Raw genomic sequence first — 55,859 nt, 5'->3', positions numbered from 1 at the left:
CCGGCGGCGCGGTCGGCGCTCCACGCGCTGTAGGCGTCGTCGGTGACGGTGGCGATGGAGCCGACGTGCAGCCGGGAGTGGTCGATGTAGAAGCCGATCGCTGCGTCGTCGCCGTCGCGCAGTGCGAGAGATGCTGCGCCTTCGGCGGCGCCGGTTGCCTTGTCGCGGAAGCGCACCACCTGCGAGAGCGTGAGCGCGCCCACGCGGTCGTGGATGTCGCGCAGGACACCGCCGGAGGCGACGGACGCGAGCTGCTGATCGTCGCCGATCAGCCGTACCGTTGCGCCGCGTTCGGCGAGGGCGGTGACTGCGTCGTCGAGGTCGAGGGTGCCGGTCATTCCGGCTTCGTCGACGATGACGAGCGTGTCCGGTCCGATGTTGGTGTACCACTCCGGGACGGATACCGGATCGCCATTGCGTAGACGTTTGGTGATGTCGACGAACTTCGCCAACGTATCGGTTGTCGTCAAGATATCTTGACGCAGGACTGCGGCGGCAGCGGCGGTCGGCGCGAACCCGACGACGTGCCCGCCTGCGTTCTGCCACGACCGTGTCAGTGCTGTCATGGCGGTGGTCTTGCCGGTTCCGGCGGGTGCGAGTGCGAGCTGAAGTTTTGCACCGGACGTGGCCATTGCGCGCACGAGTGAGCGTTGTCCGACGTTGAGTTCGCGGCCGTTCGCAGCGGACTCGAGCAGCGCCATCTCCACATGCTCGTCGGCGACTGCAACACCGTCGTTGCGCTGTGCAAGGGCGACGATGCGCGTCTCGGCGTCGAGGACGGCAGTGGTGGTGAACAAGGTTGCTTCGTGGCGGGTGTGCACGTCCCGGCCGTCGCGTCGACGCATCACATTCGGGGCGATGTCTGCGGCGACGTCGTCACTGAGTTCGTCGCCGAGAGTGACGGCGAGGTCGGTGCCGCAGGCGCGGTCGGTGATCGCTTCGACGAGGTCGGTGATGCGATCGGCCGGCGGGTTGGCGGTGCGGACCTGACGGATCGCTTCGGCGCGAATGTTGTGCCGTTGGTAGCGCGAGCGTGCTCGGGAAACGACCTCGACGACGTCGGCGGCGGTGTAGTCGATCCAGCGCGGGTCGTCGATGTCCACGCTCGCCCGGGTGCGCTTCTTGCCGGTCACCTCGGCGACCATCTTCGACAGTGCTTTTGGTGAACCGAGGACGTCGATCGCCTCGGCGCGCCACCCTCCGCGTTGCTCGGCGTGCGAGCGCGGTTCGTGTTTCGCCTGCCGGGTTTCCAGTGTCGCGCGCTGCGCCAACCGGATCGCTTCGATGGCGGTCGGTTCGCGGTGATGCTCGGCCTGGAACTCGCGTGCGAGTTCGGCGGTGCGCACGACGATGGCAGCGTTGCGGGAGGACCAGCGTTCGGCCAACCGTGTGTCCAGGCCGACGATTTCACGGACGGGTCGCTTCGACCGGTCCTCGCTCGGGCGTTCGGCGAAGTCGACTCCGATGCGTTCACGCAGTTGCGCTTCGAGGGCGGTGTTGTAGACCTCGGAGGCGGGAACGTTGTTGCGGTACAACGCAGCCCCGTCGAGCGCAAGCCACTTCGTCGTCCCGTCCGGCAGGGTTGTGGAGACCTTGTTCGAGATCGCGACGTGGGTGTGCAGGTTCGGATCACCGGCGCGCGAATCACGGTGGGTGAACGCTGCGGCGATCAATCCGTTCGCGTCGACTTGCGCGACACCGCCGTTGCCGAGACGGGTGAAGCAGGCGTGCTCTTCGAGGTATTCGAGGGCGGCTGCGATCGCGGCGTCGTGCGCTGCTTCGATCTCCTGCGAGATCTCCCGCGGCGCAACCGCCCACAGCGCCGACACCGACTTGACCGGCGTGAACGTGAGGTCGAACCCGGCGACGGCTTTGGTGTTCTGTCGCCCCGATTTGGCGACCCACCCGGACAGTTCACGCTCGTCGGCCGGGGCGCGTCCGTACTCGCGCTCGAACATCTCACGCGCGACGCGGGTGCGGATCGTCGCGCGCGATTCGGCCTCGATCGGTGCGTTCCATTTCTCGCCGGCCGCGAGGTTGTGCTCGACGAACGCCTTCGCACACGCGACCCGGTAGTCGGAGGCTCCGTTGTCGATCTTGAATGCGCGACCGAGCTTGATCGCCGCCGCCGCTGCTCGCTCTGCGTTCTTCGTCGACGCACCGGCAGCGAGCTCGGCCGCGAACTTCTCCGCGTACATCGTGTCGGCCTCGGGGTGCAGGCCGTCACCGAACAGCGCCTTCATGTGCGCCTCGGACACCTGCTCCCCCGCGCCGATCGTCTCCAGCTCGGCCAGACCGGACCCGGTCCACCGGCCCGGTGACTCCCCCTTCTCGGAGTAGTACTCGGCCAGTGACGCGGCCCCTCGTTCAGTGGAATCTGCCGCTGCAACCTGCCTGGTCAGGTACGTATACCCGTCCCCAGCGGTGAGCTTGTGCAGACCCATCATGGACCGGACCCTACCAGCGAAATCCCCAAAGTGGCCTGAATGCATGAGGTCTGTGGGGTTGGTCTTGGCTTTTGGCTGTAGATCGGTAGGGGTTGAGATTGGTGGCGTGGGGTGGAGTTTCGGTGGTTGTGGATCGGTGATGCGGGAGGAGGTTGTGTCAGGATCTGTGAATTCGAGGGTGCTCGGGGTTAGAGTGGGCGGCATGGCGTCGACTCAGGCTCGGATGACTGCGCGTGCTCGGGCGCGGGCAGCGCAGCAAAAAGTCGTCGCCGACCGCAAAGCGCGCGACGAGAAAAACATGGGCTCGTTGACGGACTACTTCGCGGCCGCTGAGCAGATCGACGCGGCCCGGCTGGCGATGGCCCGCGCGCTCGACGACATCAGGGGCCGGGAAGGAACACTCAGCGCCGCTGCGACACTCGCGGGGATTACGACCGGCGAAGCACGCAAACTTCTGGCACTGCTCGCCGACACCGCAGCGCCGTCGGCGAGCGCGGACACCGGCGACGACACCTCGGACTCCGACTCGGATGCAAACGCAGAGTCGCGTGATGGATCGGCCTTGAACGAGCCGGGTGACTCGACGTCGGCAGGCGATGCAGCGACGAGCAAACCCGCGACCGGCGACAGCGTCCCGGACGCCGATCCCGCGACGGGTCAGGGGTAGCCGGTGACCGCTCCGGTGATGCAACTGGCGTTGTTCGGTGACGACACCGACGCCGCTGAGCCGCAGCCGGTTTCTCGGGTGTGGCGACCGCTGCAAGGGCCGTTGACCGCCAAGACGGTGGCACGGTTCTGGACGAAAGTCGTCAAAACTCCGACATGCTGGTGGTGGCGTTCAGCCGTCAGTTTTCCTGATTCCTATGGGAGGTTCACCTTCACTGACGGCGACACGCCACGCACGTTGTCGGCGCACCGGTTCGCGTTGTTGCTCGAATACGGCGACCTCGGTGACGGGATCGTCGGTGAGCACGACTGCGACGAAACCTTGTGCGTGCGAGTCGCCGACGGGCACCTCAAACGCGGCACCCAATCGGCGAACCTCGCGCACGCCGTCGCTGTCGGCCGACATATCGGCCCGACACCAGCGGGCGGGGATCCGCGCGGACGCTACGGGCGCGCGATCGCGATCCGCGACGCACTCATTGGCGGCTACGACGAACCACGGATGCTGGCCGCGCTAGCCGGACACAGCTTCGACGCACAAGCACCACCAACGCTGTTCTGAAACCGTGCGCGACCGATCAGTGTCGGTGGCGCACGGTACACATTGATCCATCAGGCTTGGGCCGCGACGCCGCACCGGTGAGAGCAGTCCTCACACGACAAGGACGTACACGATGACGCTCTCCTCGCTCTTCACCGACGACGTCGGACCGCTCCCCCTGCTCGCTGTCGCCGGTGCCGGATTCCTGATCTGGTACGTGCGGTACCTCGGTGAGAACGACCCCGGATGGAAGGGGTTCGTCGCGAACATTCTCACCGTCATCGGTGTCGGCGCATACCTCGTCGTTCTCGCTGTCGCGTTCGGCGCGTTCATCGCGGTGATCGGCGCGTTCATCGCGGTGATGCTGTTCATGGTTCCCCTCCTCGCACTCGGCGGTGCCAGCGGAGTCGATGACCGCAGGGCCCGTCGCGGGTACTACCGCAACCAGTACGACAACGACTACTACTGACCGTCCGTGGCGCACGCACCGACGCTTCTGCACGAGTCGCAACGATGACGTGTGCAGCCGATGAAACCGCAATGTGCACGGCTGCAACGCGACGACTGTGCACGTCCGTCTACGCCGACTTGCCGTGCATCCAACTGACGACGTCGAGGACGCGCAGCGCACTGATCTCGTCGGGCAATGCTGCTGCCGCCCTGATTCTCAGCAGTCGAGCGTGCAGCGCACCGTCGTCCGCGCGCAGCGCTTCCCGGATGGGATCACGGTGCACTTTCTCGGTATCGAGAACGCGGCCGACGACCACGTCGTAGATCGGCACCAGGCGGGGACGTTTGCGGGCCATCAGCTTCGTTGCGATGGTGCGGCCGACGTCGGTCACGCCTCGTAGTTCGTTCTCCAGCAGCAGGATCGGTGCGTCGGGCGTGAGCCCGTCCGTCTCGTCGACGAGGTCGCGATCCGGGCCGACGGCGTCGAGCAACTCCGCAAATCGTGCGGCACGGGTGACGAGGAGCTCGCGTGCTGCTCCCGCTTTGACGGCGACCGACAAGAACGTGATCGCGACGAGATCGTCGGCGGTGAACCGGTTGCTGTCGGCGACGCGGTTCTCCGGTGCCCAGCTGTCGAAGAGCGCACCGGTATAGCACCCACTGCCGAGGTAGGTGCTCCCGTAGTACCGCCGCAGCAGATTGACTGCATCGTCGTCGGTGTCGGCGGTCAAGGGCGGGGGGAGAGTGACGCTCATAGCGGTCGATCGTGTCAGACAGCAGTCCGATCGATGCCGGGTTCCGGGCGGGGTTCGATGCGCTCCATGCTGTTGATCACCAGCGCGGTGCGATACGGCGGGCCCGACACACATGCGGTCGCAGCGATCGGGCCGGCCGTCTCGACGCACAATCGACCGGTGCGTGCGAACGCGCGCGCCAACATCCAGAAGTCGATCGAGTCTTTGCCGTCGACGAGACGCCCCATCGCCCACTGACCTGTCTGCTCGTACGTCTTCACTGTGACCGCGTCGAGGGTGCCGTGCACGACGACGTGCGTCCCGTTGGGCACCTTGCCGTCGAGCACCTCTCGCACGCGCACGAGGGGCTGCGGTGTGGTGGCGTTGTCGTCGGTCATGGTCGGCACAGTGCCAGCAGGCACCGACAGGAAACATCCACCTCCGCGCCGGTTGGCTCGCCGCCCAGCGCGCAGATGATCTAGGATCGAGTGAAGTTCGAGCGTCGATGAGGGTCACGTTCGAGCGCGCCCCACCCGTACCGATTCACCCTGCACTGCGTTCACCGCACTGTGGGTTGTGTTGCTCTGTGAGCGATCGGTGCCTGTCCGGTGGGGATTTCCGCGCACCGAATCTGGAAGGCCCTCACATCTGATGTCCATCACACCCACGGTCGACAAAGACACCGTCATCGCGCGCGCACGCGCTGCGATCGAGAACCGCACCAAATACATCGAGTCCCTCTTCGACGCCGCCCAAGCGTCCGCCGCCGCGCGCGAGAAAGTCGCCGAGGCCACTCGCGCCGCCGAACACGCGAACGCCGAACACGCTGCCGCGTACAAAGAAGCGATCGACGCCGGGTGGACCGTTGCCGAACTCACCGGCAGTGGACTGACCGCACCGACACCTGTCGGCAAGAAAACATCCAGGGCATCGAAGCGCGTCACCGGTCGCAGTACGCCGCGCCGCCGAGTCGGTGCCGAGAACACCGCCGGCCCCGACCCACAACACGACGCCGCCTCGTCGACTGCACCCGACGCGCCGACCGAACCGCAGTCCTCGCCTGCCACCGCGCACTGACCGCACTTCCCTCGCACCGCCCGCGCACCGGCACCGGTCGCGGATCCCCGTGCCCTCGCACGCTCGACACATCTTCCCGCGTACGGGCGCACCCACATCATCAGAAGGACCACAGACATGACCCAGCCCGAATTCAACGTCGAAGTAGCCAACATCAACGAGTACGGCGACCCCGGTTTCGTGCTCGCTCGCGGCTCGTTCTACACCTCCCGCTCCGCTGGACAGTTCGCACTCACCCAAGCAGCGGCAGTGGCGGACACCTACGAGCTCGACACCGTCTCGGTCGTCATCGACTCGGTCGCCGAGGGAACCTCACGCCGTGATGTCGAGTTCATCGGCAGCCCCGGCGAGCTCGCGGCCGACCTGACCGCACTCCCGGCCTACAAGAACGGTGTCCTGCGCACCGTCATCCCCGCACCCCGCAACGTCACCGCAGCAGTAGCCGCCGTCGTCGAATCGTCACCACCGCTTCCCGATTCGGCGGTCGAGGGTCCCGACGCAGTCGCGGTTCTGGACGTGGAGGTCTACTCCACCCGACCGGGCCCGATCCCGAACTCGCGCACCGAGGTCGGCGCGTACGTCCCCGACGACGCACACCGCATCGCCGAGCAGCTCGCCGCCGATCTCGGCGGCACCATCGAACCGATGCGCAACGACACCGTGCTCCGCGTCATCCATGAGGCGGACGTCTCCGATACCGACCGCATCGCCGTCGACCGCTTCACACAGGTGCGGTACCTACGCGCGAACATCTCCGTCCTCGACCCGGTCGCCGACGCCGAACACATCACCGCACTCGCCGCCGACCTCGAGGATCTGCAAGCACGGTCGAGGCCGGCCGCACGCCCCGACAACACTGCGGCTGTGTCCGCGTCGGTATCGGCGGCATCGGTGTCGAATGCGGTCGACGCCGAGCGCGCGTCGACGCGGCCACGTGGGTTGGTCACTCCCCCGCCAGGGCGCTCGTCCGGAGCGGCGCGGGTCTCCTCGCCCACGCTGCGCACACCACCGCCCGCGGCGCATACCGCAGCGACATCGCGCGCGGCCGATCACGGACTCGGGTGAGCATCGGACATGGGCGGCACCGGTTACGCCTGGAACCACAGAGCGAGACCAAGCCCGCACATCGCCTGCACGGCGGCGACATTCACTGCCAGGTGACGTTCGTGCCACTGCGGTGGACCGACACTGCGATGACCGGGGAGCTACGACAGATTCGGATGTCGGCGGACGAGATTCACATCGCGGTGCTGCAAACCGATCGACAGAAGGGGGCCTACCCGATGTTCGAGAGCAGCGGCATGGACGATGCCCCACATTTCGTGGACTACGAGATCGACTGGGACGTTGAAGTCGAAGTGCGTGATCGGTAACTGCCACTCACTGGAGCGTAAGAAGGCACCCGCAGGTTCGTGCGCGGGTGCCTTCTTACGTTCAGGCCGGGGTGTGTCGAGAGTTCAGGCGATGCGTCGGCGTCGTTGCTCCATGGCGCTGGCGGGTGATTCCCATCGTCCGGTGTGTCCGTTGTAGGAGTGACCTCGTTCGTCGACCCATCGGGTGTCGCGTTCGTTGCGGGGCCCGGTGCGGGCACGTGGGCTGTCCAGGTCGACGGGGTCACCGTTGTAGTCGTAGGCGATCCCGGCGACCACCATCGACATGGGAGTCACTGCGCCGGCCGCGAGCGCTTCCCGGCACGCGTCGTACACCGGGCACTCGAACCGGCAGGCTCGGACAGCCGTCTTCAACCGATCTTTTGTCGAGGCGTCGAGATCCCAGGCCGACGGGTCGTCGGTGCACGCCGGGATCACGTCGTCGACGGCGGCGGGTCGCTCAATGGTCATGTTTCCTCGCTCGAATCGGTTGTCGGAGATGCGGGTCGTCGGTGGGGATGGGTGTTGGCGTGGCGGTGCGCGCGGACTCGGCACGCGGGCGAGCAGAAGCGTCTCGGGCGACCGGTCGCGGGTTGGGTGAGCACCTTCGCGCAGTCGGCTGCCTGGCACCGGGTTTCGTTACATTCGGTTGCCGTGCCGGGAGTTTCGTTACATGTCGAGCTTGGGGTGTCGGGCGCATCGATGCGTAGCGGCCGGTTCGACCAGAGCACCTCGGTGCGGTGTTCCCACGTTCCGCTCTGGCTGGTGTGGGAGCGCAGTTCGGTGCGGTACCAGTCGCGGTAGAGCTTTCGGTCGTAGAGATCGCTGGCGTAGCCGGAGAGCACCACGCTCGCCTGGCAGGCGTGCAGTCGTTCGGCGAGAGAGTGATGGTCTGTCGTGCTCATCATTTCGGTGCGGTAGTTGCGTGTCCGGACCTCCCCGACGTAGGGCGGGTCGGCGTAGATGACGGTTCGTCGTCCGCCGCCGTAGGCCTCGATCACCTCGAGGGCGTCACGGTGTTCGAGCGAGACGCTGTGAAGCCGGGCAGCGACTGCCTCGATGCGAGCGACGTAACCGGACAGTCGGCGCGGCATGGACGTCGACGCGGAGTCGGAGGTGTCGTATCGCCAACCGGTATTACGCAGCGTGCCGGTGCGACCGGCGGTCAGGCACACCCAGATTCGGCGGGCACGTTCGACGTCGTCGAGGTCGGCGGGGCGCGAGAGTGCTGCTGCGCGTTCCATTCGCGCGTGCGGGGTCAGCGCGCAGGCCCGCACAAGATCGTCGGGACGCTCTCGTAGCACCCGCCAGAAGTGCACGATGTCGCCGTCGAGATCGTTGACGGTCTCCAACCGAGCCGGGGTCTTGGCGAACAGCACAGCGAGCGATCCTGCGTACGGTTCGACGTACTGGGTGTGTTCGGGCAGGGCGGCGGCGATCGCCGGGGCCAGGCGGGTCTTTCCGCCGTAGTACGCGAACGGTGGACGCAGCACAGGCACGCCCGGTATTCGCGTCGACGCAGCGCCCGACGACGCGTCAATATTTCTTGACGCTATCGCGTCGTCAAGGAATGTTGACGATTGGTTCGATACGGGGTGATCCCTCGGAACCGTGTCGGTGGTTGTGTCGATCATGGTCACTGCCTTCCGCGAAAGGCGTTGAGCCGCTGCCACAGTGCACGTTGAGCGCGCCCGTACTCGACGAGATGATCGAACAGGTATTCCTCCGGCAGCCCCTCGGCGGCCTGGACGATCGACGCTGCCACGGTCCGGTAACTGCGCCGGTATGCCTGGGAGAGCACGATGTCGGCGTAGTGGACGGCGGTGAAGCCGTCCGCTCCGGCGGTGATGACCTCGTTCAAGCTGCGGAGTAGGGGCGCGTCCTTGGCTCCGCCGGATCCGGATCGCATGAAGGCTGCGGTGACGCTCGCCGGGTCGTACGGTTCGCCGGCCGCGACGAGACCTGCGATCACGACGAATATTCGCCGGTAGGCGACGCCGTCGAAGTCGTCGGCGGTCACTGTCGCGGCGATCCGCTGGTCCTCGGTGGACACTCCCCCGGTGTGGGCGCTCCACATCAGGGCACACAGCAGCAGCGCCTCGGGGTCGGTGGCGGGGCGGTGAGCTGCGCTCCAGTCGTCGACGGCAGCGACATCGTCGTCCACGGACACCAGGCCCCGCACAGGAATACGAGCGGGTTCGTCGGCGGGTGAGGGAACTGCACTCAGAGGCGTCATCGGAAGACTCGTTTCACGGGCGGGGTGAGCGGGGCGGAGGCGATCGGTCAGGCGGTGGCGGCGAGCTTGTCGAGTGCGTCGATCCGGAAGCCGCTCCAGTGCTCGAGGTGTGTGCCGTCCTCGGTGGCCTCTTCGACGACCACGACGGGCATCTGCCGGTAGCCGAGACGGTCGGTGACGAACGCGCGCGCTGCGGGGTCTTCGGTGACGTCGACGGTCTCGTATTCGAGGCCGCGCTTGTCCAGCCGTCGCTTCGTCTGATCACAGCTGTTGCATTCCGGCTTCGTGTACACGGTGATGGACATGGATAGCTCCTCGGAGGAATTGTTTCGGTAGCCTCAATTCTATATCAATGCACTCGACTTTTCCATAGATAAAGATGGTCATAATTCGCCTAATTCGTTGCAGTGCAGACGTTTACATAAGCTTCTACCCTGACGTCCTGCAGTGCCGAATTTCGAATTACCAATGTCGGTAAAAGAAAGATGCGCGTGACCAATTCTATTTTCATATGGGGGACGTGCGACCGATTCCGGACGGCTCCGAAAAGCAAATGTGACGGGTAAGCAGAACGCCGCCGGAGCAAGGGTGCTCGACGGCGGCGTTGTGGGATACGGCTGGCGGGGGACTGCGTGGAAGCGATGGAGGCTGACGAGGCTCGTCAGTGGTCGAGTTCGTAGCGTCGGTTGCGGTGCGGGATCGGGGACCAACGCATGCCCAGTGGGCCTCTTACGACTATCTGCTGCCGCAAGTGCACCCAACGGCGTAGGAGCTCTGGCGTGGATTCCCGTAGCGCCCTGAGAGAGAGGTCGTACAGTGCGTCCCTCCATTCCCGGACGTGTTTGTTTCTCGTACCTGCGGGCTCCAGTTCAGACGAGAGATAGGCAAGATCGAGTGGGTGCCCTGGAGCAGGTAGTTGTCGAGCAGGCGGCGGTCTCTGTCGATGAGGTCGGCCAGTTGGATCGGGCTGACTACTTTCGGCTTCTGTTTTGGGCTGGTCATGTCAACGGTCGGACGCGCTCGCTCGGCGTTGATCGCCGATGAATTTGGCCCTGTTCGCGGTGGCGACGATCTCTTTCGTGCCTTTCGAGCCCAGGTCGTTGCCGATACGGACAAGAGCGAACACCAATGCCACTGCAAGAGCGGGAAATAAGAGTTCGATGATGCTGACGTCAGATCCGTCGAAGCCCATCTTGACGTTGTACGCGGCTGCGGCGATCCCGAGGATGCCCACCACAACAGCGGCGAATCTGTTGAGCCCGATCCGAAGCCCGTCCATTGTGTTCGCTGACTCGAAGTAGCGTGCCGCATTCTCTTCGCTGTCGTCGGATAGGAATTCCTGGCGGATCCGGCGGTGGTCGCGGAAGGTGCTGAGGGGGTTCATCGGTTGTTCCTGTCGTCGTCGAGGGCGGCTTGGGTGAAGCTGCGTTTCTGGTCGGCGTCGTGTTCGGCGCGGGTGCTGTTGAACTGCCGTGCGCTCAGGTAGCCGAACAGGATGGATCCTGCGATGAGGGCGGCTTTCCATCCCCAGGCGAGGTCTGGATAGGTGAGGGCGAAGACGCTGGCGGCGACTACGGCGAGGCCGATGAGGGCAAGTGCGTTGCTGTGCAGTGCGGTTCGGGACGGTCTGCGTATGTAGACGGTGCCGAGGGCGTAGGCCCCGGTGACGAGTACGACGAACACGATGAAGGCTGTGGTGTTGACGAGGTTCATAGGTGATTGTCCGTTCTGGCCTCTGCCGTGATCGGCTGTTGTGCCTGTCGTTGTGCCGTTGGTGGGCCATGCTGCCAGGTGGTGCCGACAAATGACTGTCTGTCGGCACCACAGCGGCATGACGAGTCAGCTGGTGAGTTGTTTGCGTGTGGTGGTTTCTATGGCGATCCTGGCGCTGGTGTAGATGCGGTCGGGGATGGTGACGATGCCGGCCGCGAGTTCCTCGACGGTGCGGAGCGCTGTCTCGCGTTCCTGCCCGGTGGCCGAGGTGTCGAGGGCGATACCGAGTGCGCTGCGGATCCGGCGCACGGTTCGTTGGTCCTCGACGCTGGTCACGCGCAGCCCCATGGTGCGGGCGTAGCCGTCGGCTCTGCGCCAGGCGGTACGTGCTTTCTGCGCGGCGACGGCGAAGGCCTGCACGCGCTCTGCGGTGTCGGGGCACTGTTCGGGCCGGACATCGTTCATGGTGGCGAAGGCGTCGATGAAGGCTGCGGTGCGCGGCTCGGTGAGGTCGTCGAGCAGGGGCCTGATGAAGATGGAGTAGGGGTCGGCCAGGTAGGCGGCGTAGGCGTCCGCAACCTCGCTGTAGACGGCGTGGGCGGCGGCGTAGTCGGCTTCGAGTGCCTTCCTGGCGTTGCGTCGGTCGACGACATGGCTGCGGGTCCGAACGCTCAGGTACGCGGCCAGCGCGAGGGCAAGCACCGCTACGACGACCCAGACCAGCGGAGTCCAGTCCATCGGAACGTCGGGGACGACAGTCGGCGGTGCCGGGGCGTCCGCGATCATGGGCTGCTCGGCGGACGGCAGGTCCGTCGCCTCCTCGGCAGACACCGGCAAGAGGACCGCTCGGACTGCGGTGGCGGCGACGGCAACGAAGAGCCCTCCCCCGCACATTTGCGGGGCTGTCCTGGCCTCTCCACCTGTCATACGAGACCGGAAGAGCGTGGCTCCGCCGAAGATCATGCCAGCGATACCGAGCGCGGTGCACCCCCACATGACGTGCGACAGGAACATCACGAAATCGGCGGTAGTGATGGGCGTCGTTTGGGGCAGCGGGTTATTCATCGGTGATGGGCCTTTCCAGCTCGGGTGGGGCAGCAGGGTCACGGTTTGCGGGCGAGGTGTGCGGCTGCGGTGGCGGCGGCGACGTCGTAGCCACCCCACGGCGAGCGGTGCGGGACCGAGCGAAGGCCGATGGTGTCGCCGCGTCGGGTGATGACGGGCCATCCGGTGGAGCGCTCACCGATGAGCTCGATGACCTTCGCGGTCCACACCTGGTCCTTCTGCGACGGTGCGCGTTCGGGGATCACGATCGGGAGGTCGTCGATCCAGCCGGGATGGGCGTGATCGAGGGCGTCGCAGACTGCCTCGGCCTCGTCGGCGCAGTTCTCCCCTTCCCACGGGCAGCCGGTACACGCGCCGCGGTAGACGTCGCCGCCGACGCACTGGCAGGCGGTGTCCCTGCTCGTGTCCGGGCAGCAGCAGTCGAGGTCCGCTGCAATGCAGGTCGGTTGGCAGGTGTCAGTGGCTGCGGTGGGGTCGCAGATTCCCGGACGGAACGCGTGGGAGGCGGCGGTCGAGCCGTGCCGTCCCCAGGTGGTCGCCCAGGTCTCGAACTCGGCGATGCGAGCTGCCACCCCTCGGGTGGGGCTGGCGAACAAGGTCGGGATGCCGTGCCGCTGGACGTGCAGGTTCTGCACCTCGGCTTCGGCGGCGGCGAGCACCTCGAAGATGTCGATCTGGCCTGCGGTCTCGGTCATCACTGCACGCCCAGTTCGGGGCCGGTGAGGGACTGCAGGGCGAGCGAGAGTCGTACGTCGTTGGCGTCGACGACGACGGGGTGGGTGCGGCTGTACCAGGCGCCGGGTGCGTCGAGGATGGCGGTGATCTCGACGCGGCCTGCGGGCGCGGTGCGGTAGCCGAGAATGTCGACGATCGTTCCGTCGAACTGGCTATCGAGCGAGATCAGTTTCATTCCAACTCCTTTGAGGCGGCGGCGCGCGGTCGTGGTGGGCGCGGTGAGGGTGGCGGTCATGAGTACTCCCCAGGTCGGTGGAGAAAAGGTGAGCGACGACGGTCGCGGGCCGTGCGCAGATGTTCAGGAAGGCAAGGTTTGGCAGTCGGCGCATTCCCAGCGCCCGGCGGTCGAGGTGCAGGTCCGCCGCTCTTCACAGAGCCAGCAGATCTGGTTGCGCTTTCGGGTCGAAACCTGCTGCGCCGCAGCCACGGTGGCGGCTTGTGCGCGGTACTGCTCGCGGGTGCTCGCGTCACGGGCAGCGAGGTCGGCGCGGACCTGCTCCGAATCGCGGGCCGGGCCATCGGTGCGCACGTTGAGCATGTCCCCGAAAGCCGTGCGGCAGGACTGGCACACCTCCCCCGGTACGGCGACCGGGAGAGCGCAACCGGGCAACGCGCAGTCATCGAACAGCGTTGACTGCCAATCCCATTGGACCGATTCGGTGCGCGTCGAGGTCATACCCCAACCCTACATCCTCACGCTGTAAGGTTGCAAGGGGTACGCCGAAGCATTTACAGCGTGGGGCTGTAAGGTGCGGGTATGTCGACAATCATGCTCGTGCGGGGATCGGAGGAGCCGTGACCGATGCCGAATTGACCCTCTCGGAGGTTCTGACACTGATCGAGGCCTCGACCGGGAAAGCGATCGCGTCCTCGACGTGGCGGTCATACGTCGCTCGTGGCCAGGCCCCGAAACCTGCCCGCCACCTCTCGCGCACTCCGCTGTATTCACGGGAGGACATCGAGGCGTGGATCGCAGGCCGACCCGGCAGTGGTGCACGAACCGACCTGTACCCACGCTGATCGTCGTTCGACGTTCCCGGTTTACCTCTACGCGCGTCAACATATCTTGACGAACTAGAAGGGCCCCGGCCATCGGGCTGATGGTCGGGGCCTTCTTCCTGTCGTGCTGGTTGCGATGCTCTCGCGGATGGTCAGGCGTCGTCGTCGACGGCGGCGTACGCGGCGTCGACGGTGATGTTGCCGATCGCGGCCTGCTCCACCGGGGTCAGGGTGTGCCCGCTGTCGGCGAGGAATGTCAGGTAGCTGTCGATGCCGACCATGCCTCGGTAGTGCTTGGCGGAGAACCGCCAGTAGTCCTTGGCGTCCTGCGGCCCCGTCAGTCGGGCCTCGAACGCGGTGAGCACACGGGCAAGCAGCAGCACCTCGGCGCGAGCGGGCGTGGCACCGGTGGCCTTTCGGTCTACCTCGCGCAGCGGTGAGCCCATGATCTCGCCGTACCGCTCCGAGCACTTGGATTCGGTGAACACATCACCATGGGTCGCCAGGGCGGTGACCATCCATTTGGTGGCGTTCTTCGGGGCGGTCTTGGCCGCGAGCAGGCCGGTGAGGAATGCGCGTCGGGTTTCGGTGGCGGTCGCTCCGGCACGGTTGAGGGCCTTGACTTTTCGGCGCTCTGCGCGTTCGGTCTCGATGCGTTCGGCTTCGGTGCGCGCGGCTTTGCGCTGCGCCGGGGTCAATCCGTCCTCGGTGTCGTCGCCCTCGGCTGCTGCGGCGGCGATCTTCTCGGGGGCGAGTTCGAGGCCGGCCGCAGTCCGCTGGTCGTGGCGCAGGAAGAATTCGTAGCCCCAGGCGGTCACTTTCTCGACAGTGTTGGCGTGCCGTAGCTCCTCGTACGCTTCGGCTTCGTCGTCGTCCTCGGTGTCGAAGTCGATGTCGTCCTCGTCGACTTCCTCGCGGGTGGTCTTGTCGACCCAGACGGTGCCGGTCTCGTAGACGTGGACGTGCCACAGGTGCGGTGCTTGCTCCGGGGCGTCGGCCGGGACTGCCGCGCCGTCGGCGGTGCGCAGGTCCGCGAGGGTGTACCACTCCCCCTCGCTGGTGGACGGTTCGTCGTGGAGCAGGGTGAAGCCGCGCGCGATGTAGTCGGCTGCGGCGGCAGTGGTCTCGGCGCGTTCGTCGATGCGGCGCTGGAGGGTGGCAAGGCGGTACTCGAAGCCGAATCTGTTGTCGAAGATCTGCTGGATGGCCTCGGTGATCCACGGCTCCTTCTCAGCGGCGGTTTCGAGGTCTGCGAGCAGCGCAGCCCCTTCGAGGGTGAGTTGCCGGTCGTCGAGCTGGCGACGGGCGCGCTCGGATCGTCCTGCTCGACCGGCCTTTTCGACGTACGCCTTGGGGACGTGCAGTGCTGTCGCGACCTTCTGCACGTTCAGGCCCAGGTCGAGCAGGCCCGTGACGGCGGCGGCGCGTTGGCCGGTGGTGAGGTCTTCGCGCTGATCGTTGGATACGACCTGCTCGGTGATGCGTTCGATGCCTGCGGCCTTTTCGTCGTCGGACTGCTCACGCACCATCACCGGTATCGAGGTGAGACCGGCTTCGCGGGCCCCGAGTGTTCTGCGCTGTCCGTCATGGACTACCAGGGTTCCGTCGGTGCGGCGGACCGCCGAGACCGCCTGGAGGACACCGTGAGCGGCGATGGATGCGACGAAATCGGGGTCGGCGGTGATGTCTACGCCGTCGCGGACGTTGGCGGTGATGTCAAGGGCGTGCGGGTCGGCGGCGACGAGGGTGTAGCCGGTCGAGGTCGGTGCCGATTGTGCAGCCATGGTGGTGGTCATGATGGTGGTCTCCCTGGTTAGAGTGCGGCGGTGAGGCGCAGGTGGGGGGTAGTGCGAGGGTCAGCGGTCGGCGGTCTTCGCGACGGGTAGTTCCCAGATTGGGTCTTCTGCACAGGGGTCGCTGACGTCGACCCAGCGCCCGGTGACCGCGTATCCGCGGCGTGCGAGCAGCACCTTCGCCATGTCCGGGGTCCAGTCCATCGGCGCGTGCTCCTCGATGCCGGTCGCGTCGATGTACTCGACCTCGATGCCGCCACGTCGGATGGACACTCCCAGGCCGCGTTCGGGGTGTTCGTCGCCGTATTCGGAGGTGACTGCGGTGAGGTTCTGCTCGGATTCTCCCATGCCCCTAACCTTACAGCGTCAAGCTGTATTGTCAAGTCCTGCAACGACTTTCGACACCCACCCGGATGAGCACCGTCACGTTGCGGGGGTCGAGCGTCGGCACCGCGCACACTCGATTCGCCTACAGCAGGAGCCTGCGACTTACGCCGGGTCGGTGCGGCGGGTGGGGTTCTCGATGCGGGGGCGCAGGTTGTAGGTGTCGTACCACTGCTGTGCGGCTTGTTTGCTCATGCCGAGGATCTCGCCGATCTTCGACCACGGCACGGGCCGCTCCCCGCTGCGGAGGCGTCCGATGATGGCGTAGCGGTCGGCGATCATCGTCGAGGCGAGGAAGGCGTTGATTTCGAGTGCGTCGACATCGGAGACCGCGTCATCCATGCGTCGTTGGGCGTTCGCGGTCCACGTCCCGGAGTCCTTGCGTCCCTGTTCACGCACCATATCGGCCAGGTCGACGTCAACGAGAGCCTCCTTGTACTGGACGTAGAGCTCCGTCAGCTCGGTTGCGGTGAGGGCCTTCTCCGATTCCATATCGTCAAGATATCTTGACGCTCTCTATTTCGTCAAGATATGTTGACGATTGGTCGGGTGTCAGTCGACGGGAGTCGCTGCATCAGCAGGGCACCACTGGCCTTCGAGACGAAGAAAGCCTTTACCGTTACCAATGGGGATGTCGAAGCTCAAACGGCAAAGCCACTGTCCCCGTGATGTTTTCACCCACGCTGACAGCAGACCGGGGACCTTGACGTCCATTGCCAAACCTTCGGAACGGATTTTGAGAGGTGTCCCGTCACGGAAAGAGCCGCCTCCGGACGAACCTGCAACGGTGAGCGCAGCGTTGACCAAGACTCTCCGAGGTGGATCGACGATGCGGCGCGTGGGGGGATCGAAGCTCACTGGCCAGTTCTCGTACAGGTCGGGTGTCATTGGGCGACCGCCAATCGGTGCGGCCCATGGTCGGCGACTGCGTCGGCGGCCGCAGGGGTCCAGCGCAAGCCGTGTTCGCCGAACGTGGGGGCGGTGAGGGTGTAGCGGCCTCTGCGCTGGGTGATTCCGCGTCCGTGGACGGTGGTCTCGAGGGTGATCGAGCGGATGCGGCCCCTGCCTTGCTCGATGCCGCCGTAGCCGACGGGCCGAGAGGAAATCGTCAGATCGAGGCCGGGCATTCGACCGTCCGTGATCGCGAATATCCCTGCGTGAGTTCGGTTTCGGGCCAAGAGGGCACGTGCGCGAGTCGGCGGTACGTCGCGACCGTGGACGGTGCTGATGACCAGATCGATCCCATCGATGCAGATATTGGCAGCGTCGAGAGGGTCTGCTTGGCCGGGATCGATCAGGGCGATCTTCGACAAGTCCCCGCCGTGTTCGTGGACGGCGAGGAGCCCGAACTTGGGTTGACCGATCAGGGCGACGTGGTGGCCGGCCGCGGTGGCGGTGGCGACGAGTCCGACGAGAATCGATCCGGCACCGGTGATCGACAGGGCCGTTCCGCGGGCCAACGCGCCGCGTGGGAGCAGTTCTGAGAGCGGCATGGGTACCGGCAGGGTTTTGAGGGTTCGTGAGCGCACGGGGCCGCTCAGGGCTCGCTCATCGCCGTCGGTCGCGACAGCCTGCGCGTTCGGCTGCGAGGGGGCGAATGCGGGCGAGTCGTCGGAGTCGGCTGGTGCGTGGTCGCGGCGTCCGGGGATCGCGGCCATGCTGCGGCGAAGAGCGGCGAGCTGTGCAGCCTTGTCCAGGCTGGTCAGGTCGGGGATCGTGTCGGCGGTACCGGCCATGAGTGCGACCTTTCGCCGAACGGATCAGTGCCCTCAATCTATGCGAACATACGTTCGATGTCGAACTACCTGCGTACGCCCGTAGCTGGCCCTGGTTCGCGAACCCTGGCGGCGTTCACGAGGTGGTCGAGGGAGAGTTCGGGGTCGGCCGTCAGGTGGCGATGTTCGGCGAGCAGACGCCTGACGTGATCGAGGTCCGCGCGCACAGCCGGGTCGTCGGGGTCGTAGCCCTCGTCGATGATGGCCGCGCGTTCGATAGGGTCCATGCCTAGTTCGACGCAGCGGCGTCGGGCGCGGTTCCCGTGTCGTAGATCAGGTCGTCAGAGCAGTCGTAGCGGCAGGCGCGCTGTCCGCTCGGCAGCGTCACCCATCCAGCCTGTCCGTGATCGGGATTCGGATCGAAACTGCGGTCGCTGGTCATGGCATCAGTATCTCGTCCGCCATGCCTGCACGGTTGAGTGGTCAGCTGTTGACGAGTTGGCTGGCGCGCTGAAACGTCACGCCGAGAAGCGATCCGATATCCCGGACGGGTACCTGAGCGGTAGCGAGCTTCTTCGCGAAGGCCTCGGTGCTGGCTTTGACGCGGGCTTCGTCCTCGACCAGACGTGCTCGCTGTGTCGCGATCTCGGCGATGCGGACCGCGAGATCCTCTCCCCCGGGCTCGAGCTCGATATGCTGCTCGATCTCGACATCGGCAAGTGCGACTCCGGTTTCGAGGGCGATCAGTTCTTTCGCCGCGGTGGGGACATCGTCGATGCGACGAGCCTGGGTGAGGGCGTCAAGTTCCGGGACAGCGATCATCCACCACTTACCGTCTCGGGTCACCGACACCGTGTAGGTCTTGCTCACTGCTGCGCCTCCTTCATGGCTGCGAGGATCTTGCGGTAGACGCCGGGCGAGATCGTCCGGTGCCCATCCGGCACAGTCACTTTGACTGCGCCATCGGCCGAGACCCACGTGCTGTGCGAGCCGACCGTGCGGACCGAGGTGAACCCGGCCGCCTTGAGGGCCTTGACCACTTTCCGCGTGGGCTGCTCGGTAACCATGACGTTAGTCTAGTCGATTGGACACTTTCTAGTCAAGTCGACTAGACGAAATATGGTCGAGTAGCGGTGCTGTGGTCGACACGGAGGAAGTGCCTATTCCATATTTCCTCATCTGGTTCATCTGCCTGCGGGTTCGGTCTGGTTAGGGTGGTTGTCGACAGCAGTATGTTTCTATTCGAGAGAGGCCGCTAGAACCGTGGCGAAAAAAGTATTCACTCAATTGGTCGACGATATCGACGGCTCCGTCATCGACGACGAATCAGGCGAGACGATCGAATTCTCCGTCAACGGCGTCGACTACCTCGTAGATCTGAAGGCGAAGAACGCCAACGAGTTTCATCGGAAGATCGGCTACTACATCGAACACGCGACCCGTGTCGGCGGGCGTAAGCGTCGACACTCCCCCACCTCCACGCCTCCATCTGCTGCGCCCTCGAACAGCGGGGCCACACGTGATCCGGCTCAGACCAGAGCTGTCCGGCAATGGGCCGCAGACAATGGTTATGAGATCAGCGATCGCGGCCGCATTCCCGCTGCGATCGAAGAAGCGTTCAACGCTGCACACTGACGTAATCGGCCCCGTCGGTCGGTTTTCGCCTCTGCCCTACACCAACCGGCCTCCCGCTTTTCTCACGAAACGACTGCGCGAGATCAAAGCCAGGCCGTGCGTGCGCTTCGGGCATGTGTGCCGGGATCCTGTTCTGCGCAGGCAAGACTCTCTGAGCTTTGGTTCGAGTTCGAGTTAGCGGACGGCAGTGGTAACCGGATCGAGAAGGAACAGGCACTGCTGCTCCACGTAGCGGTCGACCTCCGCCGTGACGCCAAGGTTCGTCCCGACGCCAATAGTGTCTGGCACCGAGCCGACCCAGTTGAGGTCGTAGCTGGTGTTCTCATCACGGAACTGGAAACTTGGCCCGGGCTGCGCGAACGTTTCGCTGAAGTCGCCGGCGTTGATGAGGATGTCGTATCTGGTACTCGCGCCCTCGTGAGGTCCCATCGCGACGATGCTGCCCGGGAACGAGATTGTCTGACCTCGATGAGCCGCAGCGAACGCTGCGATGTCAGGCGAGCAAGTGTCGGTCAATGCGAGCAGGGCCGCGAACTCCGGACTGTTCTCCGACGTGAGAACAACGTCATCAGGCAACGGCGATGGTGTAGGCGTCGCCGTGGCCATCGATTCCGGGGACGGTTGCTCGTTCGGGGCCGCTACCTCACTGGGCGCAGGACTGGCAGTTTCCGCAGGGCCGGTATCTCTTTCGCCGATAATGCCGATGGTGAAGATGACCGCGAGCGCAAGCGCGAACACGCCGCCACCGACAATCAAAAGGCCGCGACGAGACTTGGGTGCCGGGCGTCGGAACGTGATCTCCGTCCGGATCTTCGCGGGTACCTGAGAGACAACCTCCCAGCCTTCACTTTCCCACTTTTCGATGGTCCGCGACTCCATGCCGCGAACCGCGCGGACCGTCTTAGTCTCATAAGTGATTTCGGTGTCCGTTGTCATGCGTCAGCTCCAAGATCTTCGCCGGAACGTCACCGGACTCGCGAGGACCCTACCGAACGACAACGCTGAAGTGACCGGCGGCACTGAGGACTCGGTGCAACCGTGTCGAGTGGAATAGGTCTCAGCTTCGCCAGCAGAAGTGTGCGCGTCGCAGTGGCTCGATTCTCGGTCAGCGACTTGAACCTACGAAGTCACGACCGGTGTCCATCGGGGCGTACTCGTCGTCGACTCGGTCGTCCGTGCCCGCTTCATCGATGCCTGGGCTCTGGTCTTGGCCGGGGTCGGTGGTGTGCGTGTGGTTGGCTGCGAGGGGGGTTGCGGTGCTGCGTTCGCTGGCGATGTTCTGCTGGACCTGTGTCCAGGTCTTGATGTGTCGAGAGACGGTCGAGGTGTGCAGCTCGAGGTGGCGGGCGATGTCACTCAACGACCAGTCGGGGTGCGCGAGGTAGAGGTCGACGCTGGTCCACACGGCGGGCTTGAGCAGGCCGTTATCGAGGTCCTCGTCTATCCCGGCGAGCGCCGATCCTGCTGTTGCGCTGTACTGTTCGCTCTCCACGCGATCGATTGGGTATTCGATGCGAACTGTCTCGGTGGCCGTATCGAAGGATTGGGGGGTCTCGATCGTGGTTGCGGCACGGCGGCGGGGTGCGCGGAGCACGACAGCGACGATCTCGCTCATCGTGAGGACCATCGCGGGCGCTAATGCTGCTATTGCCGCTGCGACGGCGGCGTTGAGGACGGTTGCGGTCAGGACGGCGTGATAGGCGTTGCCTGCGATGGACAGGATCGCCGAGACGGTCAGCACTGCCACGACGAGTCGCCGGCCTCTTTTGGTGGCGGCGTCGGTGTGTTGAGAGAGGGCGATCCGGATGACGGCGGCGGCGAGGATCGGGCCGTCGAGAGCGACGGGGATGACCCAGGCATCGGCCGGGTGGATGCCGGCCATGACGGCGAGGTCGAGCAGGGTGGAGAAGGAGAGCTTGAAGGATGCTGCGCCGACGACGATGGCGATGGCCAGGCCGGTGATCAGGGCACCGGTCAGGACGCGGGGGTGGATGTCGAGGGTGTCCTCGCTGGTGGGGTCGTGGTCGGGGGTATTAGCGTTGTTCATTGATCGCAGGTCCGTTCTGTGATCGACCGGCCCCGGCGGTGTTGGAGCACTGTCGGGGCCTTCGCGGTCGGATGATGTAATTCGGTGTGGCCACAGGTGCGCGAGGAGATCGCAGATCTCTGCGCTTCTGTTGCGCGGTCGGGGAAATGGACGTCGCGGCCGAAGTCACTGCATTACAACCGCTTCGGCGGGTGGGGTCTACCGCCTGGGCCGAGCAGGGCCAGCAGCCTTGGCATCGGCGGCGGTCCAGCCGTGCACGCCGGCTGGGCGGCACTCGTCGTGATAGACCGGATCGGCCGGCACCGAATTCGCTGGAGTCTCGGAGTGCCACTGGTCGCACCAGGCGCACTGTGCGACCACCCGTTCGGCGGTCATGAAGTCGCCTCGGCGGCAAGGCCGAACTGAGCGCCACCGGTCGTGTCGGTGGTGTGGCGATTGGCGTGGGTGCTCATTGTGTGTCAGCTCCTGGCGGTTGTGGCGCGGGGTGTGGGTGCTCCGTCGCGTTGCTCGCGGGCCCGAATGAGGGCTGCGTAGACGGCTGATCGGCTCAGGCCGTACAGCTCCATGAGTTTCACGGCACCGAACTCGCCGGATTCGTAGTCCTTGAGGATACGTTCGTGTTGCAGTGCAGTGAGTTTGGGCTTGCGTCCGGTCATCCGGCCCTGCTCTTTGGCGATCGCGACGCCCTCACGGGTGCGTGCGCGAGTCAGGTCGGCCTCGAACTCGGCCATCGCGCCGAGAACAGTGAAGAACATCTTGCTCGACGGATCACCTGGACTGTAGACCTGGCCACCGTAGATCAACCGTGCACCTTTGGCATCGAGCTCGGTGACGATCGCATTGAGGTCGGTCACCGACCGACCGAGTCTGTCGAGCTTGGTGACCACCAAAGTGTCCCCCTCCCCCACTGCCGCGAGAGCTTCGGTGAGACCGGGCCGCTCGCGATTGCGCCCGGTGTATCCGCGGTCGGTGTAGATGTTGCCGGTGTCGACGCCCATCTTGCGAAGGGCTGTGCGCTGCGCTCGTAGATCCTGTCCTCGTGTGGAGCATCGGGCGTACCCGATCAGGTTTTCGTCCACCTGAAGCCCTTCGTCTCGGAATCTGCGATCAAACTGGGATTACTTGCAACACTATCTATCAAGACACCGACAAGCTGGTCCGAGCGTCGACCGATTTGTCAGTTTCAGAAGACGGCTGCACGATGTCAGAAGTGCACTGCAGTGCAACTCCGAGTTCTCGAGCACACGTCCGGCCTTATCCAGTGAGCGCTGCGATCCCTGACTGGATAGCGCATTGATGGTGAAATTTCCCATCAAGTTTTACTGGCCGTCGGTGAGCTGCGGGTCTAGCGCCGCGGCCGGCCATGGACGGCTGTTGTCGCGCGAAGTGCTCGATCGGACACTTGCGGCATGGGCGGCGAGAAAGTTGTCGACGATTTGGATGCAGTCGTCGGCGTGGATGTGGCGCAGTCCTGTGAGGCGAGCGAACACTATCGGTCCGAGGAGCTGAATGAGGGCGAAGGTGGTGTCGATCTCGCCGAGCACAGCGCGAGCGTCAGGCGCCGTCAGGATCTGATCCAGGGACCTGCGGTATTGCTCTATGACACGGGCCCGAAGCGAGACCACCGCGCCAGGATCGAGATCGCGCCGGCTGGCGTCGCCGCTGTTGACGGGCCCCATTGCCAGCCAGGCCAGCGTGGTCATCTGCACCGGAGCTTGGTCGATGAGGTCGGCTTGGGTGGTGAGCAACGAAATCAGACGTTCACGTAGCGGACCGGTATCGATATCGGTGTCGACTGGGGGTAATAGTCGCTCGAAGGTTGCAGCGAGCAGGTCAGTGGTACTTCCGAAATGTCGGTACAGAGTGGCACGTGCAACCTTCGACATGCGGGTGACCGCCTCCACGGTGACCGCCTCCACACCGCCGGTGGACAGCAGCTGACCGGCCGCTTCGAGTAACCGGTTACGTGAGCGCGCCAGCCGGGGGTCGGCCGAGCCCTCGGTTGCAACGAGAGGGTCGACCATGAACGGGCTCCGCTCCATTTGACTGACAAGACATGTCCTCGATTGATCATTCTGTCACACCCGCTGAGTTGTGATACTAATAGTCTCGTACCGAGACGATCAGTCTCGAACTGAGAGGCTGGCCGTTGAACGAACGTAGATCCGACTCTGCCAGCGTCGCTCGATGGAGCGGTGCCCAGTGGTGGATGTTGATTGTGTCGTGCATGGCAGTCGCGTTGGTGGTGGCCGCAATGGCGGCATTGTATTCAGCGTTGCCACAGATCGCGGTCGCGACAGGGGCGACGCAAGCCCAACTGACCTGGATAGTCGACGGTTACACGTTGGTATTGGCGTGCTTCGTGCTGCCTGCCGGTGCGATCGGTGACCGGTACGGTCGCCGGGGGGTGCTCGTGGCGGGGTTGGCGTTGTTCGCTTTCGCGTCGGCATTGCCCTTGTTTCTCGCCGACCCGGCGTGGCTGATCGCTGCTCGCGCGTTGGCTGGGGCGGGTGCGGCGCTGGTCATGCCCTCGACGCTGTCGATACTGACCGCGGGATTTCCACCGTCGCATCGCGGTCGCGCTGTAGGTGTGTGGGCCGGGGTTGCTGGATCCGGGGCGGTCCTGGGCATCCTCGGAGCTGGTGTGCTACTCGAGCAGTGGTCGTGGACCTCGGTGTTCGTCGGGTTGACCGTCGCCGGAACAGTCCTGGCCGGGTTGGCATGCAGTATCGCGGAGTCCCGCCAGCAGGAGCATCCACCGGTCGATTGGGTGGGCGCTGTGACCGTAGTTGTCGCAGTCGGGGCGATCGTCTTCGCTGTGATCGAGGTTCCGGCCCGTGGCTGGTCGGATTCGCTCGTCGCCGTCAGCACTGCGGTGGGCTTGTTCGCGGTTGTGGTGTTCGTCGTCGTAGAACTACGTTCCTCGGCACCGCTACTCGATGTCCGGTTGTTCGCCCGCCGTGGTTTCGGTGCCGGCGCGCTGTCTGTCTGTATCCAATTTTTGGTGACCTTCGGGGTGTTCTTGCTGTTGGTGCAGTATCTGCAGTTGATTCTCGGTTATGGACCGCTCACCGCCGCGTTGGCGTTGACCCCTATGGTCGTGCCGCTCATCGTGATCTCGGTGATTGCACCCTGGCTGTCGAACATTGTTGGGCTGCGGGTGATGACCACTGTAGGTCTGCTCACCATCGCGGCGGGACTGGTGATGGTGAGCAGACTGACCGTCGCGGCGACCTACCCTGACCTGCTGTGGCCCTTGCTCATCATGAGCGCAGGTTTGGGGTTGTGTACCGCCCCTGCGACTTTCGCCATCGTCTCGGACACTCCTGAGGCCAAGCACGGGGTGGCTGCCGCGGTCAACGACGCAGCTCGCGAAATCGGTGCCGCGATTGGGATTGCGGTAGCCGGTAGCGTGCTCGCGGCCGGTTACGTTCAGCACATTCAGCCGGCTCTGCCCCAGCTACCCGAGCCTGCCCGTGGTCCGGTGGCCGATTCTCTGGCCGCCGCGTTGCAGGTCGCCGACCGCGCAGGACCAGCTGGTCAGCCGCTGGCCGAGTTCGCCAGAGCCGCATTCGTACACGGAAGTGGTCAGGCGACGCTGTCGTTGGCGGCCCTGACCGCCGCTGGGGCACTCGTCCTCGCCGTCTTTGCGCCAGGTAGACGCAGCCGTACGACAGCCACCGCGGGTGATGGACGTCGGTGAAGGTCGGCCAGGGTGTCTATTGTTCGGTGTGATTCGTGTCTGTGGCCCGGAGTTGGGCTCGGGCTTGGGACTGCATGAAGTGTTCGACCTCGACCACCACGAACAGGGCAGTAGCGGTGGCTACGGAGCTGCCCTGCGCATCGTCCATCGTGGCCGTGAGATCCAGTTTGCGCCCATCACGAGACCGAACGGCAGCACGCAACACGTAGGGAGTGCCGAGCAGAACCGGCGCTAGGTAGTCGAGCTCGAGACGCCGCGTCACGGCGAGCTCACCCACTGTGTAGAGCAGGAAGCCGAACAGATCGTCGAGAACGGTCGCCACCGCGCCGCCGTGTGCTATCCCGGGTGCCCCGACATGACGTTGATCGAACACGTGGTGAGCCACCACGCCGTTCTCGTCACGCTGGACCGACAGGGCGTGGCCGTGCGGATTCTCCGGCCCACAACCAAGACAGTCGGGGTGGTGGGGCGGCAGATCAGGCGAATCGAAACTCGTGCTCCAGAACGAGCGCGCCCAGTTCTCGACAGCGGGGCCGGCCGACCCGCTGACCTCGTCCGGAATTCTCTTCATGGTCGGACCTCTCTGTCGTGAAAAAAATTGTGCCGAGTCTGTCGCGTCTTCGCGCGCTCGGCCTGCACCGCTGTCAGTTTCAAAAGAACAAACTGCACTATGTCAGAATTCAACTGCACTAAAGGATCGACCAAGCCGACATAGCTTAAAGAGAGAAGTGATCTGCCGCGAGGATTTCGGCGCACTCTTGGCGCTGATCGCGGAGTTGAACCGTCAGATCGGCGACCTCGAAGCCGAACTGACCCGCCATTTTGAAACACACCCGGACGCGGACACGCAACGCCGCCATCTACCTCTCCCCGCCAGGAATCGGTGTCATCCTCGCCGCCCGTGGCTCGGTGAATTCAGCGACGACGTCGACCGCTACACCAACGCCAAGTCTCGCAAGAATTACTCCGGTACGTCACCCCTGACAGTTGCGTCGGGCAAGAAGCGGGCCGTACTGGCTCGACATATCCGCAACCGGCGGCTCTACGATGCCATCGACCGGTGGGCGTTCTGCGCCCTCAGCCAGAGTCCGGCCGCTCGCGCGTTCTACGACCAACACCGTGCTACCGGAGACCCAAGCGCTCCGCGCACTCGCCAACAGACTTGTCGGGCTCCTGCACGGGTGCGTACGCCACTGCACCGAATACGACGAACACACCGCTTGGGCACACCGCACCGCGCAACAACCCGACGCAGCTTGACCAGTTACACTTCTGGGATATCTAGGGTGATTCAGTCTATTTTGTGGCGGGAGGCGAAACCGGGATGGCTGAATGGCAGACTGCGTGAGAAGGCCACGCCTACGGTTGCGGCCGCGCCGTCGATGATTCCCCACGTCGTCTCTGATAGGTGTGCGACGAAGAACGTATCGTCCACCCCTTGCTCACGACCGTTGTCGATCCACCACTGAGTCGCAGATAGACCAGAACCCAGAATGGACGCCACGGCCATGGGAATGACCGAGGTATCTGCGTGAACACGCTGAAGACTTTCAGTGAACCGATCGGCGACGACCTCCATCACCGACCTCAGTTCGTCAGCAACTCCGCCATTTCCCGATCCGGAGTACTGAAACAAGTGATTCGCCATAAGGAATCTGACGACCGTGGGATACCGCCCGACGATCGTGACGTAGCTCTGGACGGACGAGCGAACCATATCGTCAACCGAAAGATAATCTTGGTCGGCGAGAATAGTGACTTTCGCCGAATCCCACATCAACGCACCGAGTTTCGCCGCCACCGCCGCGTTCAAGCCCGCTTTGTCGCCAAAGTAGCGGTACAGCTTTGGTTTAGATACACGGGCCTCCGCAGCGATGTCGTCCATGCTGACGCCTGCACCATACCGTTCGATGATCCGTATGGTCGCGTCGACCAGCTGCGCGCGTACCTCGACTCTATGCTCATCCCAGCGGGTGCTACGGGCATCGGCCGCTCGACGCTGCACCTGAGATGGAGTAAATGAAACGCGGCGGACGAATGACATTGTGGGGTTAACAATACCCGGAAGGGTCCTCTCAAGCGAGTCGGGCTGGAGAGCCGTTCGCTGAAACCACTCGGTTCGCTCGCAGCGGTTCGGCACCCTCCCTCAAGCAGCCGATCGTCCGCCGGATCGCACCGTGTCGATCACATACACCGGCGGCACGACCGGAAAGCCGAAGGGAGCCATCGGCAGGCTTCGGCATTGTTCACGATGACGCAGATTCAACTCTCCGGAGTGAGAATGGCCGGGTACCCCAAATTCTCGTTGTGCACCCCGCTGTTGCGGGGCTGCGTTCTTCGTACCGACCCTGACGAAAGACGGCCCGATGATGGTGCTGCCGAAGTTTTATCCGCCGAGGTGCTGCGCACCATCGACGAAAAAAGATCACCGTGGCGATGCCATCGATGCTGTACGCCTCGATGGACCCCTCCCAACTCGGACACGCGCGGCCTGTCGACGATCGTGGCCGTCTCACGAGCTCATGTGTGTCCGGTCGACGGTTCAAAAGCCATCGCCTACCGTGGCTGCGTCCAATCGGGCCGCTGCTTCGTTAAAATAGGTTGGCGCCTCCATGTTGATCATGTGACCGATCTGTGGCAACGCCACGAACTCATGCAACCGGCGGCGCTGCTGCAGTCGGTCGGCGAGATCAATGGAATGAACCGCGGGTGTCAACTTGTCGGCCGAGCCCACGATCACTGTCGTCGGAACCGTAAGTGAGTCGATTCCTTTGCTCACATCGATGGTGGCCAGGACCCTGCCCCACATTCCCCGAACCGCAGGGGGGCACCGCAGTACTATGTCGGAACACTCAGCCACAACGTCTGCTGGCGCGTGTGGACCCATCGTCCCGTATTTCACCAACCGTCGGTTGAAGCGAGTGTCAAGCATCTCCGGTCCCGCGGTGGCGAGCCCGGCTGCGAAGGCCCGCTCCAGTGAGGCGCGGAATCGACGTGGCGACCCAATTAGCGTCGATTTACTCACCAACTGCGAGGGGCCGGTACTCGCCAAGACGGCACCGCGGGATAAGACGGGCACCGACTCCGGGTGCTCGGCAGCCCAACCCATGATGGACATCCCGCCCATACTGTGACCGGTCACCAATGCCTTACGATTAGACGTGACGACAGCGCGCAAGACAGCCTCGAGATCGTCGCCGAGCACCGACGAAGAGAAGGGCGCGCGACCCCGGTCGCTCCAGCCATGCCCTCGTTGGTCATACACCACCACACGGTGTGTGGTGGCGAAGTGCTCGATCTGAGGTCTCCAGAACCGACCTTGGCAAGCCCACCCGTGGCTGAACACCAGCAGCGGCGCATCATCACCGAGCCCGTACTCCTCGACAAACAGCCTCGTGCCGTCACTGGAGAGAACCTCCCGCGACCGCCGCGACAATAGGCCAGCTTTCGAGGAGTCAGAGGTCATCGAAACTCACCGTCACAGCGTCGGTGAGCGGAAGTGCCTGGCACGCGAGTCGCTCGCCGTCCTCAATGTCGTCGTCTACGAGGATGTTGTTCTGCACCATCTCGACATCGCCATCGATGAGCTTGCACACACACGCGCTGCATGCGCCCTCTCGGCACGAGTACGGGGCATTGTGCCCTCGCGAGAGCAGCACATCGAGCAGAGGCGTGTTACGTGGCCACTCCGTGGTGATGCACTCTCCGTTCAGGTAAACCGTGGCCGTAGCTACACCCTCGTCGTCACTGAGTCGACGCAGTGTTGCGGTGTCGAACGGGTCACCCGTCAGCGACTGGAATACCTCTCGATGTACATCCGAATGATCCACTCCGCATGCGGCGGCAGAGCTTTCCACAAGATCCATGAAAGGGGAAGGCCCGCAGGTGAAAATTGCCGATCCCTTGTGTTCACGAATAATCTTTTCTACAGCCTCTGATGTGGGAATCCCGTTCTCCGACTCAAGCCAGTCAACCAAAGTGAACCGCTCGGCGAATTCAGATCTAATCTGCTCAAGCTGGCACTCGTACATGATCGAATCGGAGTCACGGTTTGCGTAGAACAGGACAACTTCCCCACTGCCCGACACCAGAGCCGACTTCACCAGCGACAGAACCGGAGTGATGCCGCTTCCGCCAGCGAAGAAGAGCAAGTCGACGTCGAGGCTCTTAGCGGTAAACTTTCCCGATGGCGTGAGGACGGTCACCTCCATGCCGATGGAAACGTTGTCACACAACCAGTTCGACGCATACCCCCCAGCGGTGCGCTTCACCCCGATCTCGAGGCGGAAGTCATCGACATGAGGCGAACTGCTCAGCGAGTAGCATCGTGCGACGTGGCCCGTCTGGTCGGACGGGATCTTCAACGTAATGAACTGCCCGGGTAGATGCTTGAAATCGTCGACGATCTCGTCAGGCACTTCGAAGGCGATGCTCACGGAGTCCTTGGTCTCCTGCACGACCTCCGACACGGTCAGCGTTCGCGATCGCGCGGTGGTGCCCGGCCGATTCTCCTGTTCGAGGGTCATTTGATGATCCCCCGCTTACGAGCCAAGGCGTAGCCCGCGCGTGTGACAGGCGCAGAGATGTCCTGGTAGCGCGGACCGACAACGCGTGCGACAAAGTCGAAGCCACGTGCGTCTGCGCCGATCAGCACTCGGGGCTTCTTCTTGTCCATTCCCTTGAGGATGGCGCACGCAGCTTTCTCCGGAGTGGTCCTGGCGATGTTGTTGAACATCGAGGCAATGGTGGCGGTATCTGCCCCCATATCGGATACACCACGAGCGTTGTTGACGATATTAGTCTTGACGCCGCCGGGGTGAACGCATGTCACCGTGACCGGATGCCGACTGATTTTCATCTCTTGCCGAAGCGCTTCGGTGAAGCCACGCACACCGAACTTCGCGGCGTTGTAAGCGCTTTGACTGGGGATCCCGACCAGACCGAAGACGCTGGAGGTGTTTACCAGATGACCATCACCAGAGGCGATCAGATAAGGCAGGAACGCCTTGGTCCCGTTGACGACACCACCGAAGTTGATGCCCATCAGCCAGTCGAAATCCTCCCAGGACATGTCAACAACGTCGGCGCCGAGGGCGACGCCGGCATTGTTGAACACCATGTTGACGCGCCCGAAAGACGACTGCACGCTCTCTGCGTAAACCTGGAACGCAGCACGATCTGCCACGTCCAACACCGCGGTCTCCACGGTCGCACGATGCGCGGTACGGCACATGTCCGCCGTCTCCTCGAGATGCACTTCGTCGACGTCGGACAAGGCAAGGCTGGCCCCGCGTTCGGCCAGTTGGAGGGCAAGGGACCGACCGATCCCTGAGGCGGCTCCCGTGACGACTGCGACCTGGGTCGCGTAATTGCCTGCTGTCGAACTACTCACTGTCGGATACTCACTTCTCGATGACCTACGGTTGGATTGTCAGGCGATCTCGTACTCGGCGGGATCGAAGTCTTTCGTCGCTCGCCAGTACTGCCAGGTGAACCCGGGCCATACCGTACGGTTGACACCTTGCGAGTCCAGATACCAACTCGTACATCCGCCGTTGGTCCACACGCCCTTGGCGAGCTTGTGTTGGATGCTCTTGTTGAAGTGTTCTTGAACCTCGGCCCGCACATCAACACGCTCCGCACCTCGACTGTCGACGGCGTCGATGGCCTTCATGATGTACTTGATCTGCTGCTCGATCATGAACACGACAGAGTTGTGCCCAAGACCCGTGTTAGGTCCGAGCAGGAAGAACAGGTTCGGGAAGCCCTCGGTGGTGATGCCGAGGTGGGTATTGATGCCCGTCCGGTGCCAGTGCGACGGCAAGTCCTCGCCCCGAGCGCCCTTGAGCGCGAGTTGATCGAACCCGTCCGTGACATGGAACCCTGTGGCGTAAATGATCACATCCACAGGGTGTGACACGCCGTCAGGGGTGACGATCGAATCGGCAGTGATCTTTTCGATCCGATCGCTGATCACTGTCGTGTTGGGGGCGGCGAGCGCAGGGTAGTAGTCGTTCGATCCCAGGATGCGCTTGCATCCGATGCGGTAGGACGGCATCAGCTTCCGGCGGAGCTCGGGGTCGGTGATAGAACGCTCGATGTTCCATTTCGCCACCTTTTCGATCGGTCGCATAAGGTTGGAGTGGCCGTTAAGCCCGAAGGCCAGGCTCTCTGCGCCCCAGTAGACCGACCACCGAGCGAGGCGGCGAGTAATGGGGATCTTGCTGAGCAGCGTCCGAAGTACCGGCGGCACCGCGAAGTTCTTGCGTGGAAGTACCCAAGCCGGGGTTCGCTGGAAGACCGTGAGTGTGCCGGCGTCCTTCTGCACGAACGGCACGAACTGAATCGCGCTGGCACCGGTGCCAATGACGGCCACCCGCTTGCCCTGGAGATCCACCGTGTGGTCCCACTGTGCCGAATGGAACGCCTGGCCGGCGAACTCGTCGATTCCGGGGATATTCGGAAAATTCGGGATGTGCAGAGCGCCGACACCGGACACGATGTACTGCGCGACGTACTCCCGGCCCGACTCGGTACGCAGGTGCCACCGAGATTCGGACTCGCTCCAGTATCCGGAGACCAACTTCTGCCCGAAGTGGATCTTCTGAGTGACACCACGCTTGTTGGAGATATCTTTCAGGTACTGCTCGATTTCGGGCTGCGAGGACCACACCTTCGACCAGCTACCGCGACTCTCGAACGAGTAGGAGTACATCAGTGACGGTACGTCGCACGCGCATCCCGGATAGGTGTTGTCGCGCCACGTCCCACCGACGGAGTCGGCCTTTTCTAGAACGATGAAATCACTGTACCCGCGTCGTCGGAGCTGGACGGCCATACCGAGGCCAGAGAAGCCGCTGCCGATGATGAGAACTTTGGTAGTGATGGGCTCGGTTATTCCCGGGTCTGTCGCCGTGGCGGCGGACTTGGCGTTGGAGGACGGCATTGTGAAAATCTCCTGATCGAATGCAGAAAACGGACCCGCACGGCGCGCCGTGACGCGTGGCAGGTGTGGGAATGTCATCCGCCCAAGCCCACGAACCGAGGAATCCGGTGGTGGGGTCGAGGAATGGGCTGTGGGACGCGCGGACCGGGCCGGGCGTGTTAGCGCAGATCGTCGGGCAGGCTGCGCGTTGCGCGCCACATCGCCATCGTGAACTTCCCCTCCATCATTCCGGCCTCGTGGAAGAATCGGATCATCGGCTCGGACATGAACTGCAAGTTGACGCGATAGTTCGGGCTCGTCTGCTGCGCCCACAGGCCGCGCAGACGGCTGATTCCGACATCGGGATATACCTTCGGATTGATGAGCAACGGGTATGCAAAGTTCGCAATGGCCGCCAACGTGCCTCTATGCCAGGCGCGCGAGATGCGTCCGCGACGCTGCATCCCTTCCACCATTTCCAGCCGCGCGAACGTGATGTGACGGGCCTCTTCGAGAACGTGGATCTTCATGAGCTGGCGCAGCTGCGGCTGCATTTTCGGGTCATTCATCGCCTCGCGCTGAGCGCGGTCGAGGATCTCCTCGATGAGCAGAGTCGCGCCGGACACGGACGGGCCGAGAGGCACAAAGTGCAAGATCTTCGCGATGCTCAAGAACCCCTTCGGCAACTTGTACGGTGCCAGGCCCGTCTTGTTGATCAGTCGGGCGAACATCGTCGAGTGACGTGCCTCGTCGCCGATCTCGTTAAGGGCGTAGAGGGACCTTTGATCTGTCAGGGCGCCTTTGGCGGATGTTCGGAGCAGCGCCGAGCTGAGCAGATTCTCCGCGTAGATACCGAAGCTGAGGATGCTGACGATTTCGTGGCGCCCGAGTTCCGCCTTTTGCTCATCGCTCATTCTCTCCCACAGCTTGGTGCCGTAGAGCGAGACCCGATGCTCTGGCAGGTAGTACTTTCCTTCCTCCCAGGGTGAGTCCCAATCGATGTCGATCTCCGCGTCATAGAATTTTTCGGCCGCCGCCCGCAGCAGTCGGCCGGCAGATCTCTGCATGTCGACGGGCTTGCGGGCGCTGACACGCGCAGCGCCTTCCGTTGAGACGTCGGGCTTGGTCTCCACATTTTGAACGGTCATGTGACACCTCCGTTGCGTTCCGGGCCGAGCTGAGTCTCGACTTCACCCGTACTCCGGGTACCGGATACTGATAGTGTCAGCGCCAATGCGTTCTTTTGTCAATGTTCGATGTGAAGAAAGTGAGCCTTGCGTGTCTGACGACCACGATCTCGACTACTCCGGCGAGGGCACCTTGGTGTGCCGTGGCAAGGAGATTGCTGTCGGGGTGAAGATCAAAGGCTATTTCCAGCCCCTCAACGGCTTGTACACCTGGTACGGCAGGATCGACAAGAATGATGCGCTCCACGCCGCCCTCTCGGGAAGGCGCACGGTTGCCGTCTTTGCGACACCAGAGGGACGCGCCGAGTGCGTCGTGGGCGACCCTGATTTCTGGGACCGCTATCGCATCTCGGGCACGAGCAGACCGCCGTACCACATCCCCACCACGCTCGAGGAAGTTGAGTCGATAGCAGAGAGTGAACATCAGGGTTGACCGACCCGCTTTGCGCCCTGGGCGTTCCCCAGCATCCAGTCCGATAGCGCCCAGGCGGGTGAAGCAACGCCACCAGACAGCCGATTCTTGACTGCGGTAGGCCTTCTCGAATTCGTCTGGTGTGAGGTAGTCGAGGGTGCTGTGGGAGGCGGCGTTGGTTGAACCAGTCGACCCATCCCATCGTGGCGAACTCGACATCGTCGATGGTCTTGAGCGGGCCGTTCAGGAACGGGCTTCTCTTCGATACTGCCTCGGTCTTGAACAACCCAATTGTGCTCTCGGCCAACGCATTGTCGTACGCATCCCGACACAGCGGATCGATGCCGCAATCCCCTCGCAACGCTGCCACCCGCGACGGCAAGCTCGAGTACCGCACATCAGTGGCGCAATGGAAAGCCGATCTTGCGGCAAGGCGACCCAAGGTAGCCAAACTCGTTGAACACGAACCTCTTCGAGAGTACGTGCAGGAAGTGCTCTCGGGCGTGATCCGCGACGAAAACGGTGAGGTCTGATCATCGGGCTGGGCAGGTCCGCAGTGGGTACGCTTGTCGAACGCACCAGCAGATTCACCACGTTGCTGCATCTGCCACGTAAGGATGGGTACGGGGATGCGCCCCCGGTGAAGAACGGGCCGGCGTTGTCCGGTTACGGATCGGAGTCGGTCCGCGATGCACTCCAGGCTGCGATGACACCGCTGCCGGAGCACCTGCGCAGATCGGTGACCTGGGACCGCGGCGGAGCTTGCACGTCATGCGGAGTTGACCGCAGAAACCGGGATCCGTGTGTACTTCTGCGACCCGTACAGCCCCTGGCCGCGAGGACCGAACGAAAACACCAATGCATTGCTGCGACAATACTTTCCGAAGGGAACCGATCTCGCTCGATACCGTCGAAGTGACGTTCAGGCCGTGACGGATGCACTCAACAACCGCCCGCGCAAAACACATGGGTGGCGAACCCCAGCGGAAGTGCTTGCAGAGCAGATACGCTCGGCTTCACGGCACTGTGTTGCGACGACAGGTTGAATCCGCCCTGACTGCCGGCACCGCTGTGATGGATGAGCCCTGAGCCGACGCGGCGTCCACCGTGATCTCGTCGTCACAACGCCATCTTCAGCGCCGTGGTGACCATCGCTGTGTCTTTGACCGTCGGCACGGCGAGGAGGCCTGCAAAATCCCGACATTCCCGATTATGTCGGTGTTCGACCACTCGCAAACTGACCCGATCGAGTGGCACCCGCAACCCGAAGAGATCACCCAACTCCTCACCGGCGTCGACCCCGCCGACATCTCCGACATCTGCGACCGCGTCGAAGAATGAGTACCGTCCTGCATCTTGCTCTTCGTGGAACTCCTTCTGCGGAGCCGCCGCCTCATTCAGCTGGGCCATAGTCCTGAATTTGCCAGCCCTGGGCGGTTTTCGTCACGACCACCTTCAACAATGTCGGCAGTTCACTCGGTTGTGGATTCTGCACGTTCTGCGTCTTCTGGCTCGCGAAGACCATCACCGTGTATTCTTCGTCGGTGTCACCGGTGTCACCGGTGACGCTGGTGGCCAGAACGCGTCCCGACGCCTGCACCTGGGCCTGCTGGATAATCTGGGTCAGCGTCGGCCGAACCTCGTCATACCGCTTGACTAGAGCCTCACCCGCGTCCTCTTTGACTGCCGCGAAAAAGGCGTCGGTGTTCTGGTAGCTGTAGGTCAGGGATCTGGTCGTGTAATCCGAGGCGGCCTTCGCCGCGGCGGCCCGTTGCGCGGCGTCGTTTTCCAATACCGACTTCGCTTCGTCGGCCTCGAGGTAGAGGTAGGCGAACACGCCGGCCAGCACAGCGAGCACCACGATCACGGCCGAAACCACCACGGCACGTGATCGCGGCGATGCTGACCAGCGGTGCCCACCTGGCGAGGGGGGTTCGACGTCGCTGTCTCCAGCCCCAGCCGTGGCTACGGCGGACGCGGCTGGGGCGTTTTCGTCCATCAGTAGATCGCCATCCGGCGTCGCTGCTGCCGCGCTGTCCTCGACCTCAGTGGGCTCGGGGTGCGGTTTCGTTCGGTCGTCATTTGTCATGTGGGACCTTCTGTGTACTTACGGTGACAGTCGCTTGCGGACGGGGCGTCACCGTAGTGGCGGCGACACGGTGACGGGGACCTCGGCGCGACCTGGTCGCGACGCCGGGAAAGTTCGGCCGAGGAGGTCGCCGATCGACCCGAAGTCGACGTATGTGTCGGCAACTTTCTCGGTCGCCGGTTTCACCGCCCGGGTGATCGTCAGCAGATCCGGCTGCAGGATCTGAATATAGCCGTTGAGCTTTTCCACAAGCTTCAACACGGGAGGCCACTTGTCGTACGAGGTGGTTGTGAACCTGATGAACGCCCGTTGAATCCGCGCCAGCCCGTTCACGGCGTCAGGGGTGCGTACAGATGCCGTAGTGAGGACGTCCCCGGCATTGGACAAGAGGCCGAGCAGGAACTCGGCGTTGTCCGCGGTCACCCGGACGGACCCATCTTTGCCGACGAAATCGACTACACGGTGCATCATGTCGCCGATCGTGTCGAGGTCGTCCTGCCGTCCGGCGACGGCCTCGGCGACGGTCTTGTTGATGGACTCGATCGATTCCGGGTCGAGCCCATCTGCCACTGCAGCCAACTTTGGCAACACCTGGGGAACCGATTGCGACACGTGCACCGCGTCCGCGGGCACCACGTCTCCGTTATCGAAGTACCCACCGGTTGCCGTGCCCGCGGGCACGAAGTTGATGTACTGTTCCCCCGCGAGCGACAGATTCTGGATAGACATCTCGCTGTCCTGGGGGATCTTGTGGTCGGAATCGATCGTCATCTCGACCTTAATTGCCGAATCCGCGACGTTGATCGAGGACACCTTTCCGACGGGTACCCCCCGCACCATCACCGGCGATGTGTCCAGCAGACCGCCTGAGCTGTCGATGATGGCGGTTAACGAGTACTCGGAGCGGGTGGGGTTGATGTGTGCCACGCCGACGACGAGGTAGCCGAGCCCTACGACGAACACGACGGCGAGAGCCAGTATCGATATGAGCGTGCTGCTGCGGTTCACGGCATCATTCCGATTGATCTCAACACGGTTATGAAGGATTCGGCGTCACGCCGCGCTAGGTCCCGACCATCGATGGAGATGTCCGAGAGGTTGATGTCGGGCGACCGCACGAATGGAATGAGTTTGTCGCGGATGACGCTCGTTGCCTGCTCCGTGACGGACTTCGAGTAGATGTCGGAGTTGGCGATCGAATCGATCACCGGGGCGATCCCGGCCACTGACTCCTTGATCCGTAAGTACTCCGGATCCACGATCCTGCCCGCGGACACAGCGAAATCACGCAAGTTGGCGATGAGTAACGCGACCTCGATCAGGGAGTAGCCGAGGCCAGAAAAGTTGCGTCCGCCCTTGGTCAGCATCCGGTCGATTCCCGACGGATCGTCCAAGATCACTTTCAGAGTCTGATCAGCCGACCTCAACACTACGTCGAGTTTGTCGGTATTCGAGGAGACCTCCGAGACGGTCTCCAGCGTTGTCTGATACAGGGCGTCGAATTGCTGCAAGTCCTTGGGGAACGTGGTGTTCAATGTCGAGATCGCGGTGTGGATCTTGTCGAGCTCACCGCCGCCGAGAACATTCGACATCCCGCGCATGACGTCCTCGACATTTGCTGCCGGCTCGGTCCGTGCCAACGGGATCACCGAACCCGACCGCAGCAAGGCACCCGTCGACGGCTCGGCTGGGGGAAGGATGGCAACGTAGATCTCACCAAGGAGAGTGTCCTGACGTAGCTCAGCCCGCGATTCGCCCGGCAGCTGAGTCGTGTTGTCGATGCGAGCTTTCACGACCGCATGCCCGTTCTCGTACGTGACATCTTCGACGAACCCGACGCTGATTCCCCCCGAGAGAACTTTTGCGAGGGCCGGCAAGTTGAGTGCGCTGGTGAACTCCATCTGGATGTCGTAACCGTCCGCGTCGGAGGTCGCTATCGTCGGCGGATTGTCGGCGTTGATCCCACACGATGTCACGAAAACTATCGTTGCCATCAGTGCGACCACCATGGGTCCGAGGCATGCGCGATTTACCGAGATCATCAGGCCCCTCCCCCCATCATCCCTGCGATCGTCCTCGATACATCGCTGGACCCGCAGACTCCGTTTGCCACCGGCGCGGCGCAGCCACCGACCAGGCTTCGCAAAGGCAGCGACACTGCGAACGCCTGCACAATTGACTTGGCATCGGGGTGTTTCACGATGAGGTCTGCCGTGCGGGCTGCGATCGCTACCACCATGTCCGGCTGCTCTCCCATGTCGGCGATGAGCGGAACGGCAGCATCACCGATCGCGAATATCGGGGGACCGAAATCTGTTGCGAACCTCGAGAGGATCGGAACGAACGTCCCCGCGTACTCGACTGCCGCGCCGAAGGTCTGGCCGAACGCGATGATGACCTCGATGGCACCTACGAAGTTGTCGAAGAGGGCGGTCACCTCTTTGTCGTTCTCGGTTGCCACCCCCGTCAGTGCGGCGAGGTTCCCGACGATGCTGCGAATCTGCATATCCCGCTTTGCCGGGTCGTTGATGAGCGTGGCTGAGTCCTTGATGATCCCGGCCACGTCACCCTGCGTTCCTTCTAGATTGCGGGAGACGAGCTCGAGGGACTGCAAGATCGCGTCGGTGTTCCTGCCGTTGTCCTTGACCAGGTCCTCGGACAAGTTGCTGATCGAGTCGAGCGTCTGACTGATTCCCAGCGGGGTTCTCGTCTTACTCAACGGAATGCACTGATCCGTCTCGTATCGGGCTCCATCAGAGTACGGCTTGGTGAACTCGATTTGACGTTCGGTCACGATGGATGTCGACACCAGAGTCGCGCCGACGTCGGCGGGCAGCGGAACGCTCTTGTCGATCCGCATTTCGATCCTTACACCGGACTGATCACTATTCTGGTGCACCCCGACGACGCTGCCTATCTTCTTGCCGAGCATGGCTACTGTGTTGCCTTCGAAGAGGCCCGATGCGTCGGTGAACTCGGCACACAGGGAGCGCGTGTCGTCGGACACCCTCCCCCCTATTTCCACACTAGCGACCACCACAACCACCACGGCGATCAGGAGCAACAGTCTTCGGATCCATGTAGTCAACATTTGTCGTCACCACTCGGAATGCACACACGAACCTCTGGTTCTGTGGTAGTCGACGCACCGACCGGCGCCTGGAGGAGGACGCCGAGGCGCTGAGTGATCTGATCAACCTGGGCCAGGGCATCGGAGTAGCCTGGCAGCTCTGACGACACCTTGTCGAGGAGCGTCTTGTATTGTTGGACAGACGGTTCGATTCCATCGCTGTAAGCCACGAGCGGCCTCGTGAGAAGTTTGAACAGACGACTGAGAAGGTCGAACCCGCCGCGGACGTTCTCGATATCAGGTCCCAGCGTACTGGCAAGGAAGCTGAGTTGACGGAGAAAGTCGACCAGCACCTGTTTTTGATCGGCGAAAGCGTTGACGTATTCATCGGATAGAGCGACCGCTTTGTCGAGCTGACCGTACTGTCGCTCTAAGAGTTCCATCAAACTGCTGGTGTTCCTCAGTGCGTCGGGAATGTTTGTGTTGCCGTCGGAGAACGCATTCTGCAGCAGCGACGCAGTCTGACGGAGATCGACGCCCTTTACATCGCGGAACACCGGCGTCGTCGTCTCGAGCGTGTCCGAAATGTCGTAAGTACTCGATGTCTGAACAAGGGGGATCGCCCCCGACAGCGAGGTCGGTCCTGACCCTGGGTCCAGATCCAGAACTCGCCCGCCGATCGGCGTGATCAGGCGAACCGCTGCGGTGGCATCCGAACGGACTGGCACTGAGTCGTCGAGTCGAAATTCGACTGTGATAAACGTTCCCGCGAGGTCCACCGACGACACCGTTCCCTGTCTTATCCCCGCTATACGCACCTGATCACCCGACTCCAGCCCTCCGGTGTTGACCAGTTGCGCCGAGTACACCTTTTGGCCGGGCGGTGCGATATACACGGTCCCGGCGATTACCAGACCGACCACCACGGTCACCACCACCACAGCGGCGACGATGAGGTCGCGTCTGCGTTCGGACTGGTGATGCGGTCGATTTCGACTGAACAACCTCACTTACACACCACCAATCGTTGCCCCATAAGCGCAATCGTAGCTGTATCCGGCAGGGGCAGAAGGCCTTTCGAACATCGTGCCTCAGTCGGCGTGGAATTCGTCGAAGCGTTCAGCGAGTCCATAAGGGGCTTGAGCAGTACCGCGCCATTCAGTAGCCCCTCCAACTCCCCGGGTTCTCGCGCCAGACGCTGATAGATCGTCGCGAAACTCTGGTCGTAAGTTGACTCAAGTTGCTCCCCGGCGATGACAGTTTTCTCCATGGACCGGTTGACCTCGCCTAGCGACTCCCGCAACCGGTCACTCACGCGGCTGAAGGCGTCGACGATCGATCCCAGCTGGTCGACGAGTTCGACCAGCTGCGCCGAGCGGCCTTCGAGTTGGTCGGAGACCTGGCCGAGGCTCGTCACAATATTCGTGATGATCTCAGACCGCTGGTCCCCGTAGGCGGTGATGTTGGCGACCTGCTCCAGAACAGGCGATATACCCCTCCCATCACCTTGAGCAACGCGCAACAAGTTGGACTGCAGTTCATTGATCTCGTCGGCGTTAAGCGTGTCGAACACCGGCTTGAACCCGTTGAACAAGGTGGACACATCAAATGAGGGAACGGTCTTGTCGAGCGCCACCTGTGTAAGCGCCGCCCCCTGTGTCTTTCCCTGTGCCGCACCGATCAATTCGACATATCGCTGTCCGAGAAGATTCTGATAACGCACGGCGGCGGTAGTGCTCGACGTGATCGCGACGTCGTTGTTCAGTTGGAAATGAACGACCGCGGTGGGCCCTTTCAGGCCGATCGCCGTCACATATCCGACCTTTACTCCCGCCAAACGCACACCGTCGCGAGGCTTGAGCCCAGATGCATCGGAGAAGACCGCAGACCGTTCAGAACTCGCTCCGTCCGAGCTGGGTTCGAGGATGGCGATGATCACGTAGGTGAGAACGCCGATGACTGCGGCGAACGCGACGATCTTGACGATGGTGGGAATTAACGACTTGAGCTTCATCTTCTTGGTCCTCCTGCTGCAAGCGCGCTCTGCAGCGCAGGTGACGTCTGCACTACCAGGGCGACCTGAAGTTGTACTCGCTCGCCGACTTGCGGCGTGGCGTTGTCGATGCTGTCCAGGATCTGCGGGATGGTGTAAATGGTCTGCGCGAGTCCCGATGCCGATCTGGCGACCGGCCTCGCCAGATCGAGGCCGACGTCCAGTACCGAACTCAACGCCGGGTAGTTTTCGCTCAACAGTCCTCCCAGTCCCCCGAACAGAACCTCGCCGGTGCTGTTGAGGTTGCCTGTGGCCTGTTTGATGGCCTCGTCGGTGGCGAAGAAGTCAGCGACGTCGACGTTTATGAGGATGCCCGGAACGAACGGCGTCATGAAGTCGGCAACGCCCTGGGACAGGTCTGCCGCGATCGCCAAATCCTGGCCCACTGGCCGCTGTTGAACGTCCCGAGTGAGCTGCGCGATCTGGAACATGAGCTGGCCGGCATCGGCAAACGTTTGGGAATCATCGACGACAAACTTCACCACAGAATTGAACGCCGGCTGATCGAGAGCATCGACCAGCTTCGAGAGTTTTCGAATCAGGGTCGATACCGAAGTGTGTTCGGACTGCAGCTTGCTCACATAGACGCTGCCGCCATCACGGATGAGGACTCCCCGCCCGGGGTCCACAATCTCCAGTGCCGTCGGCCCCAGCGCGCTGGCGGACGTGTAATTCACGGCCATGCCCTGACGCAACCGGATGTCGTCGTTCACTCCGGTGAGCTCGATTTTCACATTTACACTTTGGTCGCGCCCCGACACCGAGGACACCTTGCCCACCGTGAAGCCCCGATACTTCACCTCCGATCCGCCCTTCAACCCGTCACCAACCGCGTCGGTGGTGATCGTCACTGTCGTGTTGTCTTCATATTTTCCGGTCGCGTTGCCCGCCAGAAGATAGCCGGCAACCGTCACTACGACGAGAACCCCGATCCCGCGCAGGGTCAAGTTCGCCAGTGAGGGCGCGCGTCCTGATGGATCTTGAAATACAGCCACTTGAACTCCTAGCCCGAAATCTGGACGCCCGAATCGAAACCCCACATCAACAGGGTTAAGATCATGTCCTCCACGACGATGATGATGAGACTGCTGCGGATCGCTCGACCAGACGCGCGGCCGACGCCTTCTGCCCCGCCGCTGGCGTAGTAACCCTGGTAGCTGTGGATGATGACGACCGACACCACGAAAACGAGGACCTTGATGACTGAGAAAGCCAAATCCTGCGGTTTGAGGAACGCATCGAAATAGAAGTCATAGGTGCCAGCCGACTGGCCGTGTAGAAGGATGACGACCAGCTTGGCCGCGCCGAAACTGAGTATCAGCGTTACGATGTAGAGGGGGATGATGGTAGTGATCGCCGCGACTACACGCGTGCTGACGATGTACGGAATCGGCCGCACCGCCATCGACTCGAGCGCATCGATCTCTTCGGCGATACGCATCGAACCTATTTCCGCAGTGAGGCGACAGCCGGCCTGGGCTGCGAAGCCGATCGCGGCGATCATCGGTGCCAACTCTCGAGTGTTGGCGTATGACGAAATGAATCCCGTAAGAGACCCCATCCCGACCAGGTCTAGCGAGGCGTAGCCCTGGATGCCGATGGACGCCCCGACAGCCATTCCGAGAATCACAAGCACGATCGCGGTACCCCCGCCGACCAGTACAGCGCCTCGTCCCCAGGCAAACTCCTGTATGAATAAAAACGTCTGTCGTCGATAGGTGGTTGCGACGTGCCGAATTCCGGCGACGGTGTCGATGGTGAATGTTGTAATGTGCCCGAGCTGCGCGGGGACCTCAGCGAGGGGTGTCACAGCACGCACGATCGGACGAGTAACCAAAGTATAACGGGTGGATGGTACTGCGGTCACGTGTTCTCCGTCATCCGATGGTCTGCGGGACGAACATGATGGTCAGTTGGGTGATGAACACGTTGATGACGAAGCACGCCACCACCCCTAGGACCACGGTGGCGTTGACAGATGTAGCCACACCTTTGGGGCCACCTTTCGTGGACAGGCCCCGATGACACGCGATTGTCACGACCACGAGACCGAACACCACTGACTTGATCAGCGCTACAAGGATGTCCGCCGATGATGCGAACGATGCGAACGATGCGACGTAGCTCCCCGGCGTGATGCCCTGGACGTTGACGCTAAGGATGTAGCCAGCCACGAGACCGGTAAACACGATGAGCATGCATAACATCGGAGCGACGATGAGAACCGCGACGAATCGAGGTGCGACGAGTCGACGTGTCGAATTTAGTCCGAGCGTCTCCATGGCATCGATTTCTTCACGGACGGTGCGTGCGCCAAGGTCAGAGGCGATGGCCGACCCTGCCGCACCACCGAGCAGGAGCGCGGTGACGATCGGTGCCCCCTGCTGAATGATCCCGAGTCCACCGGCGGCTCCGGCGATAGATGTGGCCCCGACCTGCTGGGTTAGACTTCCGACCTGCACCGAGACGATGACGCCAAACGGAATCGCGACCAGGATCGCTGGCAACGTCGTTACGGTGATGACGAACCACGTCTGTGTGACAAACTCCCGAAACGGAAACCGTCCGGTGACAATATCGCGCACGGCCCACCGCAGTGCCTGGCCGGCGAGGGCAATCGAATTTCCAAAGGTCACAAGACTGGCTGTCGCTCGACCAGCAATTTCTGTATAGATACCGGTCTCCTCTTCTGTCTGCGCAGCTCGTCGCGATAAGGTTGTTCGCACAGTATCAGGTACGTGCAGTACCTGATACATGGTTTCGGGAACTTCCCGGGATGTCGCATTTTGAGTGAGCGGTAGTTCTTCGTTCCGAAGGGGTGGCTCGGGTTCGATGCCCGGGTCACCTCTTTTTCGGCTCTGGGGTGCTCTGTTCCGCTCGGTCAGGCCAGCGCTACGTTGGGTGCGGCGGTCAGGTGGGTGAGAATCTTGCCGATGTTGTGCACCGCGGCATGGAAGGACCATTCACTGGTCGCTCGGTCGAGGCCGCGGCTGGTGAATCGCCGGAAACCGAGGTTGTGTTTGGCATGTCCGAACGGTGTCTCGGCGATGTGAGACCGTTTGCGGTACGTTGCGATTCCCTCCGGGGTGGCCAATCGTTCGGCCATCCTGGCAATCGAATTACCCTGTGCTGGTGCAGGATCCGATACCGGCGTCGCTACGGCCGCGGCAGCGGCGGCTTCGAGTGTCCGCGATTTTCCGGTGGCGATCAACCGGTCCGGACCCGGTGCATCGAGGTTCTCGATCGAGCAATAGCCGGCATCGAAGAGCATGATCCCGATCGACGGCGGCTCGGCCTGCGGTGGTGCGTGGTCGGCGATCACTGCCGCCGCAGCGACCGCTTTGTCGACCATCTTCTCGTAGTAGGTGACATCGGAAGGGCTGGCACCGACGCCGGTGGCGATGATGATGCCGTCCTCGGCGGTGAACGCTTGGCAGTTGTAGCCCTGCACCCAGCCACCACCTCGCAGCGGCTGCATCCGAGAATCCGGATCGGTGATGTTGCGCCGCAATACCGTTGGCGTTTTGCGCTCCGGAGCACTGTGCTCGGCGACCGCCTTCGACAACGAGGTGCGTGCGGCGATCACGCGGTGATGGTTCTCGACCGGAACCGGAACTTTGCCTTTCGGTTTCCCACCGCGACGCGCAGCAGCATCGGCTCGCTGCCGGTACCGTGCCTCGGTGGCCTCGTGTCGTGCGATTTCCCGTGCAAGACGCCGGTGAGCAGCAGCTACCTGCGCGGCAAGCGGCACCCGACCCGCCGGTGACTGCCCGGCGTCGAGACGCTCGAGATGACCCTCGGCAGCGGTCCTCGCAGCCTTCTCGCGGGCATCGTCTTCGGCTTCGATCTGCGCCAACGCCTCCGCGATCCGCTTCGATCGCGACGTCGGATCGGCCAACTCGGCAGGAACCCGACCCGGTCCGGGATCGTCCTCGCCGTAGAGTTCGTCCTCGGCAGCATCGACCTCGGCGTGCGCACGGGCCGCGGCGACAGCGATCTCACGTGCCCGAGCCTGAGCAGCTTTCGCCGCCTCGGCGTCGGCGGCGGCCTTCAATCCGTCCGCGCTGCGGTTGGCTCCGATGGAGGCGTTCGAGGCGATCTTGACCCCATCGAGAGCGATGGTCCCCAACGACCCCAAACCGACCCGCGCTGCCAACGTCAATACCTGTGCGAACAGCGACTCGCAGGCCGCGTGGTTGTCTTTACGGAACCGGGAGATCGTCGCGTGATCGGGGGCATCGCCGGCGCAGATGACCCGGTAGGACACCACATCGGTGCACGCGGATTCGATCTGACGTGAGGACCGCATCCCTTTCGACCAGGCCCAGATAAGCAGCGTGAGCAGCATGTCCGGGTCGTATCCGGCGCGGCCGACCCCACCGGTGCGTCGTCCGGCATGAAAGACAGAGGTGTCCAGATGGGTGTCGACGATGTCGATCAGCATCCACACCGGATGCGACGGTGGTAACCATTCGCGCATGTCCGGTGGAATCAGAAATTGCTGATCACGATCGACCGGTCGATAACCCTTCGCCACCAACACATTGTCCCGCACCACCGACAATGGGGCGCCTCGACACTCGAGACGCCCCACTATCAAAATGCAACAGCCCCTTCCGTCGGATTAATCAGCTGACAGGTTGGCGTGTCCCCAAGTGAACGGAGCCATCTCGATTTAGAGCCTTGTTGCCCATGAGCTGGGCGGATAGGACGATGGAAAACATGGCTGGACGGAAACGCAACTCTGCCGAGGGCATCGTGCGCAAGCTGCGCAGTGCCGACGAACTGACCGCTGCGGGCAAGACGCAGGAGGAGATCGCGGCGGCGCTCGAGGTGTCGGCGGCGACGTTGTACAACTGGCGGCGTCAGTACGGCGGGATGGACACCGATGCCGCGAAGGAACTCAAAGAGTTGCGCGAGCAGAACGGCAAGCTCAAACGGTTGCTCGCCAAGGCCGAGCTGGAGAAAGATGCACTGCGGGAGGTAGCGAAAGGGAAGATTCTGAGCCCAGCCGCCAAGCGCAGCGCTGTCGACATGCTCGTGTACACCATGAGTCTGTCGAAACGACTGGGCGTGCGAAGCTGTTGGGCTTACCCGCTCCACCTACGCACGAACACCGATCGCCGACGCAGCCCTGAGGGCCGCGTTGCGGACGTACGCAGGCTCGCATCCACTGCACGGCTTCCGCCGCGCCTGGGCGCATCTGAGGCACGACGAGGGGCTTGTCGGTGAACAAGAAGAAGGTCCACCGGCTCTGGAAGGAGGGTCTGCAGGTTCGAATCTACCATCCCCGCAAACGCGCCGGCATCAGTTCATGACCGCAGGTCGAAGCCGATGCCCCGAAAGTGTTGTGGGCTAAGGACTCTCAGTTCGATTCGACCGTCGATGGTAAGGCGATCAAGATCGCGTCGATGATCGACGAACACACCCGGCAGTCCCTCTTGAATATCGTAGAGCGGTCGATCACCGCACAGCGGCTGACCGGCGAGCTCGACAAGACGTTCGTGCTGTGGGACGGGCCGCCGCAAGTGCTGCGGACGGACAACGGTCCGGAGTTCATTTCCCATGTGCTGCAACATTTCTGCGCGACCGTGTCGGTATCTCCTACATCCAGCCGGGGACGCCGTGGAACAACGGACACATCGAATCCGTCAACAATCGACTACGGAGGGCCTCAACCGCAATCACTGGACGAGCTTGCTCGAAGCGAGGGTGGTGATCGAGGACTTCAAAGACCACCACAACCATCGACACCGGCACTCATCACTCGGATACCTCACGCCGCCCTGGGGGTCCCTCCCGCTTGCGGGGGCGTACGCTGCCCGATGCACCCACAACCACCAACCGGTCGAGGGCTGCGAGGTCGCTGAATCAACTACACCATGGATCTAGAACACGGTGGCCCGACTTATCGGGGACCTGCCAAGGTCGCCTCGTCGAGCGTTGAAAACGTCGGCGAGGTTGCAGATGAGGGTCATCCACCCCGCAGCCCAGTGGCTGGCGTCGTGATCTGATCGGCCCAGGGATTCGGACACTAGACCCGCTTGGAATAGGGATCTACAAGCATGAGCAGATCGCGTCGATCTTTCAGCACCGAGTTCAAAGACGAACTGTGCCGAGAGGTCATCGACTCTTCCAAGCCGATCAGTGAGGTCGCCAGGGCGTACGGTGTCGGCGACGACAGCTGCAGCACAGTGCGATGCGCCCCGTGTACCGCGCGCCATCGAACGACGGTGGGCATCATCTCGTGATGGCGGACAGCGAGCGTGAAGCAGACTCCAGGGACTCCACCAGGATCAGCTCGAGTTCCGACAGTCTGGCAGCCGACACGGCCACCGCAGCTGCGCGTGTTCGTACATCGAGACCGCGTTGTGTTCCGGCGCGGGCAGTTTCGGTCCAGGCCTGGGCGCAGTGATCGGCGGCCACCGCGAGGTCTGCGGTAGCGGGATCACCGGTCAGACGTGCAATCTCGGTACAGCCGTCGGCGAGAAGCCGACGAAAGAGCCCGCCTCCGGTTCCGGCCTTTTCGATGAAGATACCGAGACTGAACAGCAGCGTCTCGAGGTCATCGGGCGGAAGGTCGACCCAGCTCTTGACGTCGGTTGCCAGCTGGTCGACCGCGGCCAAACCGTCGGCACCGGCTGCTGGTATGTGGTCGGCTATTCCCGGTGTCGATGGGGCGTGCATGCTGGCGGCGGATCGGGCGAAGGCCGCGGCCGCGGCAGTCGACACGGGCGGCAGTGTCTGCGGCCACGTGATTCGGTACGTGCAGTGACGTGTCGGTTGCGGGAACGAGGTGGAAGATCGCGCCCGAGCCAGCGCGTCGAGCGGGATCTTCTGCACGTCGGCCCGATCGTTGTCGACGACCGAGGCAGTCCCCCCGATCTCGTCGTAGCCGATCACCACGATGTCGTGGCGACTCATCTGCAGTTTCACCCGTAAGTAGGGCAGCTCAGCGATATCGGCCCAGACCAGACTGGGTCGTCCCGCATCGATGTCGTCGCGAACCCATGACCATCCCTCACCGGGATCGTCGGTCGTGAGAACCTCGACTTGTCCGCCGAGCCTGCGCGGTAAGTCGATCTCGAAGTCGGCACCGCGGCCGACCAGGTACATCGGTGGGACCAGGTCGTCCGATCGCAGGTAGGACAAACCGAGATCACCACCCAGTGCGAACACCAACCCCTCGTCGGGTGGTCCGTCCCATCCCAGACCGTGCCAATGGAGAAGGTCTCGCATTGCACCTGACCCGCAGTGCCCTCCCATCCGGTGGGGATAGTTCTCGATCAGAGTCGTGTGGGGCACTGTGGCTGCCTTTCGGGTGGTTGGTCGAGCGCGCGTGTCGGCATGCTCAGCTGTTCTGGATTCTGTCGAGATACGTTCGGCGAGCAGTCATGTCGACGTCCGCGAGGAACACCGAATCTGTGTTCAGGGCCGCACCCAGTCCGGTCGCCAGCCGCCGGGGGACGAATTTCACCGCCGCGACCATTGCGCCTGCGAGACGGGTGACGCGGACGAAGGGGCGTGGATTCTCGATCAGATCTGCTGTCGCGCGGGCGATTTCCTCCGGCTCGGCGTTGCGTAATCCCTTTGCGCCGGCGGTTCCGGCGACGAGTTCGGTGTTGGTTAACGTCGGGCGGACTGTGGACAGTCGAACCCCTGACTTGCGGTACTCCAGTCGTGCGGCCTCTGTGAATCCGATGACTGCGAACTTGGTAGCGCAGTAGGTCGCCAAACCAGGTACCGCGAGCTCGCCGGCCAATGACGCAGTGTTGATGATGTGTCCGGTGCGGCGTGGCAGCATTCGCTGAAGAGCCAGTTTGGTCCCGAAGATGACACCCAGGACGTTGATCTCGACTTGCCTCCGGGTTATTGCATCGTCCTCTTCGTGGGCGTGGCCGGTAGGCATGATGCCCGCGTTGTTGATCAGGATGTCGAGGGGTCCGAGTTCACGTTCGACCAGGTCCAGAAACGTTGTGAACGAGTCAGGTTCGGTGACGTCGAGTCGGGTGACGACCTTCACCCCGAGTTCGGCGGCGGCCTCCTTCGCACGTGCCTCGTCGATGTCGCCGATGGCGACCCGGTGGCCTCGTCGAATCAACTCCTTCGCTGTCTGATAGCCGATGCCTCGAGCTCCACCTGTGATCGCTACGGTCCTGGCGGGGGTGTGAGGTGCGTTGTTTGTCATCTGCTGCGCTCCTTGCATAGATAAGAGACATCGGTAGACGCCGTTCGGGCCGCTCTCGCGGTGGTGGCTGCGCACACGAAAGAGGGATATGGGTATCGCGCGGCGTCTCGTGCCCGGGGAGGCGTTCGGATCGGTCGTTCATCGCCCGCAGCCGCAATTCCAGCGGCAGAGCGAGTCTCGTCTGTTCGGTGTAACTTCCGGTGTCGGCCTCAACACGGCCGCGCCGACGAGACAGTCATACGGCACAGCTCTGCCAGCAGGTATCGGCTCACCCGATTCGAAGGTGTCCGAGGTAGTCCGAGTGGTCACGCCGTGGTTGTTCGCGGAGAGAGCTCCGACCGATCGGCAGTCGGCCGCGATACGGGGTTCAAGACGTATGTTCTCACCGCTTGTGTTCATCGAGACTCCCGCGGAAGGTTTCGATCCCCGGGAGTTTCGTCCGGCCGGGTGCGGCCGGTGAAAACATCATCGAGTGGGTGAGCGCCCGTGAAGATCGTGGGGCCGTAGGAGTGCCGAAGCACCGTCAAGATCGCGTTCAAGGGTAGGTCGTCGAAGACTCCTCGTTCGCGGACATACTCCATGTGCTGGGCTCCGTCTGCGGTGAAGGCATGCATGAGAGCATCGCGATCGCCGTCGAATTCCACTGGCGGCACGCCGAAACGAGCGCACAACTCGACATTGAATGCCGGCGTGGCCTTCAACCACCGGCCCTCGATGTAGAGGCGACTGTAGCCGTGGTAGACGAACAGGTCGGTGCCGCCCATCAGCGTGCGCAACGTCTCGGTCTGCAGGTGATTTCGGACGTCGGCGAAGCCGAGCAGTGCTGGGATACCCGCCGCCCGGCACACTGCGGTCAACAGCACCGCCTTCGGGACGCAGTAAGCGCGCCCGGCCTCGAGGACGAAGCTCGCTCGATAGTGGGCCGGATCGTCCGACACGGTGTATGGGTCGTACCAGATTCGGTCGCGGACGGCGGCGAAGAGGCGTCTGGCCTTGTCACGGTCGCTGCTCGCATCTCCGATTGCCGCGGCGGTGAACGCCCGCACGGATTCGTGCTCGATGTCGAGGAAGTCCGTTGCTCCCAGGTATGCGTGTGGTGGCTGCGTAGTATGTGCTCCGGGCGGGCGGTCTGTCATGGTCATCGCTGATGTTCCCTTCTCTGAGCAAACCGGTTGCTGTTGTGTGCACAACGACCGAAGGATCGGTCAGTTGCGCGCGAGTCCGCCGAGCATCAGGTCTTCGCGTTGGACGGGGAGTCGCTGGGCGATCACCCGTTTGCTGTACATGAACTCGCGCGGGCGACCTATGCAGTCGGCGGCAATGAGCTCACCGGCCTGGAGATAGAAGCAACTGAAATCACTGTCGCGGGTGGGGTCACCGCTGAGAACCACTTCGTCGTATCCAGTGTTGAGGCCGGCGATCTGCAGCTTGAAGTGATACTGATCCGACCAGAACCACGGCAACGCTTCGATTTTTCTGGACTTCCCGCAGGCGGTCGACGCAGCGACTTTGGCCTGCTCTCCTGCGCTCGAGACGGACTCCAACCGTAGTCGACGGCCGTAACGGGCCATGTCGTGGCTCGCGCAGTCCCCCGCCGCCATGATGTCGGGGTCGTTGGTCCGAGTGTGATCGTCGATCACGATGCCGTTGTCGATGACAAGACCCGCATCGGCGGCGAGGTCGGTGTTCGGCTCGACGCCGACACCGACGATGACCAGATCTGCGGGGATCGATTCTCCGCTGGCCAAGGTGATTTCACGAACCTCACGGTCACCGGACAGGCCCTGAACCATCGCGTTCGTTCTGATGTCGACTCCCTGTTCGCGATGTATCCGCTCGAAGAACGTCGATACCTCGGGAGCAGTGACCCGCTCGAGCACACGCCCAGTTGCCTCGAGGACTGTGACCTGTACGCCCAGTGCGCGCAGCGATGCCGCTGTCTCGAGTCCGATGTAGCCGCCTCCGACGATCACCACCCGCTGGCCAGGGCCGGTGGCCATACGGATCCTCTCGACGTCCGCTGCGGTGCGCAGGTAGTAGACCCCGTGGAGATCGGCCCCGGGAACGGTGAGCCGACGAGGGCGGGCTCCCGTGCACAGCGCGAGCTTGTCGTAGGCCAGCTTCTCCCCGGTGTCGAGAACGACGTTGCCTTCCGACCGAACGATGGTCTCCACCTGCGCGTTCAGGAGCTGAATACCTTGCTTGGAGTAGAAGTCCGTGCTGCGAATGGCGATATCATCGAGTACGCATTTGCCCGCCAGGTATGCCTTCGACAGCGGGGGGCGTTGATAGGGAGCGGCAGACTCGTTACCGATGAGGACGATGTCGCCTGTCCAACCTTCTTGGCGCAAACTAGCTGCCAGTTGTGCCCCAGCATGGCTTGCGCCGACGATGATCGCCCGTTGCGATGTCATGCGCTGGAAGTAGGCGTCAGGCGCACCATCATCTTGCTGATGCCCCGCACGAAATTCGACTGAACATACTCGGGGTCGCCGACGACCTCGATGTTCTCGAAGCGGGGAAGCAACTCCTCCCACAGAATCCGCAGCTGCATTTCGGCCAGCCGATTGCCCATACACCGGTGCACACCGAATCCGAACGCGATGTGATTGCGCGCATTGGCACGATCGATGATGAAATCATCAGGATTCTCGAAAACGCGTTCGTCGCGGTTACCCGAGGCATACCACATCACCAATTTGTCACCCTTGCGGATGAATTGTCCGTTCAGAACGGTGTCGGCTTTGGCGATTCGGCGCATGTACGCCAAGGGTGTTTGCCATCGGATGATTTCCGAGTTCATGTTGGGGATCAAATCGGGATTGGCCTTCAATTTCTCGAACTGGTCGGGGAATTGGTTCAACGCAAGAACGCCACCGCTCATCGAGTTTCGCGTGGTGTCGTTGCCACCGACGATCAGCAGGACGAGGTTGCCCAGAAATTCCATCGGACGATCGATCAGATCCTTGGTGTCCTCGTTGCTCTGCAACATGGTGATCAGATCGAAACCGGACTCTTCCCCTGCAGACCTCCTGGCTGCTTTGTCATGCCAGAGAGCGCTGAGGCCACGGGCCATGTCACGCATGCCTTCGAACACCTCGTCGTTGTCCGAGGGCCCACCGTTGGCTTGCTCCATCGAGGTTGCCAAATCGGACCAGTAGACGAGTTTGCGGCGTTGTTCGTAGGGGAAATCCAGAAGAGTTGCGAGCATCCGAGCTGTCAACTCGATCGAGACATTCTGCACCCAGTCGAACGGCTCGTTCAAGGGGAGGTCGTCCAATACCTCCCGTACGCGCGATCGGATCAGTCCCTCCATCTCCCGGAGGTTCTTCGGTGCGACAACCCCCTGGACGGCAGCGCGCTGCTTGTCGTGGCGTGGTGGGTCCATCGCGATGAACATCTCGATATCGAGAAACCGGGGCGGAACGCCGATGACGATGAACGGTTCGGCCGAGAACACAGCGTGATTCTTGTCGACGGCCACGATATCGGCATGGCGCGTGACCGACCAGAACGGGCCGAACGGACTATTGGGTTGGTAGTGCACCGGTGCCTCGTTCCGCACGCGCTCGAAGTACGACTGCCACCGCCCTTGTCTGTAAAGAAAGGGGTTACTGAGGTCGATGTCGGCGAGCTCGACATCCTCGACCGGTGGGATGGGACTTTCGACGAAGATCTTCTTGCCATTCGTGCCAGTCACCCACCGTCGGGTCTTGTCGTACAAATGAGCGCCCTGGATCTGCAGCCCTATCGGGATGGTCGACTGGACCTTGTCGGCGATCGACTCAGAAACTTTCATGCTGTCGTGCCTGCCTTTCGCACATCACAATTGGAATTCAGGTGTTCGAACGATCAGGCCATCCCACGCTTCCGAGGCCACCATCTGGCACGACAACCGAGACGTGGGTTCACGCTCGGGGTTCATCGCCAGCATCTCCTCCTCGTCGGCGCCGGACAGACCCACCTCTCCTGACCACTGCGGGTCGACGATCACATGGCAGGTGCCACAGGCCGTTTCGCCCCCACAGTCTCCATCGATCCCCGGCACAGCATTGTCGGTTGCAATCTGCATCAGCGAGCGACCTTCGACCAGAGCCGCCTCGTGCTTCTCACCATCGTGGGCGACGAAAATTACAGCTGCCATGTCAACTCCTCGTTTTCCGGCGTGATTGACGAAAGTGTCGTCGCAAACGCGGGTGACGGCTATGTTCGGTGGAGTCATAAACTTGTGAATTCGGGTCAAAGGGGTCACCGTGAAGCTGAGCGACGAGGGCGTGCCACCGCTTGCGTTCGTTCAGTTGCTCGAACGCCGCGCACTCGACCCTGACGCCGCCGCGCGGCTTCGTGTGATCATGCACCGCGAAGGAACCAGTGAAGCGACGCTCATTCAGCATGACGTTCAGGCACCGATACGGTGGTTTCGGGAGGTCTATCCCGAACTCGATATCGCCCAGGCCACTCGACTCGGATTTGCGTTTGCCGAGCAGGCCCAGTTGACATCGTTCGGGCCTCTGAGTTCACCTTTGATCAGCGCTGGTTCGGTCGCCGAGATCGTCGACCTCCTGACATACCTACCATTGATCTCCACGGCGTTGAAGTCGCAGTTCCACACCGGCGACTACGGTCTGATCGTCGGGCTCACTGCGCACACAGGCGATTCCGCACTGGACTGCTTGGTCATCACCTACGGTGGGTCGGCGTTACTACGACTGCTGGACATGCTCGCCGGTGACATATCGCCGGTGACACTCCATCTGAGCTGGCCGGAGCCGGCCGAGGTGAGCCACGACGAAGGTCCGGGGGCGAATCGCCGGTTCTTCGACGCTCCGATTTCCTTCGTCCACGTACCCGAGGAGACCCTCAACAAGGCTTGTCGCTTCTCGGACCCCCTCGCATATCGTCTCGCTATCGCTGATCTGCAGCGAACACTCGCCCAGCGGAGTGGGTCCATGTCATCCGCCGAGAAGGTGAGGCAACAGTTGGAAAAGGACCTCGGACAGCGAACCAACCATGATGTTGCACAAGCATTGTCGATGTCGAGTAGCACGTTGAAACGGCGGCTTGCCGAAGAAGGAACCACCTATAGCAAGGTGCGCCACTCGCTGCTGTACGAGCGCGCGATGCTACGGCTCCTCGACCGATCGGTTTCGGTCAGCGAGATCGCTACCGAACTCGGATACAGCGACCTCGCCAACTTCTCTCACGCCTTCAAACGCTGGACCGGACGCTCTCCGAAAGATTTCCGAAATCCCCGACTCTCAGACGACCCGGTTTCGACGTAGACCCCGCAGAACGGGGTCGAGATCGATGCCTCCGTTCGTCCGCAACCTGATCGATCTTCGTCTCGGAGATGACGGAGACGTCGCCGCCTCCGTGCCATGAGAAGAAGAGTGTGTGCAAACCGGAGTACCAACCACTAGTCACTCGACGGTGTCGGTCGGCACGCGTGTGGTCTCCGATGCGAGAAAGTCGACGAGTGCTTCCAACAGGCTGTCCGCGCGGGTTTCGACATCGGCCAGGACAGAGTCCAGGTCATCGAGAAGACCGTGGGCGTGTCTACGCGCAAGCGTTCCGCGTTCGTAGTAGCCGGGGTCGAGCACGACCCGCGGTACTGGATCCGGTGCAGTGCTCTGCTCCGGCTGTTGTGACCGCGCAGTGGGCTGCAGGTGGGTGGGTGCCCTTCCGTCCCAGTGCATTCGCACGATGCCCGCTACCGCGCGGGCGGTCAGCGGAGTCGCAGCCAACGGGGTGTGGCCCCACCGGTCGATCGCAGTCGACAGCGGATGTTGACCGGCCGGGTCGAAATACCGGTCGTATCCGCCGAGCCCGGTGCCGTCCACGGCATCGAAAGCGTCGGCGAGCATTCGGGTGCTCGGATACCGGGCCTGATGGCCGAGCACCTCACACCAGCGCTGGTACACCGTGCGCGGAGAAATGCCCGTCCCCGCCAGCGCGAGGGAGGTGAGGGTATGAACGCCGCGGCCTGTCTCGATGCGAAGGGCGTCGAGACCCGCATCGGCGGTGACATCGCATGCCCGCAGGGCCGCGATCTGCGTGTACGGCAGACCTGTCGTAGCGAGCATGAGGATCAGCGCGTCTCTGCGCGCGAACAACGCTGACGGCCAACCGTATTCGGGGAGTCGGGCGATGATTCCGCCGATCACGGCTGCCACCTCCTGCAGGCGCGACGTGCGGGCCCCATCCAGCGCAGCCCGGACGGTCTCAGCGCGCCCTGGAGGAGGTAATAGATGCCGATGATGAGCGGAGTCGATCACCGCGATCCGGCGGCGTTGGGTCGTCGGCGCGGCGGGGTGCGCATACAGGAACCGAGCAAGTGACTCAGGAGAGGCCGCCAATGGGGGTTCGCCATGGGCGGTGCACCAGTCCTCGAACAGTGACCACGTGTGCCGATCCCGCCTCGGTATCGACGTGTTCGTGATGTCCGATGCACGTATCGGACAAGGGCGGTCGTCGTGGTCAGCATCTACCCCTGTCGTCCCGTCGCCGCTCACTGGTTCGGTCGGGTGACTGGCGGAGTGTCGATATTCAAAGTTGCAGTGTTCGGAAACGGTGACACTTCCTCCCCGGTTTGGCTGTTACAACAGTTTAGGCACCGCTCGCCCAG

The 55,859-nt window shown here is 62.9% G+C and carries 61 protein-coding genes and 5 pseudogenes (1 of these 66 running past the window's edge); 15 read left to right on the top strand and 51 right to left on the bottom strand.

Annotation, left to right across the window (positions count from 1 at the left end):
• A protein-coding gene (gene mobF / locus CH249_RS09350; RefSeq protein WP_179273037.1) for a MobF family relaxase crosses the window boundary here: on the bottom strand, positions 1-2,447 show its start. The gene continues 3,727 nt to the left of window position 1, outside the view; the window shows 2,447 of its 6,174 coding nt (coding positions 1-2,447); the start codon lies at positions 2,445-2,447; its stop codon lies off the left edge, out of view.
• Positions 2,448-2,649: 202 nt separating this feature from the next.
• Here mobF and CH249_RS09345 point away from each other — a divergent pair, with 202 nt between their 5' ends.
• From CH249_RS09345 to CH249_RS09335, 3 genes are all read left to right on the top strand, one after another.
• Positions 2,650-3,114, top strand: a complete 465-nt coding sequence (locus CH249_RS09345; protein WP_094648421.1) for a hypothetical protein — start codon at positions 2,650-2,652, stop codon at positions 3,112-3,114.
• Positions 3,115-3,216: 102 nt separating this feature from the next.
• Entirely contained in the window at positions 3,217-3,675 is a 459-nt protein-coding gene (locus CH249_RS09340; protein WP_143544401.1) for a hypothetical protein, read from the top strand.
• Positions 3,676-3,787: 112 nt separating this feature from the next.
• Positions 3,788-4,123 (top strand): hypothetical protein, encoded by a 336-nt coding sequence (locus CH249_RS09335; protein WP_094648419.1) that lies wholly within the window; start codon positions 3,788-3,790, stop codon positions 4,121-4,123.
• 109 nt (positions 4,124-4,232) lie between these two features.
• Here CH249_RS09335 and CH249_RS09330 read toward each other — a convergent pair whose 3' ends face one another.
• Entirely contained in the window at positions 4,233-4,859 is a 627-nt protein-coding gene (locus CH249_RS09330; RefSeq protein ID WP_094648418.1) for a DUF6308 family protein, read from the bottom strand.
• Positions 4,860-4,873: 14 nt separating this feature from the next.
• Complete coding sequence (locus CH249_RS09325) at positions 4,874-5,236, bottom strand: hypothetical protein (RefSeq protein ID WP_143544399.1); 363 nt, start codon at positions 5,234-5,236, stop codon at positions 4,874-4,876.
• 253 nt (positions 5,237-5,489) lie between these two features.
• Between CH249_RS09325 and CH249_RS09320 the strand changes: the two genes are divergently transcribed.
• The 3 genes from CH249_RS09320 (at position 5,490) to CH249_RS09310 (ending at position 7,288) form a co-directional block, all read left to right on the top strand.
• Positions 5,490-5,915, top strand: coding sequence for a hypothetical protein (locus tag CH249_RS09320; protein WP_032370876.1), 426 nt, complete (start codon positions 5,490-5,492; stop codon positions 5,913-5,915).
• 117 nt (positions 5,916-6,032) lie between these two features.
• On the top strand, positions 6,033-6,980 hold the full coding sequence (locus CH249_RS09315; RefSeq protein WP_094648416.1) for a hypothetical protein: 948 nt from the start codon (positions 6,033-6,035) through the stop codon (positions 6,978-6,980).
• Positions 6,977-7,288, top strand: a complete 312-nt coding sequence (locus CH249_RS09310; RefSeq protein WP_032370874.1) for a hypothetical protein — start codon at positions 6,977-6,979, stop codon at positions 7,286-7,288. The genes CH249_RS09315 and CH249_RS09310 overlap by 4 nt, the downstream gene beginning before the upstream one ends.
• An 84-nt stretch (positions 7,289-7,372) precedes the next feature.
• Here the strand turns inward: CH249_RS09310 and CH249_RS09305 are convergent, their stop codons facing one another.
• The 10 genes from CH249_RS09305 to CH249_RS09260 all read right to left on the bottom strand — a co-directional run bounded on the left by CH249_RS09305 (position 7,373) and on the right by CH249_RS09260 (position 13,710).
• Positions 7,373-7,756 carry a hypothetical protein gene (locus tag CH249_RS09305; RefSeq protein WP_032370873.1) on the bottom strand — a complete coding sequence of 128 codons (384 nt, stop codon included), beginning with the start codon at positions 7,754-7,756 and terminating at the stop codon, positions 7,373-7,375.
• Positions 7,753-8,784: a DNA adenine methylase gene (locus CH249_RS09300; RefSeq protein WP_256988233.1), complete on the bottom strand. Its 1,032-nt coding sequence runs from the start codon at positions 8,782-8,784 to the stop codon at positions 7,753-7,755. Before CH249_RS09300 ends, CH249_RS09305 begins: the two co-directional genes overlap by 4 nt.
• A 137-nt stretch (positions 8,785-8,921) precedes the next feature.
• On the bottom strand, positions 8,922-9,521 hold the full coding sequence (locus CH249_RS09295) for a DnaB-like helicase N-terminal domain-containing protein (protein ID WP_094648415.1): 600 nt from the start codon (positions 9,519-9,521) through the stop codon (positions 8,922-8,924).
• 47 nt (positions 9,522-9,568) lie between these two features.
• Positions 9,569-9,826, bottom strand: coding sequence for a glutaredoxin family protein (locus CH249_RS09290; RefSeq protein WP_032370871.1), 258 nt, complete (start codon positions 9,824-9,826; stop codon positions 9,569-9,571).
• 698 nt (positions 9,827-10,524) lie between these two features.
• The gene (locus CH249_RS09285) at positions 10,525-10,905 is read right to left on the bottom strand and encodes a hypothetical protein (RefSeq protein WP_094648414.1); all 381 of its coding nucleotides are present in this window, start codon (positions 10,903-10,905) and stop codon (positions 10,525-10,527) included.
• A complete protein-coding gene (locus tag CH249_RS09280) occupies positions 10,902-11,234 on the bottom strand; it encodes a hypothetical protein (protein ID WP_094648413.1) in 333 nt (110 codons plus the stop codon). Before CH249_RS09280 ends, CH249_RS09285 begins: the two co-directional genes overlap by 4 nt.
• 126 nt (positions 11,235-11,360) lie before the next feature.
• Positions 11,361-12,299, bottom strand: coding sequence for a hypothetical protein (locus CH249_RS09275; RefSeq protein WP_143544397.1), 939 nt, complete (start codon positions 12,297-12,299; stop codon positions 11,361-11,363).
• A 38-nt stretch (positions 12,300-12,337) separates the two neighbouring features.
• Positions 12,338-12,994, bottom strand: a complete 657-nt coding sequence (locus CH249_RS09270; RefSeq protein ID WP_094682974.1) for a DUF6349 family protein — start codon at positions 12,992-12,994, stop codon at positions 12,338-12,340.
• Positions 12,994-13,269, bottom strand: a complete 276-nt coding sequence (locus CH249_RS09265; RefSeq protein ID WP_094682973.1) for a hypothetical protein — start codon at positions 13,267-13,269, stop codon at positions 12,994-12,996. The genes CH249_RS09270 and CH249_RS09265 overlap by 1 nt, the downstream gene beginning before the upstream one ends.
• A gap of 63 nt (positions 13,270-13,332) precedes the next feature.
• Positions 13,333-13,710, bottom strand: coding sequence for a hypothetical protein (locus CH249_RS09260; protein ID WP_052068878.1), 378 nt, complete (start codon positions 13,708-13,710; stop codon positions 13,333-13,335).
• Between the two features lie 119 nt (positions 13,711-13,829).
• Here CH249_RS09260 and CH249_RS09255 point away from each other — a divergent pair, with 119 nt between their 5' ends.
• Positions 13,830-14,054: an AlpA family transcriptional regulator gene (locus tag CH249_RS09255; RefSeq protein ID WP_032370864.1), complete on the top strand. Its 225-nt coding sequence runs from the start codon at positions 13,830-13,832 to the stop codon at positions 14,052-14,054.
• 131 nt (positions 14,055-14,185) lie between these two features.
• Here the strand turns inward: CH249_RS09255 and CH249_RS09250 are convergent, their stop codons facing one another.
• From CH249_RS09250 to CH249_RS09215, 8 genes are all read right to left on the bottom strand, one after another.
• On the bottom strand, positions 14,186-15,829 hold the full coding sequence (locus CH249_RS09250; RefSeq protein ID WP_094648410.1) for a ParB N-terminal domain-containing protein: 1,644 nt from the start codon (positions 15,827-15,829) through the stop codon (positions 14,186-14,188).
• A 60-nt stretch (positions 15,830-15,889) separates the two neighbouring features.
• Entirely contained in the window at positions 15,890-16,174 is a 285-nt protein-coding gene (locus CH249_RS09245) for a hypothetical protein (RefSeq protein ID WP_032370862.1), read from the bottom strand.
• 141 nt (positions 16,175-16,315) lie between these two features.
• Positions 16,316-16,702 (bottom strand): hypothetical protein, encoded by a 387-nt coding sequence (locus CH249_RS09240; RefSeq protein WP_032370861.1) that lies wholly within the window; start codon positions 16,700-16,702, stop codon positions 16,316-16,318.
• A 392-nt stretch (positions 16,703-17,094) separates the two neighbouring features.
• Positions 17,095-17,946, bottom strand: a complete 852-nt coding sequence (locus tag CH249_RS09230; RefSeq protein WP_052068877.1) for a hypothetical protein — start codon at positions 17,944-17,946, stop codon at positions 17,095-17,097.
• A gap of 65 nt (positions 17,947-18,011) precedes the next feature.
• Positions 18,012-18,212: a hypothetical protein gene (locus tag CH249_RS09225; RefSeq protein ID WP_094648408.1), complete on the bottom strand. Its 201-nt coding sequence runs from the start codon at positions 18,210-18,212 to the stop codon at positions 18,012-18,014.
• 2 nt (positions 18,213-18,214) lie between these two features.
• Positions 18,215-18,367, bottom strand: coding sequence for a hypothetical protein (locus tag CH249_RS27845; RefSeq protein WP_155288464.1), 153 nt, complete (start codon positions 18,365-18,367; stop codon positions 18,215-18,217).
• A 41-nt stretch (positions 18,368-18,408) separates the two neighbouring features.
• A complete protein-coding gene (locus tag CH249_RS09220; protein ID WP_032370859.1) occupies positions 18,409-18,795 on the bottom strand; it encodes a hypothetical protein in 387 nt (128 codons plus the stop codon).
• Positions 18,792-18,992, bottom strand: coding sequence for a type II toxin-antitoxin system HicA family toxin (locus tag CH249_RS09215; RefSeq protein WP_008720157.1), 201 nt, complete (start codon positions 18,990-18,992; stop codon positions 18,792-18,794). Before CH249_RS09215 ends, CH249_RS09220 begins: the two co-directional genes overlap by 4 nt.
• Before the next feature lie 196 nt (positions 18,993-19,188).
• Between CH249_RS09215 and CH249_RS09210 the strand changes: the two genes are divergently transcribed.
• Complete coding sequence (locus CH249_RS09210) at positions 19,189-19,560, top strand: Lsr2 family protein (RefSeq protein ID WP_032370858.1); 372 nt, start codon at positions 19,189-19,191, stop codon at positions 19,558-19,560.
• A 174-nt stretch (positions 19,561-19,734) separates the two neighbouring features.
• Here CH249_RS09210 and CH249_RS09205 read toward each other — a convergent pair whose 3' ends face one another.
• The 4 genes from CH249_RS09205 to CH249_RS09190 all read right to left on the bottom strand — a co-directional run bounded on the left by CH249_RS09205 (position 19,735) and on the right by CH249_RS09190 (position 23,631).
• Positions 19,735-20,496: a DUF4839 domain-containing protein gene (locus CH249_RS09205; RefSeq protein ID WP_094648407.1), complete on the bottom strand. Its 762-nt coding sequence runs from the start codon at positions 20,494-20,496 to the stop codon at positions 19,735-19,737.
• A gap of 169 nt (positions 20,497-20,665) precedes the next feature.
• On the bottom strand, positions 20,666-21,607 hold the full coding sequence (locus CH249_RS09200; protein ID WP_094639408.1) for a DUF2637 domain-containing protein: 942 nt from the start codon (positions 21,605-21,607) through the stop codon (positions 20,666-20,668).
• Between the two features lie 458 nt (positions 21,608-22,065).
• The gene (locus tag CH249_RS09195) at positions 22,066-22,686 is read right to left on the bottom strand and encodes a recombinase family protein (protein ID WP_032390479.1); all 621 of its coding nucleotides are present in this window, start codon (positions 22,684-22,686) and stop codon (positions 22,066-22,068) included.
• Positions 22,687-22,926: 240 nt separating this feature from the next.
• Entirely contained in the window at positions 22,927-23,631 is a 705-nt protein-coding gene (locus tag CH249_RS09190; protein WP_032364248.1) for a TetR/AcrR family transcriptional regulator, read from the bottom strand.
• Between the two features lie 203 nt (positions 23,632-23,834).
• Between CH249_RS09190 and CH249_RS09185 the strand changes: the two genes are divergently transcribed.
• Entirely contained in the window at positions 23,835-25,310 is a 1,476-nt protein-coding gene (locus CH249_RS09185) for an MFS transporter (RefSeq protein ID WP_373453553.1), read from the top strand.
• 16 nt (positions 25,311-25,326) lie between these two features.
• Here CH249_RS09185 and CH249_RS09180 read toward each other — a convergent pair whose 3' ends face one another.
• Entirely contained in the window at positions 25,327-25,881 is a 555-nt protein-coding gene (locus tag CH249_RS09180; RefSeq protein ID WP_024793411.1) for a PaaI family thioesterase, read from the bottom strand.
• Positions 25,882-26,062: 181 nt separating this feature from the next.
• Here CH249_RS09180 and CH249_RS09175 point away from each other — a divergent pair.
• Positions 26,063-26,570: pseudogene (locus tag CH249_RS09175) on the top strand (transposase); the annotation flags it as partial.
• Between the two features lie 31 nt (positions 26,571-26,601).
• Here the strand turns inward: CH249_RS09175 and CH249_RS09170 are convergent.
• The 6 genes from CH249_RS09170 to CH249_RS09145 all read right to left on the bottom strand — a co-directional run bounded on the left by CH249_RS09170 (position 26,602) and on the right by CH249_RS09145 (position 33,383).
• Positions 26,602-27,354 carry a TetR/AcrR family transcriptional regulator gene (locus CH249_RS09170; protein ID WP_094643797.1) on the bottom strand — a complete coding sequence of 251 codons (753 nt, stop codon included), beginning with the start codon at positions 27,352-27,354 and terminating at the stop codon, positions 26,602-26,604.
• 498 nt (positions 27,355-27,852) lie between these two features.
• Entirely contained in the window at positions 27,853-28,776 is a 924-nt protein-coding gene (locus CH249_RS09165; RefSeq protein WP_032370855.1) for an alpha/beta fold hydrolase, read from the bottom strand.
• Complete coding sequence (locus tag CH249_RS09160) at positions 28,766-29,836, bottom strand: ferredoxin--NADP reductase (protein ID WP_032370854.1); 1,071 nt, start codon at positions 29,834-29,836, stop codon at positions 28,766-28,768. The genes CH249_RS09165 and CH249_RS09160 overlap by 11 nt, the downstream gene beginning before the upstream one ends.
• Positions 29,833-30,702, bottom strand: a complete 870-nt coding sequence (locus CH249_RS09155) for an SDR family oxidoreductase (protein WP_027498241.1) — start codon at positions 30,700-30,702, stop codon at positions 29,833-29,835. The genes CH249_RS09160 and CH249_RS09155 overlap by 4 nt, the downstream gene beginning before the upstream one ends.
• 39 nt (positions 30,703-30,741) lie before the next feature.
• The gene (locus CH249_RS09150) at positions 30,742-32,256 is read right to left on the bottom strand and encodes an NAD(P)/FAD-dependent oxidoreductase (RefSeq protein WP_032370853.1); all 1,515 of its coding nucleotides are present in this window, start codon (positions 32,254-32,256) and stop codon (positions 30,742-30,744) included.
• Positions 32,257-32,414: 158 nt separating this feature from the next.
• Entirely contained in the window at positions 32,415-33,383 is a 969-nt protein-coding gene (locus CH249_RS09145; RefSeq protein WP_027498243.1) for a diiron oxygenase, read from the bottom strand.
• A gap of 130 nt (positions 33,384-33,513) precedes the next feature.
• Between CH249_RS09145 and CH249_RS09140 the strand changes: the two genes are divergently transcribed.
• Positions 33,514-33,855, top strand: a complete 342-nt coding sequence (locus tag CH249_RS09140) for a DUF4873 domain-containing protein (protein ID WP_027498244.1) — start codon at positions 33,514-33,516, stop codon at positions 33,853-33,855.
• A gap of 96 nt (positions 33,856-33,951) precedes the next feature.
• On the opposite strand, the pseudogene CH249_RS28335 reads toward CH249_RS09140, so the two are convergent.
• Positions 33,952-34,159 (bottom strand): annotated as a pseudogene (locus CH249_RS28335) (integrase core domain-containing protein); the annotation flags it as partial.
• Positions 34,160-34,190: 31 nt separating this feature from the next.
• Here CH249_RS28335 and CH249_RS09130 point away from each other — a divergent pair.
• Positions 34,191-34,880, top strand: a pseudogene (locus tag CH249_RS09130) (IS30 family transposase); the annotation flags it as partial.
• 73 nt (positions 34,881-34,953) lie between these two features.
• Here the strand turns inward: CH249_RS09130 and CH249_RS27840 are convergent.
• The 11 genes from CH249_RS27840 to CH249_RS09075 all read right to left on the bottom strand — a co-directional run bounded on the left by CH249_RS27840 (position 34,954) and on the right by CH249_RS09075 (position 45,526).
• On the bottom strand, positions 34,954-35,244 hold the full coding sequence (locus CH249_RS27840; RefSeq protein WP_032370852.1) for a hypothetical protein: 291 nt from the start codon (positions 35,242-35,244) through the stop codon (positions 34,954-34,956).
• Complete coding sequence (locus CH249_RS09120; protein ID WP_032370851.1) at positions 35,228-35,923, bottom strand: hypothetical protein; 696 nt, start codon at positions 35,921-35,923, stop codon at positions 35,228-35,230. Before CH249_RS09120 ends, CH249_RS27840 begins: the two co-directional genes overlap by 17 nt.
• A 48-nt stretch (positions 35,924-35,971) precedes the next feature.
• Positions 35,972-36,931 carry an MlaD family protein gene (locus CH249_RS09115; RefSeq protein WP_230593002.1) on the bottom strand — a complete coding sequence of 320 codons (960 nt, stop codon included), beginning with the start codon at positions 36,929-36,931 and terminating at the stop codon, positions 35,972-35,974.
• Positions 36,928-37,965 (bottom strand): MlaD family protein, encoded by a 1,038-nt coding sequence (locus tag CH249_RS09110; RefSeq protein ID WP_032370850.1) that lies wholly within the window; start codon positions 37,963-37,965, stop codon positions 36,928-36,930. Before CH249_RS09110 ends, CH249_RS09115 begins: the two co-directional genes overlap by 4 nt.
• Complete coding sequence (locus CH249_RS09105; RefSeq protein WP_032370849.1) at positions 37,965-39,014, bottom strand: MlaD family protein; 1,050 nt, start codon at positions 39,012-39,014, stop codon at positions 37,965-37,967. The genes CH249_RS09110 and CH249_RS09105 overlap by 1 nt, the downstream gene beginning before the upstream one ends.
• Positions 39,008-40,003, bottom strand: coding sequence for an MlaD family protein (locus CH249_RS09100; RefSeq protein ID WP_032370848.1), 996 nt, complete (start codon positions 40,001-40,003; stop codon positions 39,008-39,010). The genes CH249_RS09105 and CH249_RS09100 overlap by 7 nt, the downstream gene beginning before the upstream one ends.
• Complete coding sequence (locus tag CH249_RS09095; RefSeq protein ID WP_032370847.1) at positions 40,000-41,007, bottom strand: MlaD family protein; 1,008 nt, start codon at positions 41,005-41,007, stop codon at positions 40,000-40,002. The genes CH249_RS09100 and CH249_RS09095 overlap by 4 nt, the downstream gene beginning before the upstream one ends.
• Positions 41,004-42,041, bottom strand: a complete 1,038-nt coding sequence (locus tag CH249_RS09090) for an MlaD family protein (protein WP_032370846.1) — start codon at positions 42,039-42,041, stop codon at positions 41,004-41,006. The genes CH249_RS09095 and CH249_RS09090 overlap by 4 nt, the downstream gene beginning before the upstream one ends.
• Before the next feature lie 8 nt (positions 42,042-42,049).
• Positions 42,050-42,913, bottom strand: coding sequence for an ABC transporter permease (locus CH249_RS09085; protein WP_032370845.1), 864 nt, complete (start codon positions 42,911-42,913; stop codon positions 42,050-42,052).
• A 10-nt stretch (positions 42,914-42,923) separates the two neighbouring features.
• Positions 42,924-43,802, bottom strand: a complete 879-nt coding sequence (locus CH249_RS09080; RefSeq protein ID WP_255032464.1) for an ABC transporter permease — start codon at positions 43,800-43,802, stop codon at positions 42,924-42,926.
• 125 nt (positions 43,803-43,927) lie between these two features.
• Positions 43,928-45,526, bottom strand: a complete 1,599-nt coding sequence (locus tag CH249_RS09075; protein ID WP_256988240.1) for a transposase — start codon at positions 45,524-45,526, stop codon at positions 43,928-43,930.
• A gap of 242 nt (positions 45,527-45,768) precedes the next feature.
• Between CH249_RS09075 and CH249_RS09070 the strand changes: the two are divergent.
• Positions 45,769-46,938: pseudogene (locus CH249_RS09070) on the top strand (IS3 family transposase).
• 173 nt (positions 46,939-47,111) lie between these two features.
• Positions 47,112-47,231: pseudogene (locus CH249_RS28330) on the top strand (transposase); the annotation flags it as partial.
• Between the two features lie 55 nt (positions 47,232-47,286).
• On the opposite strand, the gene CH249_RS09060 reads toward CH249_RS28330, so the two are convergent.
• From CH249_RS09060 to CH249_RS09035, 6 genes are all read right to left on the bottom strand, one after another.
• Positions 47,287-48,351, bottom strand: coding sequence for a BtrH N-terminal domain-containing protein (locus CH249_RS09060; RefSeq protein WP_032370842.1), 1,065 nt, complete (start codon positions 48,349-48,351; stop codon positions 47,287-47,289).
• A gap of 46 nt (positions 48,352-48,397) precedes the next feature.
• Entirely contained in the window at positions 48,398-49,234 is an 837-nt protein-coding gene (locus CH249_RS09055) for an SDR family oxidoreductase (RefSeq protein WP_032370841.1), read from the bottom strand.
• Between the two features lie 395 nt (positions 49,235-49,629).
• On the bottom strand, positions 49,630-50,370 hold the full coding sequence (locus CH249_RS09050; protein ID WP_094643799.1) for a transglutaminase family protein: 741 nt from the start codon (positions 50,368-50,370) through the stop codon (positions 49,630-49,632).
• A gap of 69 nt (positions 50,371-50,439) precedes the next feature.
• On the bottom strand, positions 50,440-51,648 hold the full coding sequence (locus tag CH249_RS09045; protein WP_032370840.1) for an NAD(P)/FAD-dependent oxidoreductase: 1,209 nt from the start codon (positions 51,646-51,648) through the stop codon (positions 50,440-50,442).
• Positions 51,645-53,033, bottom strand: a complete 1,389-nt coding sequence (locus CH249_RS09040; protein ID WP_094643793.1) for a cytochrome P450 — start codon at positions 53,031-53,033, stop codon at positions 51,645-51,647. The genes CH249_RS09045 and CH249_RS09040 overlap by 4 nt, the downstream gene beginning before the upstream one ends.
• Before the next feature lie 24 nt (positions 53,034-53,057).
• Positions 53,058-53,378 (bottom strand): 2Fe-2S iron-sulfur cluster-binding protein, encoded by a 321-nt coding sequence (locus CH249_RS09035; protein ID WP_024793405.1) that lies wholly within the window; start codon positions 53,376-53,378, stop codon positions 53,058-53,060.
• A gap of 109 nt (positions 53,379-53,487) precedes the next feature.
• On the opposite strand from CH249_RS09035, the gene CH249_RS09030 reads away from it, so the two are divergent.
• Entirely contained in the window at positions 53,488-54,516 is a 1,029-nt protein-coding gene (locus CH249_RS09030; RefSeq protein WP_052068872.1) for an AraC family transcriptional regulator, read from the top strand.
• A gap of 138 nt (positions 54,517-54,654) precedes the next feature.
• Here the strand turns inward: CH249_RS09030 and CH249_RS09025 are convergent, their stop codons facing one another.
• Positions 54,655-55,398 carry a recombinase gene (locus CH249_RS09025; protein ID WP_256988229.1) on the bottom strand — a complete coding sequence of 248 codons (744 nt, stop codon included), beginning with the start codon at positions 55,396-55,398 and terminating at the stop codon, positions 54,655-54,657.
• Between the last annotated feature and the right edge of the window lie 461 nt (positions 55,399-55,859).

The organism is Rhodococcus sp. 05-2255-3B1 (assembly GCF_002258545.1).
Lineage (GTDB): Bacteria > Actinomycetota > Actinomycetes > Mycobacteriales > Mycobacteriaceae > Rhodococcoides.
This window is presented reverse-complemented; position numbering and strand designations above follow the sequence as displayed.

Excerpts from the sequence above, each read along its gene's own strand:
- CH249_RS09280 (WP_094648413.1), bottom strand. The coding sequence starts at position 11,234 with ATGAACCTCGTCAACACCACAGCCTTCATCGTGTTCGTCGTACTCGTC.
- CH249_RS27845 (WP_155288464.1), bottom strand. The coding sequence starts at position 18,367 with ATGACCAGCGACCGCAGTTTCGATCCGAATCCCGATCACGGACAGGCT.
- CH249_RS09230 (WP_052068877.1), bottom strand. The coding sequence starts at position 17,946 with ATGGCCGGTACCGCCGACACGATCCCCGACCTGACCAGCCTGGACAAG.
- CH249_RS09335 (WP_094648419.1), top strand. The coding sequence starts at position 3,788 with ATGACGCTCTCCTCGCTCTTCACCGACGACGTCGGACCGCTCCCCCTG.
- CH249_RS09160 (WP_032370854.1), bottom strand. The coding sequence starts at position 29,836 with ATGACCCTCGAACAGGAGAATCGGCCGGGCACCACCGCGCGATCGCGA.
- CH249_RS09240 (WP_032370861.1), bottom strand. The coding sequence starts at position 16,702 with ATGGAATCGGAGAAGGCCCTCACCGCAACCGAGCTGACGGAGCTCTAC.
- CH249_RS09055 (WP_032370841.1), bottom strand. The coding sequence starts at position 49,234 with ATGACAAACAACGCACCTCACACCCCCGCCAGGACCGTAGCGATCACA.
- CH249_RS09190 (WP_032364248.1), bottom strand. The coding sequence starts at position 23,631 with ATGGTCGACCCTCTCGTTGCAACCGAGGGCTCGGCCGACCCCCGGCTG.
- CH249_RS09105 (WP_032370849.1), bottom strand. The coding sequence starts at position 39,014 with ATGTTGACTACATGGATCCGAAGACTGTTGCTCCTGATCGCCGTGGTG.
- CH249_RS09345 (WP_094648421.1), top strand. The coding sequence starts at position 2,650 with ATGGCGTCGACTCAGGCTCGGATGACTGCGCGTGCTCGGGCGCGGGCA.
- CH249_RS09120 (WP_032370851.1), bottom strand. The coding sequence starts at position 35,923 with ATGACAAATGACGACCGAACGAAACCGCACCCCGAGCCCACTGAGGTC.
- CH249_RS09215 (WP_008720157.1), bottom strand. The coding sequence starts at position 18,992 with ATGGTTACCGAGCAGCCCACGCGGAAAGTGGTCAAGGCCCTCAAGGCG.
- CH249_RS09145 (WP_027498243.1), bottom strand. The coding sequence starts at position 33,383 with ATGACCGTTCAAAATGTGGAGACCAAGCCCGACGTCTCAACGGAAGGC.
- CH249_RS09200 (WP_094639408.1), bottom strand. The coding sequence starts at position 21,607 with ATGAACAACGCTAATACCCCCGACCACGACCCCACCAGCGAGGACACC.
- CH249_RS09045 (WP_032370840.1), bottom strand. The coding sequence starts at position 51,648 with ATGACATCGCAACGGGCGATCATCGTCGGCGCAAGCCATGCTGGGGCA.
- CH249_RS09180 (WP_024793411.1), bottom strand. The coding sequence starts at position 25,881 with ATGAAGAGAATTCCGGACGAGGTCAGCGGGTCGGCCGGCCCCGCTGTC.
- CH249_RS09150 (WP_032370853.1), bottom strand. The coding sequence starts at position 32,256 with ATGCCGTCCTCCAACGCCAAGTCCGCCGCCACGGCGACAGACCCGGGA.
- CH249_RS09205 (WP_094648407.1), bottom strand. The coding sequence starts at position 20,496 with ATGACAACGGACACCGAAATCACTTATGAGACTAAGACGGTCCGCGCG.
- CH249_RS09285 (WP_094648414.1), bottom strand. The coding sequence starts at position 10,905 with ATGAACCCCCTCAGCACCTTCCGCGACCACCGCCGGATCCGCCAGGAA.
- CH249_RS09265 (WP_094682973.1), bottom strand. The coding sequence starts at position 13,269 with ATGACCGCCACCCTCACCGCGCCCACCACGACCGCGCGCCGCCGCCTC.
- CH249_RS09250 (WP_094648410.1), bottom strand. The coding sequence starts at position 15,829 with ATGACCACCACCATGGCTGCACAATCGGCACCGACCTCGACCGGCTAC.
- CH249_RS09270 (WP_094682974.1), bottom strand. The coding sequence starts at position 12,994 with ATGACCGAGACCGCAGGCCAGATCGACATCTTCGAGGTGCTCGCCGCC.
- CH249_RS09170 (WP_094643797.1), bottom strand. The coding sequence starts at position 27,354 with ATGTCATTCGTCCGCCGCGTTTCATTTACTCCATCTCAGGTGCAGCGT.
- CH249_RS09295 (WP_094648415.1), bottom strand. The coding sequence starts at position 9,521 with ATGACGCCTCTGAGTGCAGTTCCCTCACCCGCCGACGAACCCGCTCGT.
- CH249_RS09330 (WP_094648418.1), bottom strand. The coding sequence starts at position 4,859 with ATGAGCGTCACTCTCCCCCCGCCCTTGACCGCCGACACCGACGACGAT.
- CH249_RS09050 (WP_094643799.1), bottom strand. The coding sequence starts at position 50,370 with ATGACAGACCGCCCGCCCGGAGCACATACTACGCAGCCACCACACGCA.
- CH249_RS09320 (WP_032370876.1), top strand. The coding sequence starts at position 5,490 with ATGTCCATCACACCCACGGTCGACAAAGACACCGTCATCGCGCGCGCA.
- CH249_RS09075 (WP_256988240.1), bottom strand. The coding sequence starts at position 45,526 with ATGCGCGAATGGTTACCACCGTCGCATCCGGTGTGGATGCTGATCGAC.
- CH249_RS27840 (WP_032370852.1), bottom strand. The coding sequence starts at position 35,244 with ATGGCCCAGCTGAATGAGGCGGCGGCTCCGCAGAAGGAGTTCCACGAA.
- CH249_RS09040 (WP_094643793.1), bottom strand. The coding sequence starts at position 53,033 with ATGAAAGTTTCTGAGTCGATCGCCGACAAGGTCCAGTCGACCATCCCG.
- CH249_RS09035 (WP_024793405.1), bottom strand. The coding sequence starts at position 53,378 with ATGGCAGCTGTAATTTTCGTCGCCCACGATGGTGAGAAGCACGAGGCG.
- CH249_RS09315 (WP_094648416.1), top strand. The coding sequence starts at position 6,033 with ATGACCCAGCCCGAATTCAACGTCGAAGTAGCCAACATCAACGAGTAC.
- CH249_RS09290 (WP_032370871.1), bottom strand. The coding sequence starts at position 9,826 with ATGTCCATCACCGTGTACACGAAGCCGGAATGCAACAGCTGTGATCAG.
- CH249_RS09225 (WP_094648408.1), bottom strand. The coding sequence starts at position 18,212 with ATGGACCCTATCGAACGCGCGGCCATCATCGACGAGGGCTACGACCCC.
- CH249_RS09245 (WP_032370862.1), bottom strand. The coding sequence starts at position 16,174 with ATGGGAGAATCCGAGCAGAACCTCACCGCAGTCACCTCCGAATACGGC.
- CH249_RS09305 (WP_032370873.1), bottom strand. The coding sequence starts at position 7,756 with ATGACCATTGAGCGACCCGCCGCCGTCGACGACGTGATCCCGGCGTGC.
- CH249_RS09165 (WP_032370855.1), bottom strand. The coding sequence starts at position 28,776 with ATGACCTCTGACTCCTCGAAAGCTGGCCTATTGTCGCGGCGGTCGCGG.
- CH249_RS09080 (WP_255032464.1), bottom strand. The coding sequence starts at position 43,802 with ATGTATCAGGTACTGCACGTACCTGATACTGTGCGAACAACCTTATCG.
- CH249_RS09275 (WP_143544397.1), bottom strand. The coding sequence starts at position 12,299 with ATGAATAACCCGCTGCCCCAAACGACGCCCATCACTACCGCCGATTTC.
- CH249_RS09185 (WP_373453553.1), top strand. The coding sequence starts at position 23,835 with ATGGCAGTCGCGTTGGTGGTGGCCGCAATGGCGGCATTGTATTCAGCG.
- CH249_RS09260 (WP_052068878.1), bottom strand. The coding sequence starts at position 13,710 with ATGACCTCGACGCGCACCGAATCGGTCCAATGGGATTGGCAGTCAACG.
- CH249_RS09325 (WP_143544399.1), bottom strand. The coding sequence starts at position 5,236 with ATGACCGACGACAACGCCACCACACCGCAGCCCCTCGTGCGCGTGCGA.
- CH249_RS09095 (WP_032370847.1), bottom strand. The coding sequence starts at position 41,007 with ATGAAGCTCAAGTCGTTAATTCCCACCATCGTCAAGATCGTCGCGTTC.
- CH249_RS09110 (WP_032370850.1), bottom strand. The coding sequence starts at position 37,965 with ATGATCTCGGTAAATCGCGCATGCCTCGGACCCATGGTGGTCGCACTG.